This is a genomic window from Staphylococcus sp. GDX8P114P-2 (genome assembly GCF_017892945.1).
Lineage (GTDB): Bacteria > Bacillota > Bacilli > Staphylococcales > Staphylococcaceae > Staphylococcus > Staphylococcus arlettae.
Genome location: NZ_JAESMB010000027.1, coordinates 1 through 53,213 on the forward strand (window position 1 = coordinate 1; position 53,213 = coordinate 53,213).

51 protein-coding genes and 1 riboswitch are annotated in these 53,213 nt (G+C 33.4%); of the genes, 37 read left to right on the top strand and 14 right to left on the bottom strand.

Features of this window, described 5'->3' with window-relative positions; genetic code table 11:
• Window positions 1-113: 113 nt before the first annotated feature.
• Window positions 114-971, bottom strand: coding sequence for a bifunctional methylenetetrahydrofolate dehydrogenase/methenyltetrahydrofolate cyclohydrolase FolD (gene folD / locus KA845_RS12130; protein WP_002510869.1), 858 nt, complete (start codon window positions 969-971; stop codon window positions 114-116).
• Window positions 972-1,176: 205 nt separating this feature from the next.
• Between folD and purE the strand changes: the two genes are divergently transcribed.
• From purE to purD, 11 genes are read left to right on the top strand one after another with little or no spacing between them, the layout of a single operon-like run.
• On the top strand, window positions 1,177-1,659 hold the full coding sequence (gene purE / locus KA845_RS12135; protein WP_031266566.1) for a 5-(carboxyamino)imidazole ribonucleotide mutase: 483 nt from the start codon (window positions 1,177-1,179) through the stop codon (window positions 1,657-1,659).
• Window positions 1,646-2,773, top strand: coding sequence for a 5-(carboxyamino)imidazole ribonucleotide synthase (gene purK / locus KA845_RS12140; protein ID WP_002510867.1), 1,128 nt, complete (start codon window positions 1,646-1,648; stop codon window positions 2,771-2,773). The genes purE and purK overlap by 14 nt, the downstream gene beginning before the upstream one ends.
• Complete coding sequence (gene purC / locus KA845_RS12145) at window positions 2,773-3,474, top strand: phosphoribosylaminoimidazolesuccinocarboxamide synthase (protein WP_002510866.1); 702 nt, start codon at window positions 2,773-2,775, stop codon at window positions 3,472-3,474. The genes purK and purC overlap by 1 nt, the downstream gene beginning before the upstream one ends.
• A gap of 1 nt (window position 3,475) precedes the next feature.
• Window positions 3,476-3,736 (top strand): phosphoribosylformylglycinamidine synthase subunit PurS, encoded by a 261-nt coding sequence (purS, locus tag KA845_RS12150; RefSeq protein WP_002510865.1) that lies wholly within the window; start codon window positions 3,476-3,478, stop codon window positions 3,734-3,736.
• On the top strand, window positions 3,736-4,407 hold the full coding sequence (gene purQ / locus KA845_RS12155) for a phosphoribosylformylglycinamidine synthase subunit PurQ (RefSeq protein ID WP_021459050.1): 672 nt from the start codon (window positions 3,736-3,738) through the stop codon (window positions 4,405-4,407). Before purS ends, purQ begins: the two co-directional genes overlap by 1 nt.
• Window positions 4,400-6,589 (top strand): phosphoribosylformylglycinamidine synthase subunit PurL, encoded by a 2,190-nt coding sequence (purL, locus tag KA845_RS12160; protein WP_002510863.1) that lies wholly within the window; start codon window positions 4,400-4,402, stop codon window positions 6,587-6,589. Before purQ ends, purL begins: the two co-directional genes overlap by 8 nt.
• A complete protein-coding gene (purF, locus tag KA845_RS12165) occupies window positions 6,568-8,055 on the top strand; it encodes an amidophosphoribosyltransferase (protein WP_002510862.1) in 1,488 nt (495 codons plus the stop codon). Before purL ends, purF begins: the two co-directional genes overlap by 22 nt.
• Entirely contained in the window at window positions 8,048-9,082 is a 1,035-nt protein-coding gene (purM, locus tag KA845_RS12170; RefSeq protein ID WP_021459049.1) for a phosphoribosylformylglycinamidine cyclo-ligase, read from the top strand. The genes purF and purM overlap by 8 nt, the downstream gene beginning before the upstream one ends.
• Window positions 9,079-9,645, top strand: a complete 567-nt coding sequence (purN, locus tag KA845_RS12175) for a phosphoribosylglycinamide formyltransferase (RefSeq protein ID WP_002510860.1) — start codon at window positions 9,079-9,081, stop codon at window positions 9,643-9,645. The genes purM and purN overlap by 4 nt, the downstream gene beginning before the upstream one ends.
• 14 nt (window positions 9,646-9,659) lie before the next feature.
• Entirely contained in the window at window positions 9,660-11,138 is a 1,479-nt protein-coding gene (purH, locus tag KA845_RS12180; protein ID WP_002510859.1) for a bifunctional phosphoribosylaminoimidazolecarboxamide formyltransferase/IMP cyclohydrolase, read from the top strand.
• Window positions 11,139-11,158: 20 nt separating this feature from the next.
• A complete protein-coding gene (gene purD, locus KA845_RS12185; protein WP_021459048.1) occupies window positions 11,159-12,397 on the top strand; it encodes a phosphoribosylamine--glycine ligase in 1,239 nt (412 codons plus the stop codon).
• Between the two features lie 173 nt (window positions 12,398-12,570).
• Here purD and KA845_RS12190 read toward each other — a convergent pair whose 3' ends face one another.
• From KA845_RS12190 to graF, 4 genes are all read right to left on the bottom strand, one after another.
• Window positions 12,571-13,377, bottom strand: a complete 807-nt coding sequence (locus KA845_RS12190; RefSeq protein WP_002510857.1) for an energy-coupling factor transporter transmembrane component T family protein — start codon at window positions 13,375-13,377, stop codon at window positions 12,571-12,573.
• A complete protein-coding gene (locus KA845_RS12195; RefSeq protein WP_002510856.1) occupies window positions 13,370-14,776 on the bottom strand; it encodes an ABC transporter ATP-binding protein in 1,407 nt (468 codons plus the stop codon). The genes KA845_RS12190 and KA845_RS12195 overlap by 8 nt, the downstream gene beginning before the upstream one ends.
• A 12-nt stretch (window positions 14,777-14,788) precedes the next feature.
• Window positions 14,789-15,364 carry an ECF transporter S component gene (locus KA845_RS12200; RefSeq protein ID WP_002510855.1) on the bottom strand — a complete coding sequence of 192 codons (576 nt, stop codon included), beginning with the start codon at window positions 15,362-15,364 and terminating at the stop codon, window positions 14,789-14,791.
• Window positions 15,365-15,449: 85 nt separating this feature from the next.
• Window positions 15,450-15,552, bottom strand: a riboswitch (TPP riboswitch).
• A 103-nt stretch (window positions 15,553-15,655) separates the two neighbouring features.
• Complete coding sequence (graF, locus tag KA845_RS12205; RefSeq protein WP_021459046.1) at window positions 15,656-15,790, bottom strand: glycopeptide resistance-associated protein GraF; 135 nt, start codon at window positions 15,788-15,790, stop codon at window positions 15,656-15,658.
• A gap of 272 nt (window positions 15,791-16,062) precedes the next feature.
• Here graF and auxA point away from each other — a divergent pair, with 272 nt between their 5' ends.
• Complete coding sequence (gene auxA / locus KA845_RS12210; RefSeq protein ID WP_002510854.1) at window positions 16,063-17,364, top strand: lipoteichoic acid stability factor AuxA; 1,302 nt, start codon at window positions 16,063-16,065, stop codon at window positions 17,362-17,364.
• Between the two features lie 290 nt (window positions 17,365-17,654).
• Here the strand turns inward: auxA and KA845_RS12215 are convergent, their stop codons facing one another.
• The gene (locus KA845_RS12215; RefSeq protein WP_021459045.1) at window positions 17,655-18,593 is read right to left on the bottom strand and encodes a bile acid:sodium symporter family protein; all 939 of its coding nucleotides are present in this window, start codon (window positions 18,591-18,593) and stop codon (window positions 17,655-17,657) included.
• Between the two features lie 321 nt (window positions 18,594-18,914).
• On the opposite strand from KA845_RS12215, the gene KA845_RS12220 reads away from it, so the two are divergent.
• From KA845_RS12220 to ptsP, 4 genes are all read left to right on the top strand, one after another.
• Window positions 18,915-20,084, top strand: a complete 1,170-nt coding sequence (locus tag KA845_RS12220; protein WP_002510850.1) for a class I SAM-dependent rRNA methyltransferase — start codon at window positions 18,915-18,917, stop codon at window positions 20,082-20,084.
• A 60-nt stretch (window positions 20,085-20,144) separates the two neighbouring features.
• Window positions 20,145-20,687 carry a hypothetical protein gene (locus KA845_RS12225; RefSeq protein WP_002510849.1) on the top strand — a complete coding sequence of 181 codons (543 nt, stop codon included), beginning with the start codon at window positions 20,145-20,147 and terminating at the stop codon, window positions 20,685-20,687.
• Window positions 20,688-20,863: 176 nt separating this feature from the next.
• Window positions 20,864-21,130 carry a phosphocarrier protein HPr gene (locus KA845_RS12230; protein WP_002510848.1) on the top strand — a complete coding sequence of 89 codons (267 nt, stop codon included), beginning with the start codon at window positions 20,864-20,866 and terminating at the stop codon, window positions 21,128-21,130.
• A 1-nt stretch (window position 21,131) separates the two neighbouring features.
• Window positions 21,132-22,847 (top strand): phosphoenolpyruvate--protein phosphotransferase, encoded by a 1,716-nt coding sequence (gene ptsP / locus KA845_RS12235; RefSeq protein ID WP_002510847.1) that lies wholly within the window; start codon window positions 21,132-21,134, stop codon window positions 22,845-22,847.
• 49 nt (window positions 22,848-22,896) lie between these two features.
• On the opposite strand, the gene KA845_RS12240 is transcribed toward ptsP, so the two are convergent.
• The gene (locus KA845_RS12240; RefSeq protein WP_002510846.1) at window positions 22,897-23,133 is read right to left on the bottom strand and encodes a glutaredoxin family protein; all 237 of its coding nucleotides are present in this window, start codon (window positions 23,131-23,133) and stop codon (window positions 22,897-22,899) included.
• 199 nt (window positions 23,134-23,332) lie between these two features.
• Between KA845_RS12240 and KA845_RS12245 the strand changes: the two genes are divergently transcribed.
• The 3 genes from KA845_RS12245 (at window position 23,333) to KA845_RS12255 (ending at window position 26,455) form a co-directional block, all read left to right on the top strand.
• Window positions 23,333-24,685 (top strand): cytochrome ubiquinol oxidase subunit I, encoded by a 1,353-nt coding sequence (locus KA845_RS12245; protein ID WP_002510845.1) that lies wholly within the window; start codon window positions 23,333-23,335, stop codon window positions 24,683-24,685.
• Entirely contained in the window at window positions 24,685-25,701 is a 1,017-nt protein-coding gene (locus tag KA845_RS12250) for a cytochrome d ubiquinol oxidase subunit II (RefSeq protein WP_103388152.1), read from the top strand. Before KA845_RS12245 ends, KA845_RS12250 begins: the two co-directional genes overlap by 1 nt.
• Before the next feature lie 94 nt (window positions 25,702-25,795).
• Window positions 25,796-26,455: a potassium channel family protein gene (locus tag KA845_RS12255; RefSeq protein ID WP_002510843.1), complete on the top strand. Its 660-nt coding sequence runs from the start codon at window positions 25,796-25,798 to the stop codon at window positions 26,453-26,455.
• Window positions 26,456-26,506: 51 nt separating this feature from the next.
• Here KA845_RS12255 and rnjA read toward each other — a convergent pair whose 3' ends face one another.
• Both rnjA and KA845_RS12265 read right to left on the bottom strand, forming a co-directional pair.
• Window positions 26,507-28,357, bottom strand: a complete 1,851-nt coding sequence (rnjA, locus tag KA845_RS12260; protein ID WP_021459044.1) for a ribonuclease J1 — start codon at window positions 28,355-28,357, stop codon at window positions 26,507-26,509.
• Entirely contained in the window at window positions 28,357-28,572 is a 216-nt protein-coding gene (locus KA845_RS12265; RefSeq protein ID WP_103388153.1) for a DNA-dependent RNA polymerase subunit epsilon, read from the bottom strand. Before KA845_RS12265 ends, rnjA begins: the two co-directional genes overlap by 1 nt.
• Window positions 28,573-29,205: 633 nt before the next feature.
• Between KA845_RS12265 and KA845_RS12270 the strand changes: the two genes are divergently transcribed.
• Window positions 29,206-29,478: a hypothetical protein gene (locus KA845_RS12270; RefSeq protein WP_103388154.1), complete on the top strand. Its 273-nt coding sequence runs from the start codon at window positions 29,206-29,208 to the stop codon at window positions 29,476-29,478.
• Between the two features lie 122 nt (window positions 29,479-29,600).
• Here KA845_RS12270 and def read toward each other — a convergent pair whose 3' ends face one another.
• Window positions 29,601-30,152, bottom strand: a complete 552-nt coding sequence (gene def, locus KA845_RS12275) for a peptide deformylase (RefSeq protein WP_210128141.1) — start codon at window positions 30,150-30,152, stop codon at window positions 29,601-29,603.
• A 125-nt stretch (window positions 30,153-30,277) separates the two neighbouring features.
• Here def and KA845_RS12280 point away from each other — a divergent pair, with 125 nt between their 5' ends.
• From KA845_RS12280 to KA845_RS12335, 12 genes are all read left to right on the top strand, one after another.
• Complete coding sequence (locus KA845_RS12280) at window positions 30,278-30,904, top strand: YkyA family protein (RefSeq protein ID WP_002510838.1); 627 nt, start codon at window positions 30,278-30,280, stop codon at window positions 30,902-30,904.
• A 237-nt stretch (window positions 30,905-31,141) separates the two neighbouring features.
• The gene (pdhA, locus tag KA845_RS12285) at window positions 31,142-32,254 is read left to right on the top strand and encodes a pyruvate dehydrogenase (acetyl-transferring) E1 component subunit alpha (RefSeq protein ID WP_210128142.1); all 1,113 of its coding nucleotides are present in this window, start codon (window positions 31,142-31,144) and stop codon (window positions 32,252-32,254) included.
• 3 nt (window positions 32,255-32,257) lie between these two features.
• On the top strand, window positions 32,258-33,235 hold the full coding sequence (locus tag KA845_RS12290; protein WP_210128143.1) for an alpha-ketoacid dehydrogenase subunit beta: 978 nt from the start codon (window positions 32,258-32,260) through the stop codon (window positions 33,233-33,235).
• Between the two features lie 142 nt (window positions 33,236-33,377).
• Window positions 33,378-34,667 carry a dihydrolipoamide acetyltransferase family protein gene (locus KA845_RS12295; protein WP_103388156.1) on the top strand — a complete coding sequence of 430 codons (1,290 nt, stop codon included), beginning with the start codon at window positions 33,378-33,380 and terminating at the stop codon, window positions 34,665-34,667.
• 3 nt (window positions 34,668-34,670) lie between these two features.
• Window positions 34,671-36,077: a dihydrolipoyl dehydrogenase gene (gene lpdA / locus KA845_RS12300; RefSeq protein WP_210128145.1), complete on the top strand. Its 1,407-nt coding sequence runs from the start codon at window positions 34,671-34,673 to the stop codon at window positions 36,075-36,077.
• A gap of 134 nt (window positions 36,078-36,211) precedes the next feature.
• Window positions 36,212-36,490, top strand: coding sequence for a UPF0223 family protein (locus KA845_RS12305; RefSeq protein WP_002510833.1), 279 nt, complete (start codon window positions 36,212-36,214; stop codon window positions 36,488-36,490).
• Window positions 36,491-36,864: 374 nt separating this feature from the next.
• Window positions 36,865-37,959, top strand: a complete 1,095-nt coding sequence (locus KA845_RS12310; RefSeq protein ID WP_210128147.1) for an ABC transporter ATP-binding protein — start codon at window positions 36,865-36,867, stop codon at window positions 37,957-37,959.
• Window positions 37,952-38,755 carry an ABC transporter permease gene (locus KA845_RS12315; RefSeq protein WP_002510831.1) on the top strand — a complete coding sequence of 268 codons (804 nt, stop codon included), beginning with the start codon at window positions 37,952-37,954 and terminating at the stop codon, window positions 38,753-38,755. Before KA845_RS12310 ends, KA845_RS12315 begins: the two co-directional genes overlap by 8 nt.
• Window positions 38,756-38,760: 5 nt before the next feature.
• Window positions 38,761-39,573, top strand: coding sequence for an ABC transporter permease (locus KA845_RS12320; RefSeq protein ID WP_210128149.1), 813 nt, complete (start codon window positions 38,761-38,763; stop codon window positions 39,571-39,573).
• Window positions 39,570-40,643 (top strand): ABC transporter substrate-binding protein, encoded by a 1,074-nt coding sequence (locus tag KA845_RS12325; RefSeq protein ID WP_210128150.1) that lies wholly within the window; start codon window positions 39,570-39,572, stop codon window positions 40,641-40,643. Before KA845_RS12320 ends, KA845_RS12325 begins: the two co-directional genes overlap by 4 nt.
• 72 nt (window positions 40,644-40,715) lie before the next feature.
• Window positions 40,716-41,867: a lipoteichoic acid stability factor AuxB gene (gene auxB / locus KA845_RS12330; protein ID WP_021459043.1), complete on the top strand. Its 1,152-nt coding sequence runs from the start codon at window positions 40,716-40,718 to the stop codon at window positions 41,865-41,867.
• A gap of 165 nt (window positions 41,868-42,032) precedes the next feature.
• Window positions 42,033-42,506 carry a DUF4064 domain-containing protein gene (locus tag KA845_RS12335; protein WP_002510827.1) on the top strand — a complete coding sequence of 158 codons (474 nt, stop codon included), beginning with the start codon at window positions 42,033-42,035 and terminating at the stop codon, window positions 42,504-42,506.
• A gap of 49 nt (window positions 42,507-42,555) precedes the next feature.
• On the opposite strand, the gene KA845_RS12340 is transcribed toward KA845_RS12335, so the two are convergent.
• Entirely contained in the window at window positions 42,556-43,170 is a 615-nt protein-coding gene (locus KA845_RS12340; RefSeq protein ID WP_002510826.1) for a YktB family protein, read from the bottom strand.
• Window positions 43,171-43,384: 214 nt separating this feature from the next.
• On the opposite strand from KA845_RS12340, the gene KA845_RS12345 reads away from it, so the two are divergent.
• Window positions 43,385-44,203, top strand: coding sequence for an inositol monophosphatase family protein (locus tag KA845_RS12345; RefSeq protein ID WP_210128152.1), 819 nt, complete (start codon window positions 43,385-43,387; stop codon window positions 44,201-44,203).
• Window positions 44,204-44,283: 80 nt separating this feature from the next.
• Here KA845_RS12345 and KA845_RS12350 read toward each other — a convergent pair whose 3' ends face one another.
• Window positions 44,284-44,481: a DUF5325 family protein gene (locus KA845_RS12350; protein WP_002510824.1), complete on the bottom strand. Its 198-nt coding sequence runs from the start codon at window positions 44,479-44,481 to the stop codon at window positions 44,284-44,286.
• Between the two features lie 98 nt (window positions 44,482-44,579).
• Between KA845_RS12350 and typA the strand changes: the two genes are divergently transcribed.
• On the top strand, window positions 44,580-46,427 hold the full coding sequence (typA, locus tag KA845_RS12355) for a translational GTPase TypA (RefSeq protein ID WP_002510823.1): 1,848 nt from the start codon (window positions 44,580-44,582) through the stop codon (window positions 46,425-46,427).
• A 45-nt stretch (window positions 46,428-46,472) separates the two neighbouring features.
• Here typA and KA845_RS12360 read toward each other — a convergent pair whose 3' ends face one another.
• Window positions 46,473-46,646, bottom strand: coding sequence for a DUF2197 domain-containing protein (locus tag KA845_RS12360; protein WP_002510822.1), 174 nt, complete (start codon window positions 46,644-46,646; stop codon window positions 46,473-46,475).
• Window positions 46,647-46,648: 2 nt separating this feature from the next.
• Window positions 46,649-47,131, bottom strand: coding sequence for a hypothetical protein (locus KA845_RS12365; RefSeq protein WP_021459041.1), 483 nt, complete (start codon window positions 47,129-47,131; stop codon window positions 46,649-46,651).
• A 353-nt stretch (window positions 47,132-47,484) separates the two neighbouring features.
• Between KA845_RS12365 and KA845_RS12370 the strand changes: the two genes are divergently transcribed.
• From KA845_RS12370 to KA845_RS12380, 3 genes are all read left to right on the top strand, one after another.
• On the top strand, window positions 47,485-47,760 hold the full coding sequence (locus KA845_RS12370; RefSeq protein WP_002510820.1) for an Fpa/YlaN family protein: 276 nt from the start codon (window positions 47,485-47,487) through the stop codon (window positions 47,758-47,760).
• Between the two features lie 326 nt (window positions 47,761-48,086).
• On the top strand, window positions 48,087-49,316 hold the full coding sequence (ftsW, locus tag KA845_RS12375) for a cell division peptidoglycan polymerase FtsW (RefSeq protein WP_021459040.1): 1,230 nt from the start codon (window positions 48,087-48,089) through the stop codon (window positions 49,314-49,316).
• Between the two features lie 350 nt (window positions 49,317-49,666).
• Window positions 49,667-53,122, top strand: coding sequence for a pyruvate carboxylase (locus KA845_RS12380; protein WP_021459039.1), 3,456 nt, complete (start codon window positions 49,667-49,669; stop codon window positions 53,120-53,122).
• Window positions 53,123-53,213 lie beyond the last annotated feature (91 nt).

Genomic DNA, 53,213 nt, shown 5'->3' on the forward strand with positions numbered 1-53,213 from the left:
CATTCTAAGGGTTCAGCGCCACTATAACCTAAGGCTTGTTTACGTACATACGAGTACATTGTGCTCGTACATTTTTATATTGTTCGTATATTTAATAACTTAAATATTAATAATTATTCGATGCCTCTACGCATTTTTTCTGCTAATAACGTATTATTTAACACCATAGTAATTGTCATTGGGCCTACACCACCAGGTACAGGCGTAATAGCACCAGCGATTTGTTTTACTTCTTCATAATCTACATCGCCTTTAAGCTTACCATTTTCATCTGGTGTATTACCTACATCAATAACTACAGCACCTGGCTTAACATCATCTTTAGATACGATGCCAGGACGACCAACTGCACTTACGATGATATCAGCATTTTTTAAATGTTGCTGCATATCTTTTGTTCTTGAATGCAAAATTGTCACTGAGGCATTTTTTTGTAATAGTAATTTAGATACAGGTTGACCAACGATATGACTACGGCCAATGACTACTGCATCTTTACCTTCTATATCAATATCAGCGTGATTTAATAATTCCATTATACCTAATGGCGTACATGGCACGAATGTTTGTTCATCTATATAAAGTTTACCGATATTTTCTGGGTGGAAACCGTCCACATCTTTAGCTGGATTAATGGCTTCTAAAATCTTTTGTTCACTTACTTGATCTGGTAAAGGTACTTGTACAAGAATACCACTGACACTGTCATCTTCATTTAATCGTGTTAACTCTTTTAACACATCTTCTTCAGATGTAGACTCGTCTAAATGTACAATTTCAGAAATCATACCAATTTTTTCAGCAGCTTTCTTTTTAGAGTTAACGTAACTTTGACTTGCACCATCGTTACCTACAAGTATAACTGACAGTTTTGGTGTATAACCTTTAGTTTGTAACGCTTCGACTTGATCTTTTAGACCTTGTCTATAATCTTTAGCAATTTGTTTTCCATCTAAAATTTTTGCGACCATGAAAATTTCCTCCTCTAAATTCTGAACCTCACCTTAACATTAAAACATATTAACGCTATAAAATTAAGTAAAATACGTAAATTAAATGATTTTTTGAAGTTAAAGTTCGATTTTTGATTGAAAAAGCATGATTTTGTTGTTATGCTATATCTGTAATATACATCTTAAAGTAGTAACATTTCAAATTATTGAAAGGGTGTTCAATTTGAAAGTGGCAGTAATTATGGGAAGTTCATCTGATTGGAATATCATGCAAGAAAGCTGTGCTATGTTAGAACAATTTGAAATACCATATGATAAGAAAGTAGTTTCCGCACATCGTACGCCTAAATTGATGTATGATTTTGCAACTGAAGCACGTACGAATGAGTATGATGTAATTATTGCTGGCGCAGGTGGCGCTGCACATTTACCTGGTATGGTAGCTTCTATGACGACATTACCAGTAATAGGTGTCCCAATCGAATCTAAAAGTTTAAAAGGACTAGATTCATTATTATCTATTGTGCAAATGCCAGGAGGTATTCCTGTAGCAACGACTGCAATAGGTAAAGCTGGAGCTAAAAATGCAGGTATTTTAGCAGCACGTATTTTAAGTATAAACAATAAAATAGTCCAAAAAAATTTGGAAAATTATGAAAAATCTCTTGTTGAGAAAGTGAGTGAAATGCAACGTGAACTTCAGTAACTTAAGTTTTGGTGCAACGATAGGCATCATTGGTGGCGGTCAGTTAGGCAAAATGATGGCACAATCTGCTCAACAAATGGGTTATAAAGTTATAGTGTTAGACCCTGATACAGAGTGCCCATGTCAGTATGTAGCTCATCAATTGATTAATGCGAATTATGATGATGAAGATGCATTGAATCGATTAGGTCAATTATCCGATGTCATTACTTACGAATTTGAAAATATTTCTGCACCACAATTAAAAGAATTAGTCGCAAAATACAACATTCCACAAGGGTATCAAGCTATCGAATTATTACAAGATCGTTTGTCTGAAAAACAAACTTTAAAAGAATGTGGAACACAAATTGTTCCGTTTTTATCTGTAACTTCATCTGATGAATTAATTGAAGCAAGTGAAGTGCTGGGGTATCCATTTATCGTAAAAACACGATTTGGAGGATACGACGGTAAAGGTCAAATCTTAGTGAAAGATGCGTCTTATTTAGCTGAAGTTGAACAACTTATTACACATCAAGAATGTGTCGCAGAACAATTTTTAAATCTTGAAAAAGAGGTCTCATTAACTGTAACTATTGGAAATGATAATCAAATAACGTATTTTCCATTGCAAGAAAATGAACATAGAGACCAAATCTTATTTAAAACAGTTGTACCAGCTCGCAGTGATAAAGAACAAGAGGCACGTAAGGAAGTACAAAAAATAATTAAACAAATTCATTTTGTCGGTACTTTTACAGTGGAATTCTTCATTGATAAACAAAATCACTTGTTTGTTAATGAAATAGCTCCACGACCACATAATTCAGGTCATTATTCAATTGAAGCTTGTAATTATTCACAATTTGATACGCACATTCTTGCAATTACTGGTCAAAAGTTACCTGATGACATTGAATTATTGCAACCAGCAGTAATGATGAATTTATTAGGTAAGGATTTAGATTTATTAGAAACTGAGTTTGCACATCAACCTGCATGGCATGTGCATATTTACGGTAAAACTGAGCGTAAAGCAGCACGCAAAATGGGCCATATTACAGTGTTAACAACGGACCTTGCAGCGACAGAACAACAAATGTTGAACCATTTTGAAGGGAGTAACAACTAATGACATTGCTATACGAAGGTAAAGCTAAAAAAATACATGCTACTGATACAGAAGGTATTTTACGTGTGGAATATAAAGATGAGGTTACAGCAGGGAATGGTGCAAAAAAAGATTATATCGAAGGTAAAGGACGATTAAATAATCTTATCACCTCTAAACTATTTAATTCTCTTAAACAACAAGGGTTAGAAAGCCATTTTATTGAACAAATTTCAGAGACAGAACAATTGGTACAATCTGTAGATATTATTCCATTAGAGGTTGTTGTACGCAATATTGCAGCAGGTTCAATAACTAAGCGACTAGGTTTCGATAAAGGGCATTCTTTTGAGCAACCGTTAGTTGAGTTTTTCTATAAGAATGATAAGTTAAATGACCCATTAATTACGGACGACCATGTCAAGTTGTTGCATATCGCTAATGATGATGAAATTAGCACTTTAAAAGCAGCAGCACTGAAAATTAATGAAGCATTAGTATCTATTATGGACCAAGTAGATTTACGACTTGTAGATTTTAAAATTGAATTTGGTAAAACGACAAAAGGTGACATTATTTTAGCTGATGAAATTTCTCCTGATACATGTCGTATCTGGGATAAACATAGTGATGTGAACTTCGATAAAGATGTTTATCGCGAAGATAGAGGATCAATAATAGACACTTATCAAACTTTCTTAAATAAATTGGAGGCTTTATAAAATGAAAACAATTGAATTACATGTAACTTTACAACCACAAGTATTAGACACTCAAGGACAAGCTTTAAATCGTGCTGTACATGATTTAGGCTACACGCAAGTCAACGATATTCGTGTAGGAAAATTATTATATATGACAGTAGAAGAAGCTACTGACGAAGCAGTTCACAATGTGGTAACAACATTAAGTGAAAAGTTATTTGCTAATACAGTTATTGAAGAATACAGTTATAAAGTTGTCGATGAAGGAGAGAAAGCATAATGAAATTTGCAGTGCTAAAATTTCCTGGATCAAATTGTGATAGAGACATGTATAATGCTGCTATTAAAATGGGAGCAAACGCAGAATATGTAGATTATCGAAATGAGTCACTTGCAGGTTTTGATGGCGTATTAATTCCAGGAGGATTCTCTTTTGGTGACTATTTACGTTCGGGAGCAATGGCTAGTGTGGCACCTATTATTAATGAAGTGAAACGTTTTGCAGATGAAGGAAAACCAGTGCTAGGTGTCTGTAATGGATTTCAAATTTTAACAGAAATTGGTTTGTTACCTGGGGCGTTATTGTACAACGATTCACATTTATTCGTTAGCCGAAATGAACAATTAAAAGTAGTGAATAATAACACACCATTTACTAAATTATATGCACAAGATGAACACGTTGTATACCCTGTAGCACACGGCGAAGGGCACTATTATTGTACTGAAGAAACATATGACGACTTAGTTGTTAATAATCAAATTATTTTAACTTATGTCGATAATCCCAATGGCTCTTTTAATGATATTGCAGGGATTGTAAATAAAAAAGGAAATGTATGTGGCATGATGCCGCACCCAGAACGTGCACTTGAATCAATTTTAGGTACTGACAGTGGCGTGAAATTATTTGAAGCGATGGTAAATAGTTGGAGGGAACAAAATGTCTAAGTTTATTGAACCAAGTGTAGAAGAAATCAAGTTAGAGCAACTATATAAAGACATGGGATTAAGTGATTCTGAATATGAACATGTTTGTGAAATCTTAGGTAGAGAACCAAATTTCACAGAAGTTGGTATTTTTTCTGTAATGTGGAGTGAGCATTGTTCTTATAAGCACTCTAAACCGTTTTTAAAACAATTTCCAACAACAGGTGAGCACGTTTTAATGGGACCTGGTGAAGGTGCTGGTGTGGTTGATATTGGTGATAATCAAGCGGTTGTTTTTAAAGTAGAGTCACACAATCATCCTTCTGCTGTAGAGCCATATCAAGGTGCAGCGACAGGTGTAGGTGGCATAATTAGAGATATTGTGTCTATAGGTGCACGCCCAATTAATTTATTAAATAGTTTACGTTTTGGAGAATTGACTGAAAAACAAAACCGTCGACTATTACGCGGTGTCGTAGCTGGTATTGGAGGCTATGGTAACTGTATTGGTATACCTACAACAGCAGGTGAAATTGAATTTGATAATCGTTATGACGGCAATCCATTAGTTAATGCGATGTGTGTAGGTATTATCGATCATGATATGGTTCAAAAAGGAACTGCTAAAGGTATCGGAAATTCAGTTATTTATGTTGGTTTAAAGACTGGGAGAGATGGTATTCATGGAGCGACTTTTGCATCTGAAGAATTGAGTGAAGATAGTGAAAGTAAAAGACCATCAGTGCAAATTGGTGATCCGTTTGTCGGCAAAAAACTAATGGAAGCAACGTTAGAGGCTATCACATTTGATGAATTAGTTGGTATCCAAGATATGGGTGCGGCTGGTTTAACATCATCTTCTTCTGAAATGGCAGCAAAAGGTGGCAATGGCTTACACTTACGTTTAGAACAAGTACCAACAAGAGAACAAGGAATTTCACCATATGAAATGATGTTGTCAGAAACACAAGAGCGTATGTTATTAGTCGTTGAAAAAGGTACAGAACAAAAATTCTTAGATTTATTCGACAAACATGAATTAGATAGTGCAGTTATTGGTGAAGTGACTGACACAGATCGTTTTGTATTAACTTATGAAGATGAAGTGTATGCTGATATTCCGGTAGAACCACTTGCTGATGAAGCACCAGTATATATTTTAGAAGGTGAACATAAAGACTATAATACGAGCACGAATGACTACAGTGATATAGATGTAGATGAAGTATTTAATAAATTAATTGCACACCCAACAATTGCATCAAAACACTATTTATATGAACAGTACGATCAACAAGTTGGTGCTAATACAATTGTGAAACCAGGATTACAAGCTTCAGTTGTACGTGTTGAAGGTACTTCTAAAGCGATTGCTTCTACTATTGATGGAGAAGCACGTTACGTATTTAATCAGCCTTATGAAGGTGGCAAAATGGTTGTAGCTGAAGCATATCGTAATTTAATTGCTGTAGGTGCAACGCCATTAGCAATGACGGATTGTTTAAATTATGGTTCGCCTGAGAAAAAAGAAATCTACCAACAATTAATTGATTCAACTAAAGGTATGGCAGAAGCGTGTGAAATTTTGCAAACTCCGGTTGTTTCAGGAAATGTGTCACTATATAACGAAACAAAAGGGACTTCCATTTTCCCAACTCCTGTAGTAGGAATGGTGGGATTAATTGAAGATATTGACTATCTAAATGACTTTACACCTAAAGCAGGACAAGCAATATATGTTGTTGGTGATACAGGTAATGACTTTGGTGGAAGTCAGATCGAGAAATTAATTTATAATGAGGTAAATCATGAATCTGAAGCCATTGATTTATCTGAAGAGGTAGCTAAAGGCGAAGAGATAAAACAATTCATAAGAACAGGCCAGGCAGCTCATGTACAAACAGTTGGTAAAGGTGGCTTAGCTATAACGTTAGCTAAAATCAGTGCGCATTATAATTTAGGTATTGCTGCTCAAATAGCATTAACAGAGAGTCAATTATTTAGCGAAACACAAGGTCGTTATATTGTTGTTGCTAAAGAAGGTGCAGAAATCAACCTAACTAATGCAGTAAAAATAGGTCATTTAACAGAAGATGAAACATTTGAAGTGGCTACCGATAAGGTTACAATTCAACGCAAAGTGTCTGAGCTCAAGGCACAATGGGAAGGAGCAATCTCTCAATGTATGACATCCACGGATTAAATGAAGAATGCGGACTTTTTGGCATTTGGAACCATACTGAATCAGCGCATTTAACATATATGGGATTACAAAGCTTACAACACCGAGGACAAGAAGGTGCAGGTATCGTTTGTTCAAATGGACAAAACTTAATTGGTGAACGTGGATTAGGATTACTCACTGAAGCTTTATCGCAACAAGAATTAGCGACATTTCAAGGATATCAGCATGCTATTGGTCATGTACGTTATGCGACTTCTGGTAATAAAGGTATCGAAAACATTCAACCATTTTTATATCATTTTTATGATATGAGCGTTGGTGTTTGTCATAACGGTAATTTAATTAATGCTCAAAGTTTAAGAAAAGAATTGGAACAACAAGGCGCAATTTTCCACTCATCGTCTGATACTGAGGTTATTATGCATTTAATTAGACGAAGTAAACAACCTACTTTTGAAAGTGCATTAACTGAAAGTCTGCGTACGATTAAAGGTGGTTTCACATTTGCTTTACTTACAAAGGATGCATTATATGGTGCGGTAGATCCAAATGCAATTCGACCATTGGTTGTTGGAAAATTACAAACTGGTGAATATGTCATTGCAAGTGAAACATGTGCTATTGATGTTTTAGGTGGAGAATTTGTTCGTGATATTCATGCTGGTGAGTATGTAGTGATTAATGATGATGGTATTAGAGTCGAATCTTATACTACAGAAACAACAACAGCAATTTCAGCTATGGAATATATTTATTTTGCACGCCCAGATTCAACAATTGCAGGAAAAAACGTTCATGCTGTACGTAAAATGTCAGGTAAACGTTTAGCTGAAGAAAGTCCAGTAGAGGACGCTGATATGGTAATAGGAGTACCTAATTCCTCATTGTCGGCGGCTACTGGTTATGCTGAAGCTATGAATTTACCATATGAAATGGGATTAATTAAAAATCAATATGTTGCACGTACGTTTATTCAACCGACACAAGAGTTACGTGAACAAGGTGTACGCGTGAAATTATCGGCAGTAAAAGATATTGTTCACGGTAAAAATATAGTTATGGTTGATGATTCAATAGTAAGAGGTACGACATCTAAACGAATTGTACGTTTATTAAAAGATGCAGGGGCAAAATCTGTCCATGTCAGAATAGCTTCTCCAGAATTTATGTTCCCAAGTTTTTATGGTATTGATGTGTCGACAACTGCTGAATTAATTTCCGCTAATAAATCGCCAGAAGAAATTAAAGACTATATTGAAGCAGAATCATTAGCTTATTTATCGGTTGACGGCCTTATAGAATCAATCGGTATCGATGAGGATGTACCATATCATGGCTTATGTGTTGAAAGTTTTACTGGTGATTATCCAGCTGGATTATATGATTACGAAGAACGTTATTTTGCAAGTTTGAGTGAACGACAAAAGGCATTTTTAGCACAAAATACACAATACTTTGATAAGGCGGGGAATCAATATGTCTAATGCATATCAACAAGCTGGAGTAGATATCCATGCAGGTTACGAAGCGGTAGAGCGTATTTCTAGTCATGTGAAAAGAACGATGAGAAAAGAAGTACTAGGTGGATTAGGTGGGTTTGGAGCCACTTTTGATTTATCTCAACTTAATATGAAAGCCCCGTTGCTTGTATCTGGAACTGATGGTGTAGGTACAAAACTTAAATTAGCCATAGATTATAATAAGCACGACACGATCGGTATTGACGCAGTAGCGATGTGTGTGAATGATATTTTGACGACAGGTGCAGAACCGTTATATTTTTTAGATTATATTGCAACTAATAAAGTCGTTCCTGAAGTCATCGAACAAATTGTAAAAGGTGTAAGTGATGGTTGCGAAGAAACACATACCGCACTAATTGGTGGAGAAACTGCTGAAATGGGTGAAATGTATCATGAAGGAGAATATGATTTAGCCGGTTTTGCAGTTGGAGCTGTTGAAAAAGATGATTATATAGATGGATCAAACGTCCAATCCGGACAAGTTATTATAGGTTTAGCATCAAGTGGCATTCATTCCAATGGTTATAGTTTAGTCCGTCAATTGATAGCTAAAGCTAATGTTCAAATGACGGATAAGTTTACAGCTGATGAATCATATTTAGAAACATTATTAAAACCAACACGATTATACGTAAACCCAGTATTAGAGGTAATTAAAAAGTATCCAGTACATGCGATGACACATATAACAGGCGGTGGTTTTTATGAAAATATTCCGCGTGCACTTCCAGAAGGTGTTACTGCCAATATTGATGTGACAACATTCCCTACGCCTAAGATTTTTGACTGGTTACAAGAGCAAGGTGAGATTAGTACTGAAGAAATGTATAACATTTTTAATATGGGTATTGGCTTTACACTTGTAGTAGATGCAGCAAATAGTAAAGCGGTAATTGAGCACATTAAACGACATAATATTGAAGCATTCGAAATTGGTACGATTACATCAGGTGATGAACCAATTCAATTAACGGGGGTTAAAGCGTGACTAAAGTAGCAATATTTGCGTCAGGTTCTGGAAGTAATTTTGAGAATATTATGAGCAAAATTCATCAAGGTCAATTAGAACATATCGAAGTAACAGCGCTATATACGGATCAAGTTAGTGCATATTGTATTGAACGTGCGAGAGATTTTAACTTGGATGTGCATATTAATGAACTCAAAAATTTTGACTCTAAAGCTGATTATGAACGTAAAATTTTAGAATGGTTAACTGCTGAAAAAGTTGAATGGATTATTCTAGCAGGTTATATGAAATTAATTGGTACTGAAATGTTAAATGCATATAATGGAAGAATTTTAAATATCCATCCTTCATTGTTGCCAAAATATAAAGGTAAGGATGCAGTAGGACAAGCACTTGCCAGTGAGGATGATATTACTGGAACAACAGTACATTATGTTGATAGTGGTATGGATACTGGGGAAATTATAGAGCAACGTCAGTGTCCAATTTATCCTACTGATTCAAAAGAAGAATTAGAAGAGCGCATCAAAAAATTAGAACATGAGCTTTATCCAAAAGTCATTGCAGATATTATTCAATAAGAGGTGTAGATAACATGAAAAAAGCAGTATTAAGTGTTTCTAACAAAAGAGGCATTGTAGAATTCGCACAATCATTAACAGAATTAGATTATGAATTATATTCAACTGGCGGTACTATGAAAGCTATCCAAGAAGCGGGTGTAGCTGTAAAATCTATTTCTGAATTAACACAATTCGATGAAATTATGGATGGTCGAGTGAAAACATTACATCCAGCGGTACACGGTGGTATTTTAGCTGATCGTGATAAACCAGAACATTTAACACAGTTAAAAGAACAAGATATCGATTTAATTGATATGGTAGTAGTCAATCTGTATCCTTTTAAAGAAACTGTGGCTAACCCTGATGTGACTGAAGCAGATGCAATTGAAAATATTGATATAGGTGGACCAACAATGTTGCGAGCAGCTGCCAAAAACTTTAAACATGTAACGACTATTGTACATCCTTCTGATTATAATGAAGTTATTGAACGTTTAAAAAATGACAATTTGGATGCCGCATATCGCAAGTCCTTAATGGTTAAAGTTTTTGAACATACAAATGAGTATGATGCAGCTATTGTAGAATTCTTTAATCAAAGTAAAGAAACGCTACGATATGGTGAAAACCCTCAACAGTCTGCACATTTTGTACGTACATCGAATGCTAAGCAAACACTTGGAGGCGCTAAACAATTACACGGGAAGCAATTAAGTTATAACAATATAAAAGATGCAGATGCAGCACTTGCATTAGTTAAAGAATTTCAGCAACCTACAGCAGTAGCTGTTAAACATATGAATCCATGTGGTGTGGGTATTGGTAATACAATTGACGAAGCATTTCAACATGCTTTTGAAGCAGATAGTCAATCCATTTTTGGTGGCATTGTCGCTTTAAATCATACTGTGGGCGAATCATTAGCAACAAAATTACATGAAATTTTCTTGGAAGTTGTAATTGCGCCTAAATTTACAGATGAAGCATTATCGATTTTAAGTCAAAAAAAGAATATCCGTTTATTAGAAATTGATATGACGTTAGATAAAAATGAACAAGAAGTCGTATCTGTATCTGGTGGTTATTTAGTTCAAGACAAAGACAATGTGGCAATTAAGCGTGAAGATATAGCAGTAGTAACTAATGAGACACCTACGGAAGCACAGTGGGAAGCAATGTTATTAGGCTGGAAAGTTGTTGCATCTGTTAAAAGTAATGCAGTAATTTTAAGTAATGCGAAACAAACTGTCGGTATCGGTGCTGGACAGATGAATCGTGTGGGCTCGGCTCAAATTGCTATTGAGCGCGCAATCGAAATTAATGATGATGTCGTTATGGTTTCAGATGGCTTTTTCCCAATGGATGATACAGTAGAACTCGCTGCACAACATGGTATTAAGGCAATAATTCAACCTGGTGGTTCGATTAAAGACCAAGCCTCAATCGATATGGCTAATAAACATGGTATTGCTATGGTGACAACAGGCGTGCGTCACTTTAAACATTAATATACAGGGGGACACCACAAATGAATGTACTTGTTATTGGTACAGGAGGTAGGGAGCATGCAATTGCTCATAAATTGAAGCAATCTGATTTAGTAAAACATATCTTTGCTATTCCAGGCAATGATGCAATGACAAATATAGCTGAGGTGCATACTGAAATTGCTGAAACAGCGCATAATGAAATTGTGGCATTTGCTAAAGCGCACGACATCGAGTGGACTATTATTGGACCTGAACAACCATTGACTGAAGGTCTTGCTGATCAATTACGTCAAGAAAATATTAAAGTGTTTGGCCCAAGTAAAGCAGCAGCACAAATTGAAGGTTCGAAACTTTTTGCTAAACAAATAATGGAAAGACACAATATTCCTACGGCAACTTATAAGGAAATCGACACTAAAACACAAGCGCTAGAATATATTAAGCAGTGTGACTATCCTATAGTGTTGAAAAAAGATGGTTTAGCAGCAGGAAAAGGGGTCATTATTGCTGAAAACATAGAGCAGGCTCAAAGTGGAGTAGAAACGCTTTATCCCGAAGAGCAGGGCTTAGTAGTTTTTGAAACGTTTTTAGAAGGTGAAGAATTTTCATTGATGACTTTTGTTAATGGCGATTATGCTGTACCTTTTGACTGTATTGCTCAAGATCATAAGCGAGCTTTTGATAATGACCAGGGACCGAATACTGGAGGTATGGGTGCGTATTGTCCTGTACCACATATTGGTGCTGACATTTTGCAACAAACGAATGAAACAATTGCACAACCAATAGCTAAAGCTTTGCATGATGAAGGTTATCCTTTCTTTGGCGTATTATATATTGGTGCTATTATTACGGCAGATGGTCCAAAAGTGATTGAATTTAATGCTCGTTTTGGTGATCCGGAAGCGCAAGTATTATTGGCGAGAATGGACAGCGATTTAATGCAACATATTGTTGAGTTAGAGCAAAAGGCGCCGATTGAATTTAAATGGAAAGACAATGCTGTAGTTGGTGTGATGCTTGCTTCTAAAGGCTACCCAGGTAGCTATGAAAAAGGCCAATTAGTATCTGGATTTGATTTAGATGGCACATACTTTGTGAGTGGATTGAAGCTGCAGCAGGAACAGTATGTTACAAGTGGTGGTCGTGTTATCTTGGCATTAGGCGAAGGCGTGTCTATAGATAAAGCGAAAGAACAAGCGTATCAAGCAGTAAAACGAATTAACAGTGATGCTTTGTTTTATCGTCAAGATATAAGTAATAAAGCACTGAGATAATACGTTTAGTAGTTTTTTAATTTTAGTCATTAAATGTGGTAAAGGTATAGAGCTCATTATAATAAGGACCCATTCATTTTAGATGAATGGGTCCTTTTGGTTTTAGATATTAGTAAAATTAAATGCTGCTGTTACTTGCTAATTTAAACTGGTATCAATGTTCGAATGGTCGGTTAATAAATATTAGAAATTCTCACATCATGAATACCAGTAATAGGGAAAAAGTGAGCACCTAGCATAGCTAATACTATACATAGTATTACAACTACAAAAGTTAAAATATCTTTATATGAAAAGGTCGTATGATAATAATACGTTCTTGGACCACTTCGAAATCCTTTCTTTTCCATAGCTACAGATAATTGATGTGCTTTTCTAATATTTTGACTGAGTAATGGTATCAATAAATGTTTAATTCTATTAATACCTCGGTAGTTTTTAGCTGGTATCATTTGATAACGCATTTTTAGTGAACGTTGCAATTGAATTAATGAGCTTATCATTAATGGAACCATTCGAAATGCCGCCATAAAGGCATATGCAACTTTAGGTTTTACTTTCAAATGTTGCATTAAACTATAAAATATCATCACAATTTGTGAAGTAAAAGCTATCAATATACCAAATAGTGAAACTGTTAATGTTCTAAGCATCAAATGTAAACCACGAATTAAACTTTCGCTACTTATTTGAATAAAACCGAATTTGAATAATACATGAGTGCCATCACCATAAAAAATCATGAATAGGGCAGATATCAGGCTGAAGAACAGAGTAAACATAACAAATATTAAGGTGATATATAGACGTACACCATTACATATTAGTAGGAATATAAGCATGAATATTGCCAAATATAACATCAAATCAAATTGATGCACAAAAATGACACAGAAAAATAGTAATACGGCAATGATTAATTTAGTAATGATATTCACATCATCCATAAAAGTATGGCGGACTTTCCATAATTCAAACATGGGTTTCACCTGACAATTCTATAAGTTGTTGTTGCTCTATATGTAATCGTCTTGTAGCATAACGATTAATAATTTCAGCATCATGAGTCACCATGATAACAGTTTGACCTTCAGTGACACGTTGTTGAAATAATGAGATGAGATTAAATGTATTGTGACTATCTAAACCAAATGTCGGCTCATCTAACAATATAATATCAGCTTCAGCACTCAAGGCTGTAGCAACACTTAAGCGACGTTTTTGACCCATCGATAATTCGTAAGGATGTTGTGTCATAACATGTTCCAGACTGAGCGTTTGCAATAATTCCTTTGTTTTACGTTTAGCATTTGCATTATCAGATTTATTGAACTGAAGCAGCACTTCATCGTATACCGAATTAGTAATAAATTGTAGTTCAGGATTTTGGTAGACTAAATAACTATATTGGGCCATGTTTTTGATTTTTTTAATACGTTTATCGTTAATATACATGTCGCCATGATATTTGATTAATTGCATAATGGACTCTAACAGAGAAGTTTTTCCGCTACCATTTGGCCCGGTAATAGTTATGAATTCACCAGGTTTAATTGACATTTTATCAATTGTTATTAATGTTTTAGCACCACGCTTAATTTCACCATTGATAAAAGTGAACAACTCTTGTTGTACAGTATCATTATTACTCAATATAGCTTTAGGGGCATGTGACCAAGCATTAGGATGCCAAACACCATATTCAGTCAATAAATCTTCATATTGTTGTAGCATCATCTGCGGTGGTGCATCTGCAATAATTTTGCCTTCATAATTGAAGAGTAAAACACGATCGATATGTTCCCATATATGAGCAACCTTATGTTCTACAATTAATACGGTTTTATCTTGCCATAAAGCTTTAATTTTAGTCCATAATTCCTGAGTTGCTGATTCATCTAACATTGCAGTAGGTTCATCCAGAAAGAGCGTTTGTGCATTTTGTAACAGTGTTTCAGCGATAGCTAATTTTTGTTTCATTCCACCACTGAGTTGACTTATAAACTGATGTGGATTGACATGCAAATCTACAGCTTTGAGCGCACTTGAAATTTTAGCATCCATTTCAGCTCTTGGGACTTGTTGGTTTTCTAAAATAAACGCCAGTTCTTCATGTACTTTTGGCATGCAAAATTGACTATCAGGATCTTGAAAAATGACACCGCTATGAGTATCAATTTCTAGCTGGTCGTATTTCATCGGTAATTCAATCAAATCAGGTACAATGCCACTTAATACATTTAAAAGCGTACTTTTTCCTGAACCAGAAGGTCCTAATAATAGTACTTTTTCACCTGTTTTAATATTGATATCTAGACCATCGAAAATTTTATGGTCAGTGTTTGGATATTTTAAACGTAAATTTTTAGCAGTTAACACGTATAGTACTCCTTATAAATTGTCATAATCTTTTTGTGAAGAAGGGCGAAATAATCTTGTAACACCTGTCTGGTCTAATGCTTTGACGATAATATATGACAATAATCCAGCTACTATGATACCGCTAATCAATCTAAAACCAATGTATAAAGCAAGATTCCAACTTGCGATTTCAGCTAAATAGCCATAAGCAAAATCTAAAGGTAATGTTACTATTGCAGCTAATAATCCTGCTAACATCGCAACCATAGCAGTACGTGATTTATATTTGAAAATTGCAAAGATAATTTCACAAGCTAATCCTTGTAGTAATGCATAAATCATTGTCGCAATATCAAAGCGACCCATGACGATTGTTTCACCTGCACCAGCAGCAAACTCAGCTAATAGTGCAATGCCTGCCTTTGGAATAATCAAATAAGCTACTATTGCTGCCATAAACCAAGCACCATAAGTTAACTCTTCGATGTGTAAACCTGAAACCTGTACAGCTTTGTAAACAAAGTTCCATATGTTGTAAATCAATGCGAATACAACTGCAATTAAGACAGTCACTAAAATTTCTGACAGTTTTAAACCTTTTGACATTTAATATTCCTCCAAAAAAACGCACAACCTCTCTAGAAGGTTGCGCGTGTAAGATTGGGCAGAACTATACTGTACTATCGTCAAAAAGTATAATTTAGCACTTTCCTACGCTAGCTTTCATCTAGATCAGGTTCAAAGGGTTTGAGGGTATACCTCATCTCAGTCACAAAACACCCCTAGTGCGAATATTAATATTTATTTTATACTTAATGTATGACTTTTACTACAGTATGTCAAGCACATTTTCTATATACAGTTAATATCACAATTTCAGTAACAATTAAAATGTTGTTAGTCAAAAATATCTTGTATGTTTTTCTTTGTTTCCTCAGAATTCTCTTGATTCTGCTCTTTTTGTTCTTTTAATTCATCTTCAACTTCTTTAGCTTTCTCTGCTGCTTTTTTATTTACGTCGTCTTTAGTCATAATACTACACTCCTTATAGTAAACTAATAGAAAAAGATGTTACACATAACTTTTACCTCGTAAAAAATATTTAAAACAATTTGATGTCATTGTTATTGCAAATTAATGTAAAAATAAGTTATTGTTAAATAATCCGAAAAATGAGTTTGAATTTTGTTGAACTGTGGAAATTTGTTTATGATACAGTTTTATATCATACTCGAGACTTATTTAATGAGTTTAATAAAGACAAGAACAAGATGTTCATATATAATGACTTTGAGGTGAATGGTATGTCGTTTCTAAAAAAACACGCCGAAATATTATATAGTTATGTTATCGGCATAGTTTCACTTTTTATGGGGATAATTATACTCATCAATTTACCATTAATAGAGAAATTAAATGGTAAAGGTAAAGTAGAATTACATATCCATAATGTGTGGGATTTTTTCAACGCTTTTTTTAGTGAAATTATAAGAGTAGTTAGTAATTATATAGGCAATTTCCCAATTATAAGTGCGATTGTAATTATCCTATTTGGCTTATTAGTAATTGGGTTAGGGTGGACGTTGTATCGTACAACTCAGTATGATTATGATATTTCGATTTTCTTTTTAGTAGTAGGAATATTATATTTTTTAATAACACTCGTTTTAATGACGCAAGTATATAGCTTTTTTGCAATTTTATTTATTTTCCCTTTTATAATTCATATTGGTTATATCGTATATAAAGATGAATTATATACACACAATAGAAAATATCATTATTTATGGATTATTTTTAGTTATGGGATAGTATATTTGCTAACGCAATTAGTGCTATATAGCAGAATTGAAAGTGATGAAATTTTAACAATTGATATATTAAGTATTAACGCATTCTTCTTAATTATGTGGTTGCTTGGACAAATGTCTATTTGGAATTTCTTATTCTTAAGAAGAGCTTTACCTTTAACTAAGCAAGAACTTGGTGAGGAAGAGCCTGAGCTTTCTAGAACAAGTAAAGATTCTATGTCTAACCAAACTAAAATTCATTGGAAAAATATTCAAGATCGTACGACAGAGTTCACACGCAAAACACGTCGTAGTGTAGATATGGAAAAAATACGTAATAAAAAAGATAAATTTGTGAAGAAATGGAAAGACATCATCGATATTCAAGAGGACGATGTACCAAATTGGATGAAAAAGCCTAAATGGCTAAAAACAGTTTATGTAGAATTGTTCTGCGGTGCATTCCTTTTATTCTTTACACTTATCGAATTTAATAATAGAAATAGTTTGTTTGTGTCAGGTGATTGGGAAATCTCACAAACACAATATGTAATAGAATGGATTACCTTGTTACTGTTAATGTTAATTATGATAGCGTATATTCTTACAACATTGACTAATTATTTAAGAAATAAATTCTATTATATTCAGTTATTTATGATTAGTATTTTATTCTTCAAGTTATTAACTGAATTCGCCAATATTATGGTGCATGGTTTACTATTATCTATTTTTATCACGCCATTATTATTCTTAATGTTGATTGCAGTAACAGTTGCATTCGTCATCAAATTGCGTGAACGTAAACAAGAATAAATAAAATAACTATACTTGAAAGATAGCTTCAAAACATAAACAAGCCATAGGCAACAGTTCGCCTAAGGCTTGTTTTATTTATCGTTATTGGATGATTTTATTAAATAACAGTGGTTTCCATTAGCCACATCGTCATTTTTAAATATTAATAACAGTAAAAATTAGCTTGGAATAGTACTAGCCGAAGACTACAGGCTGAGGCAATGCGTGCGTATAGCGTGCACAAAAACTGCTAACAATGTGTCTACTTTCATTGCCATATTGTCCTATAACATTGCTAAATCAACAAACTAAATATACTGTTTTTGATATTTATCTAAGACTTTTGCGAATAAAGAAGCTAAAACTTGTTGGAAAAGCATACAAAATACAACAGGCATGGCAACTTTTTTAGGGAAATACGTTACAGCAATTATTATGCCGATTGGTATGTTTCTCATGCCTCCAATCAGTACTAACGTTGTAGTGATTATAGTATTTTTGAAAAGTATGTGGCTTAGTATTAAGGCTAGAGCATATCCTATTGCTGCTAAGAAGAAAACCATTAATATAATGGCTAATAAATTCCAAGTGAAATTTGTAACATATGGAGTTACGGCGCTACTATTAATAATTACTATTGCGAAAAAGCTTAATTTTGAAAATGGTGCTAAAGTAACATTAAGTTTAGATGATTTGTTTTTTAAAAATTCATTTACTAATATTCCGAATATTGAGGGAATAACAATCATTAAAATTAAACCTTTTAGGATTGAAATAGTATCTATATTTATGGATTCTCCAACTAGTACATAAAGTAAGGTAGGTAAAATGATGGGTGCTAGTAGAGTGTCAATCAAGATGATTGAGAGACCTAATGGAAAATCTCCTTTGCATATATTAATCCAAATAATACTTGTAACGCCTGTAGGGATAGCTACAGATATTACAAAACCTATTGTAAGTAAATGATCGTTAAAAACTGTTTGAGTTAAAAAATATGCCCAAACAGGCATGAGGATATGTAAAAAAGCGATACTAAAAAGAATAATAAATGGGTGTTTGATAAACACTTTGATATCTTTAAATCTCATAGTTAGACTTCCAGCAAAAGTCATAAAAGCAAATAGCCAAGGAACTACAAAAAGTAACTGTTCTCCAATGAAATGAAAAAGAATGCCAATTACAACACAAAAAGGAGTCAGTATGGGCATCAGTTTTTGTAGTTTTTTATTAATTATATCTACCATAGTATATTTATCCCCCTTTGCTATACACTTATAGTATTAGGAAATTCATTTAGAAATAGCAATCATTTCAAATTCTCTCTTTTATCAATAGATTTATTTTAACATACAATATTAGCAGTAATTTGGGTAGACTCTTGCGGGAACAGCACTCGCCGCAAATTACATGGTGAGGCAGTGCCCGCGGAAAGCGAGCACAAAAACTGCTAATAAAAAGGGGGATTTGGCGATAGTTTTTAATTTTTTGCTATATCTACTTTAATTACCATGCTAAAATAGTAACTGCTAAATTAAATAATAATAGTAGGAAGGTTGGCATCACATATGAAAACTGCCACTTTAAATAAAGGCAAGGAAACTAAGTATAAAAATCAATATCCTTTAATTGATGAAGAAGATATATACAATCACGACCATTTGAAAGAAGGAGATTTGTTTTATTTAGTCACTGAACAAGGCACATACATTGCTACATGTTATGTAGGAAGACAGCATAAAGGACTTGGATGGGTATTATCTTATGACCAACAACAAAATATTGATATTGCATTTTTTGAAAAGCTATTTACACTCGCTAAAGAAGATAGAACTTACTTTTATAATTTAGAAGGTACGAATGCATTTAGATTATTTAATAGTGAAGGTGACGGTGTAGGTGGACTTACTATAGATAATTATAATGGCCATTTATTAATACAGTGGTACTCTAAAGGTATTTATAAATTTAAATATTTAATCTTACAAGCGATACAAAATGTATTTCAATACACATCAATTTTTGAAAAAATGAGATTTAAAGATACTGATTTCGAGGGTGGCTTTGTAACTGGAGAAGCGCCTGAATTTCCAATCGTTATAGAAGAAAACTTCGCATTTTATAATGTTAATTTAAATGATGGACTAATGACGGGTATCTTTTTAGATCAAAAAGAAGTACGTAAGAAATTACGTGATCAATTTGCGTCAAATAACAAGGTGTTGAATTTATTTAGTTATACTGGAGCATTTTCAGTTATATCAGCACCAATTGCCGAACAAACTACAAGTGTCGATTTAGCCAATCGTTCCCGTAGTTTAACTGAAGAGAACTTCGGCTTAAATAGCATTGATCCGAAATCACAATATATTTACGTAATGGATACATTTGATTTTTATAGTTATGCCGAACGTCATCAATTGTTATACGATACGATTGTTATCGATCCACCAAGCTTTGCACGTAATAAAAAGAAAACATTTTCTGTAATGAAAGATTATGACAAGTTAATTGATGGCGCTTTAAATATTCTAGCACCACAAGGTACATTACTATTATGTACCAATAATAGTGCATATTCATTAAAATCCTTTAAAAATACTGTTAAAAAGACATTAGAAGATGCTGATGTGGATTATGACATTGTAGAAGTTATGGGCTTACCTAAAGACTTTAAAACACATCCACATTACAAGCCATCTAAATATTTAAAAGCAATTTTTGTACAAGTTAAATAAAATCAGTGAAAATAGGGTAATTATGTTATTGAATGCAATATATTTGAGGAGTGAATTAAAGTGAGCATAAAAAACAAAATTACGAATAATTTAACTAATAAAGTCGGAAATAAAGTTTTAGATATTGAAGAAATTAAACAAAAAAGTAATATACCAACAACACAACAAGAAATAGCAGATAGACGTGATCGTGCTATGGCTTTAGTCAGAAAAAAATCATTATTATCTTCTGGAGCTAGTGTGGTACCAATTCCTGGATTAGGGTTTAGTGTAGATTTAAAACTCATGAAAGATATTATAGAAGATGTGAATAAGATTTATGGTTTAGATCATAAGCAAGTAAATTCGATGGGTGACGATATAAAAGAACGTATTTATACCACTGCAGCAATTCAAGGAAGTCAATTTGTTGGCAAAAAAGTGTCTAATGCGATATTAAAAGTAGTGATTAGAGATGTTGCTAAACGAACTGCAGCGAAACAAACAAAATGGTTTCCTATAGTTGGACAAGCTATTTCTGCTTCAATAAGTTATTATTTAATGAAGAAAATCGGTGACGATCATATTGAAAAATGTGAAAAGGTTGCCCAATCTTTAGTCTAAAAAATAAATAAAATTGCAGCGTTTTCACAAATTGGCTAAAATATCCCTAGATATTATCATATCTAGGGATTAACGAATTGAATTTATAAATATAATTTGGTAATGTAAACATATAAAACTTTGTTAGGTTTTATAATAAACTAACGATTCTAACTATACGAAGGAGATATCATATTATGGAACAAAATTCATATGTAATTATTGACGAAACGGGGATTCATGCACGCCCAGCAACAATGCTTGTTCAAACAGCATCAAAATTTGATTCAGATATTCAATTAGAATACAACGGTAAAAAAGTTAACTTGAAATCTATTATGGGTGTTATGAGCTTAGGTGTAGGTAAAGATGCAGAGATCACTATCTATGCTGACGGTAGCGATGAAACTGATGCAATTACAGCAATCACTGAAGTGTTATCAAAAGAAGGATTAACTAAATAATATGCCAAACTATATTAAAGGTATCGCTGCATCAGATGGTGTAGCTATTGCGAGAGCATACTTATTAGTTGAACCTGATTTATCATTTGATAACAATAAAGTGTCAGATGTAAATGCAGAAGTCGAAAAGTTTCAAAATGCTATCAATACATCCAAAATCGAATTAACTAAAATTAGAAATAATGCTGAGCAAAATCTTGGTGCTGATAAAGCAGCGATTTTTGATGCACATTTATTAGTATTAGATGATCCAGAGTTAATTCAACCAATAGAAGAAAAAATTAATAACGAACAAGTTAACGCACCAACAGCTTTAACTGAAGTAACGGATCAGTTCATTACTATCTTTGATTCGATGGATAATGAATACATGAAAGAGCGTGCAGCTGATATTCGTGACGTAAGAAAGCGTGTACTAGCTAATCTTTTAGGCGTAGAATTACCCAATCCTAGTATGATCGATGAAAGCGTTGTTATAATTGGTAATGATTTGACACCATCTGATACAGCGCAGTTAAACAAAGAATTTGTACAAGGATTTGTAACAAACATTGGGGGAAGAACGTCACATTCAGCAATTATGAGCCGTTCTTTAGAAATCCCTGCTGTTGTTGGTTCAAAAACAATAACAGACGAAGTAAACCAAGGTGATATGGTTATTGTAGACGGTTTAACTGGGGAAGTAATTGTTGATCCTACAAGTGATGAAGTGATCGCTTATGAAAATAAACGTGAACGTTTCTTTGAAGATAAAAAAGAATTACAAAAATTGCGTGATGAAGAAACGGTTACTGTAGATGGTGTCCATGCAGAATTAGCTGCAAATATTGGTACGCCAAATGATCTTTCTGGTGTAATAGAAAATGGTGCGGAAGGTATTGGTTTATACCGTACTGAATTTTTATACATGGGTAGAGATCAGTTACCTACAGAAGATGAACAATTTGAAGCGTATAAAGAAGTTATCCAATCAATGGATGGTAAACGTGTCGTAGTACGTACATTAGATATTGGTGGAGATAAAGAACTACCATATTTAGATTTACCTGATGAAATGAATCCATTCTTAGGCTATCGTGCTATCAGATTATGTTTAGATCAACCTGAAATTTTCAGACCACAATTGCGTGCTTTACTACGTGCATCTGTTTACGGTAAATTAAATATTATGTTCCCAATGGTTGCTACAATTCAAGAATTCCGTGATGCTAAAGCAATCTTATTAGAAGAGAAAGAGAATTTAACAAATGAAGGTGTAGATGTTTCAGATGATATTGAAATCGGTATCATGGTCGAAATTCCTTCAACAGCAGCTTTAGCAGATGTTTTTGCTAAAGAAGTTGATTTCTTCAGTATTGGAACAAATGATTTAATACAATATACTATGGCAGCAGACAGAATGTCTGAACGTGTGTCATACTTGTACCAACCTTACAATCCTGCTATTTTACGTTTAGTAAAACAAGTGATTGAAGCTTCTCATAAAGAGAATAAATGGACAGGTATGTGCGGTGAAATGGCTGGAGACGAAACTGCTATTCCAATTTTATTAGGTTTAGGCTTAGATGAATTTTCTATGAGTGCGTCTTCTGTATTAAAAGCACGTAGACAAATTAAAGGTTTAAGTAAAAATGAAATGAACGAATTAGCTGAACGTGCCATTGATTGTGCAACAACAGAAGAAGTTGAAGCATTAGTACGTGAATATTCGAAATAACAAAAAAGTTTATTAAGCGATTATCGCTTAATAAACTTTTTTTGTATTTTTAAGAATTTAGAGATAAAGTATTATTTATTTTATCCATGTCGATTTGATACATTGGTTCATTATCTAATAAAATAAAAGGAGTTGCGAACGCATCATAATCCATCATTTCATGTTTATATTGACTATTTTGATTGATATTTTTTTCGATATAACTAATGTTATGCTCGGATAAATAATTTTTAATAAACGTACATGGTGGACATTCATGTTGTGTATAAATTATAATTTCAGTCAAAGCTCTACATCCTTTCCACAAGTATTTAGTTCATAATATATAGATGATACTAGAAAAATTCAACTTTGTGAATGGTCTGTGACAAGTCATTAATTTGTCACTATTATTTTCATTCTAAAATATTTCATCTTTTTAGCACGCGCGATATAATAAATAGACGTTGTGATTTTACTCACAAATATAATTAAAAGGTGATGTTATGGATTCAGTAGAATTAGCTAGATTTCTGACTGGTATGACTCTAGCAGTACACATAATATTTGCAACTATTGGCGTAGGTATGCCACTTATGTTTGCAATAGCAGAATTTTTAGGAATTAAAAATAAGGATCCTCATTACATGACATTAGCTAAACGGTGGTCAAAAGGATATACAATTACCGTAGCAGTTGGTGTTGTGACAGGTACAATTATAGGATTACAATTATCATTGTTATGGCCTACATTTATGCAAATAGGTGGCCATGTTATTGCATTACCGCTCTTTTTAGAAACGTTCGCATTCTTTTTTGAAGCAATATTTCTTAGTATATATTTATACACTTGGAAAAGATTTAAAAATAGATGGCTACATTTTCTTTTAAGTATTCCTGTTATTATTGGTGGTTCATTCTCTGCGTTATTTATAACGTCAGTAAACTCATTTATGAATACACCGGCAGGATTTGATATGAAAGACGGGAAAATGGTCAATGTTGAACCATTAGCAGCTATGTTCAACCCGTCATTTTTAGTACGTTCTTTTCATGTTGTAGCTACAGCACTAATGACTATGGCGTTCATTTTAGCAGCTATAGCAGCTTACAAAATATTAAAAAATAAATTTAAAAAAGATACAACATATCATGTTAAAGCATTAAAATTAACTATGGTGTTAGGGTTAGTATTTACTTTAGGATCTATGTTAGCTGGTGATTTATCTGCTAAATTCTTACATCAAGAGCAACCTGAAAAATTAGCAGCTTATGAATGGCATTTTGATTCGGAATCCAATGCAGATTTAGTCTTATTTGGTACTCTGGATGAAGAGACTCAAGAAGTGTCAGGGGCTATTAAAGTGCCTGGTATTTTAAGCTTTTTAGCCGATAACAGTTTTGATACTGAAGTAAAAGGCTTAAATGATTTTTCAAAATCAGTGACACCGCCGTTAATTGTACATTACTTCTTTGATATTATGGTCTTTTTAGGCGTTTTCTGTTTTGTAGTTTCTGGTATTTACGTGACGATGTTGTGTATTAAAAAATTAAGAAAATATCTTCATGTTAAACCGATGCTTTTTGGTATTTTACTAACAGGACCTGGTGCAATGTTAGCGATTGAGTCAGGTTGGTTCTTAACAGAGATGGGCAGACAGCCATGGATTTTAAGAGGCTATCTAAAAGTTGAACAAGCGGCAACTCAAGCGGGTGGACTGACTTTAGTTACCATTTTATTCGCAATTTTATACTTTGTCTTATTGGTAACAACTTCATATGTACTAATCAGAATGTTTAAAGAGAAGCCCGCGTATCAAGAATTTGAAGCTATTGCTAATGAAAGAGGTGAGAAATAATGGTATTTGCACATATTGGAATAATCGTTTTATGGCTATTCTTATTTTGTTATATTATTATTGCCTCTATAGATTTTGGTGCAGGTTTCTTTGCTTTACACGCTAAGATTACTAAACAAGATAAAAAAATTAATCATTTGATTTCACGATATTTAAATCCGGTATGGGAAGTAACAAATGTCTTCTTTGTGTTTTTCTTCGTAGGCATTGTAGGGTTCTTCCCAGATTCTGCCAAATACTTTGGTACAGTTTTACTCATTCCTGCATCTATTGCGTTAATTTTAATGACTATACGCGGTAGTTTCTATGCGTTTGAAAACTATGGCCAAGACTCTAAATTGCAATGGCTAGCTTTATATGGATTAACTGGCTTGTTTATTCCAGCATCATTGGCAACTGCATTAACCATTTCAGAAGGTGGTTTTGTGATTCAGAAAGGAAATCAGATTGATTTAGATTGGGTAGAGTTATTATTAAGTCCATTTTCATGGTCAGTAGTATTTTTAGCTGTTATCTCAGTGTTATATATTTCATCTGGTTTCTTAACGTTTTATGCACATAAAGCAAAAGATAGCAAAGCTTATCAGTTATTAAGGTATTGGTTTTTATTCTGGGGTCCACCAATGCTCGCTATATCACTCTTCGTCTTTTTATCATTAAGAGTGCAAAATGAAGGGCATTTTGTAACAGCAGTTACTGATTATTGGTGGATGTTCTTACTAAGTTTAATTTGTTTTACTGTCGCTATGCTGTTTACGTTACAAAAAAAATGGCATGGTTGGGCATTCATATTAGTCATTTTCCAAATGGGATTCGCTTTCTTTGGATACGGTATTAGTAAATTACCTTATTTATTATACCCAATGGTCAAACTTGATCATGCAGTTGTAAATGATAATATGGCAATAGCATTAACCATTTCATTTATTTTAGGTTTACTTTTACTCATACCATCGTTAATATTATTATTGAAATTGTTTGTTTTTGATAAGGAATATGTAGAAGGTAAAAAATAAACAATAAAATTGTTTCATAGACTAAAAAAGATTGAGCAATTAACTTAGCGTGATTGCTCAACTTTTTATACTTTGTTGTTAATGGAGGACGCATATGGAAAAAGAATATGTGGTTATAGGTTTAGGTCGCTTTGGCGGGAGCATCGTTAGGGAACTCAATGCTTTAGATATGGATGTTATGGCAATTGATTCAGACGAAGCACGTGTAAATGAATATAGTGAAATTGCTACACATGCAGTTGTTGCAGATACAACAGATGAAGCTGTGATGAAAAGTTTGGGAATTAGAAACTTTGATCATGTTATAGTAGCAATTGGTGAAAATATTCAATCTAGTACGTTAACAACGTTAATACTGAAAGAACTTGGTGTGAAAAAGGTAACAGCTAAAGCGCAAAATGATTATCATGCTAAAATTTTAAATAAAATTGGTGCCGATACAGTCGTGCACCCTGAACGTGATATGGGTAGACGTATCGCACATAATGTAGCAAGTGCTAGTGTATTGGATTATTTAGAATTAGCTGACGAACACTCAATTGTTGAAATAAAAGCGAGTGAAAAAATGGCTGGCAAAACAATAATTGATTTAGACATAAGAGCACAATTTGGTATTAGTATTATTGCAGTAAAACGAGGAAGAGAAATTTTAGTGTCACCAGATCCGAATGAAAATATTGAAATAGGCGATATTTTAATAATGATAGGTCATGATAATGATTTAAATCGTTTCGAGAAAAAGGTAGTACGCTAGAATAGCATTTAAAAAAAGCCTAGTACAGTTGATGTACTAGGCTACTTTTTATTATGATTCTGATTGATTTTTATCTGTTTCTTTTGTTGGTGTTTCTTTTTTTACTGGTTTACTTTTAGGTTTAAACGTTTTTTTATTTTGTGTTGGTTTACGATCTTTGTTGTTGTTTTTACGTTTAGGACTTGGTTTTGCTTTTGGTTTTGTTGATGTTGTAGCAACATCGTCACCTTCGTTTACTTTCATAATGACTGGTAGTATCATTGGTTTTCTTGCCGTTTTTTCATAGAGATACGGTTGTAACGTTTCAATGATTGAAGACTTAATTTGATGCCATTGAATATCTTTATTTTGATTTAATTTAGCAATGACATCTGTTTTTATTTTACGCTGTGCATCATATATTAACTGACCTGATTCACGCATATAAACAAAGCCTCGTGAAATAATATCAGGACCAGATAGTAATTGATTAGTATCAAAATCAATGCTGACTACAACAATAACTAAACCTTCCTCAGAAAGTAACTTACGATCACGGATAACTACATTTCCGATGTCACCAATACCACTTCCATCAACTAAAACATTACCAGATGGTATGCGTCCTGCTTTACGTGCAGAATCTTTAGTAAGTGCTAGAACATCACCGATATCAAAGATAAAGACATTGTCAGGATCTACACCACATTCAATACCAGATTGACCGTGGGCTTGTAACATTCTATATTCACCATGAATTGGTAAAAAGAATTTAGGTCTGATTAAACGTAACATTAATTGTTGATCTCCTTGAGATCCGTGGCCAGAAGTGTGAATGTTCGAAACTTTATTATGGATAACTTCTGCACCAGCACGATAAAGTGAATTAATTGTACGATTAATACTCTTAGTATTACCTGGAATAGGCGATGAACTAAATACTACTGTATCTTCAGGAATGATTTTAATTTGTTTATGTGTTCCATTAGCAATTCGAGAAAGTGCAGCCATAGGTTCACCTTGTGAACCAGTACATAAAATTAGTAGTTTGTGTTTTGGAATACTGTTAATTTTATTAGGTTCAACGAACGTTTCAGGTGGGGCTTTAATATAACCAAGCTCCATACCAATTTTAATATTATTTTCCATAGAACGACCAAAAGTTACAATTTTGCGATCGTACTTAATTGCTGCTTCCACTGCTTGTTGTACACGGTAAATGTTAGAAGCAAATGTCGCAAAGATAATACGACCTGTACAATTTCTGAAAATTTTATCTACATTTTGTCCTACTTCACGTTCACTTAATGTGAAATCAGGTACCAATGCATTTGTTGAATCTGAAAGTAAGCATAGTACACCTTCATCACCTAAGCGCGCCATTTTTCCAATGTTTGCTGGCTCACCTACAGGTGTAAAATCAAACTTGAAATCTCCAGTATGCACGATATTACCCTCAGGTGTATTAACAATAACACCATAAGCTTCAGGAATACTGTGCGTAGTTAAATAGAATGAAATTTCAAAGTGTTTCGATTTGATAACACTGCTTTCATCAATTTCAATTAATTTGGTAGTTCTTAATAAATGATGTTCTTCTAGTTTATTTCTAATAAGACCTAAAGCTAAAGGACCACCATAGATAGGCACATTTATTTTCTTTAAAAGGTAGGGCACACCACCTATATGGTCTTCGTGACCATGAGTAATAAATAGACCAACGATCTTATCTTGATTTTGTTCGAGATAAGTATAGTCAGGAATTACGTAATCAATACCGAGTAAATTATCATCTGGGAATTTAATACCTGCATCGATAATTACGATTTCATCCTGATATTCAATGGCATAAGTGTTTTTTCCGACCTCACCTAAACCACCAAGCGCATATACTGCTACCTCATTTTTATGAATTTGTTTCATTATTCAGCTTGCTCCACGTTGAAGTGATCAGATTGTTTTTCATATTCTAAATGTGTGCCCTCTAATTTAGTAACAAATTCAATGTTGTAATTACGTTTTTTCAAATAACGTCTTACTTGTTCTTCGGTTTGTGCTTCTACGTAAATTGTTTGCGTGTTCTCACGTACAATTACTTCGTCTTTATTATGTTGATAAAATACTTTGAATACTGCCATTATATATATTTCCTCCTAAATGCATTTCTTTTTATAAATATTAAATGTATAAATAACAAACCCTAGTATTAATAAAATAGGCAATTCTCTGAATATAAAAGAACATACCAGCTTTCTGCCTAGTATGTTTCTAGGGTGGTTGTAATTCGTTCAATTTAAGAATAAGTATTACAATATTAAACCTATCCAATTATTTATTATTTTACATGATGTGCATAAATAAATAAAGCAGTTTTATCTTCTATTAAAATAGAAGGGATCTAGTGTTGTATGTTTGTCTCTTAAATAATTGTTAATTTATTTCATAATAATGATATTGTATCACGATATGAATAATAAATTTAACTTTGCGTGTTAGTGTAAAATCTAATGACTTAAATTTATTGTAAGTCATTGCATTTACTGTATTCTAAACAGTTAATATCTCAATACTAATAGCGAATGCTAAAAATTTATAAATATGAAAAACTAGAATACTTAGGAGAGAATAGACAAATATTTTGAAATTTCAGTTTTTATATTAAATTGTACTTGAGCATTAAGTTGTAATTCTTTATGATTACAGTATAAAGGAAATGGAATTAGAGAGTGAACAAGTAAAGTAAATTTGAGAAATGGATTTAGGTGATTATTATGGATCAGGTGACAAGAATAATTGAAGATGTAAAAAAGGAAAAAAATAGAAATGATAAAATATTTAAAGGTGCTACTTTTGAAGTGCGGACGGAGCAAGTAATAATGTTCTTTAATTACGACGAGATTATTAATACACAAAATGAAAATCACTTCTTTGTTAAACACAATCACGACCCTGAATTTTTAGATATTCAATCTTTAAATAGTGTAAAAAGAGAATTAGATAATTTACACATTCCATACAATGAAAGACGCGATGACTTTATGTAAAGCATATGTATACTGACAATTGAAAGTTTATTGTCATGTACAAATAGCAGTTTTTAGTTTAAAAGCGTTGAACTATAAACATATTATTTTAGGCTGGTGCATTACTGCGCCAGCCTGTTTTATTACAATTCCACTGCATCTGCTTTCGGCTGTAATGGGTGCTGTGCATCGATATGATCGTAAAACATCACACCATTAATATGGTCAATCTCGTGTTGTACTACGATTGCAGGATAACCTTTAAGACGTAATTTTACTTCTTTACCGTCAATGTCTGTAGCTTTAACAGTAATGCGGTTTTTACGATGTACTAATCCAGGGATATCTTCATCAACACTTAAACAACCTTCACCAGTTGGTAAGTATGCTTCTTGTACACTATGACTCATTATTTTTGGATTAACTAACATTAAATCATATGAATTGCCTTCACCGTCATCTGGTAAGTACACAGCAATCATTCTTTTAGATAAGTTGATTTGTGGGGCAGCTAAACCAACACCCGAACGTAATCCGTATTTATTAGCTAATTCCTCATCTTGACTATTAATTAAAAATTCGCGCATAGCTAATAATGTATTGCGGTCTTCTTCTGATAGAGGTAATGACACTTCTTGCGCTTTTTCACGTAGCGTGGGATGTCCATCTCTAATAATATCTTTCATTGTTAACATTGTTATTACACCTTCCTTAATTCAAACTATACCAAATATATATTAGTATAATACAGTAATCTATTTGATTTATACTATAATATTATATAATATAGCACACACATATGAGGAGGTTTAAGCTCAAAATGAAATTTAAACATGGTATTGTAGTCACATTAGCATCGGCAGTTTTTTTAGCTGGATGTACAACAGATAAAGGTGAAATGAAGAATTATAATGAACAAATTCAAAAAGCATTTGACGAAGAAAAGTCTATTTCAAGTACGGGTAAAAAACTTAATGAGTTAGAACAGCAAAAACAAAAATTAGTAAAAGATATAAATGGTAATGATGAACAAAAAGTGAATAAGACTGCAAGTAAAATCTTAGATAATGTCAAAGAACGTAAATCAACATTTAAAAAAGAAGTAGAGGCAATTAATAAATCAGAAGAAGATTATAAAAAAGCTGGCAAGCATATAGAAAATATCGGTAATAATAAAAAACAAGAAGAAGTTCAACAATTAGATGATGCTTTGAAAGCCAAATATCAAGCACATGAAAAGTACGCTGAAGCATACAATAATGTGTTAGATAAAGAGGAAGATATGTTTAAATATATGTCTGGCGATCAAATTGAACAAAGTAAGATTGACGAAAAATCAAAAGAAGTTTCTAAATCTTATAAAGAAATGGACAAACAATTTAAAGCATATTCCAAAGCAATGAAAAAAGTAGATGAAGAAAAGAAAGATGTAGATAATTTAATTTAATAATCCAACATGTTATGGTATATATATCAATAATATGATTGCGTTTACATTTGTCGCATAATTTACTCCAATAAATAGTGGTACAGTTGCAACTGTTTTATTAGTACAGTTACAAAACTGTACCTCTTTCTATTGCAACAGAACTTTTTTAAATTGTTTAACAGTATAACAGATATGTGATACAATGTGAGAGGATAAAATGAATTTCTATTATACGGGAAAGGTATGGTGAATTGAATGGCTCAGAAGTTAAAGGCCCAATTCGATGCAGAGAAAGTATTGAATGATACTCAATCTCAATTTGAAATGATTCAAATATTGGATGAAGACGGTAATGTTGTTAATAACGATTTAGTACCAGACTTATCAGACGAAGAGTTAGTTGAATTAATGGAGAGAATGGTTTGGACACGTATTCTTGATCAACGTTCTATTTCTTTAAATAGACAAGGACGTTTAGGTTTCTATGCTCCAACAGCAGGACAAGAAGCTTCACAACTTGCTTCACAATACGCTTTAGAAAAAGAAGATTATATTTTACCAGGTTATCGTGACGTACCTCAGTTAATTTGGCATGGTTTACCATTAACAGAAGCGTTCTTATTCTCAAGAGGACACTTTAAAGGTAACCAATTCCCAGAAGGCGTTAACGCACTAAGCCCACAAATCATTATTGGTGCACAATATGTACAAACAGCTGGTGTTGCACTAGGTATTAAAAAACGCGGTAAACAAGCGGTAGTAATTACTTATACTGGTGACGGTGGTTCATCACAAGGTGACTTCTACGAAGGTATCAACTTTGCTTCTGCATACAAAGCGCCAGCAATTTTTGTAATCCAAAATAACAACTATGCTATTTCAACACCACGTAGTAAACAAACAGCAGCAGTTACTTTAGCGCAAAAAGCAATTTCAGTAGGTATTCCTGGAATTCAAGTAGATGGTATGGATGCTTTAGCAGTATACCAAGCAACTAAAGAAGCTCGTGATCGCGCAGTTAATGGCGAAGGGCCAACGTTAATCGAAACAGTGACTTATCGTTATGGTCCACATACAATGGCTGGTGACGACCCAACTAAATACCGTACTTCTGATGAAGATTCTGAATGGGAGAAAAAGGATCCATTAGTACGTTTTAGAAAATTCTTAGAAAACAAAGAATTATGGTCTGAAGAAAAAGAAAATGAAGTAATTGAACGTGCGAAAGCAGAAATTAAAACAGCTATTAAAGAAGCTGACAACACTGACAAACAAACTGTTACTGATTTAATGGATAACATGTATGATGAAATGCCACAAAACTTAGTAGAGCAGTACGAAATTTATCAAGAGAAGGAGTCGAAGTAACCCATGGCACAAATGACAATGGTACAAGCGATTAATAATGCGCTTAAAACTGAATTACAAAACGACGAGAACGTTTTACTTTTCGGTGAAGACGTTGGTGTTAACGGTGGTGTTTTCCGTGTAACTGAAGGGTTACAAAAAGAATTTGGTGAAGACCGTGTATTCGACACACCATTAGCAGAATCAGGTATCGGCGGTTTAGCATTAGGCTTAACATTAGAAGGATACCGTCCTGTTATGGAAATCCAATTCTTAGGTTTCGTATTTGAAGTGTTCGATTCAGTAGCAGGTCAAATCGCACGTCACCGTTTCCGTTCAGGTAACTCAAAACAAGCACCAGTAACAATTCGTGCACCTTTTGGTGGTGGTGTACATACACCAGAATTGCACGCAGATAACTTAGAAGGTATTTTAGCTCAATCACCAGGATTAAAAGTGGTTATCCCATCAAATCCATATGACGCTAAAGGATTATTAATTTCTGCTATTAGAAGTAATGACCCAATTGTTTATTTAGAACACATGAAATTATATCGTTCATTCCGTGATGAAGTACCGGAAGAAGAATACACAATTGATATCGGCAAAGCTAGCGTAAAACAAGAAGGTAACGATATTACTTTAATTGCTTATGGTGCAATGGTTCAAGAATCATTAAAAGCAGCAGAAGAATTAGAAAAAGAAGGTTATTCAGTAGAAGTTATTGACTTACGTACTGTACAACCTATCGATATCGAAACATTAGTAGCTTCAGTTGAAAAAACAGGACGCGCAGTTGTAGTTCAAGAAGCTCAACGTCAAGCTGGTGTTGGTGCTACAGTAGCATCTGAATTAGCAGAACGTGTTATCTTATCATTAGAAGCACCTATTGCTCGAGTAGCTGCAGCAGATACTGTATATCCATTCACACAAGCGGAAAATGTTTGGTTACCAAATAAAAACGATATCATTGAAAAAGCTAAGGCAACTTTAGAATTTTAATTATTACTTAGAGACGAAGTAGATAAGTTAATTTAATTACTACTTCGTTCTGAGATTAATATAATTTGTGCTAAGCTATAGATACAGCTTAGTCACATTTATCATAAGAAAACTTAAAATGAAATCTTAGGAGGATAATAACGTGGCATTTGAATTTAAATTACCCGATATTGGTGAAGGTATCCACGAAGGCGAAATCGTAAAATGGTTTGTAAAAGCTGGAGATCAAATCGAAGAAGATGACGTTTTAGCTGAAGTACAAAACGACAAATCAGTTGTAGAAATTCCGTCTCCTGTTAGTGGGACTATTGAAGAGGTTCTTGTTGATGAAGGAACTGTAGCAGTCGTAGGTGATACGATTGTTAAAATCGACGCACCTGATGCAGAAGAGATGCAATTTAAAGGTAGCGACGAAGATTCATCTGAAGAATCAGCACCTGCTGAAGAAGAAAGCAAAGAAGAAGCACCAGTAGCATCTGCTTCATCTGATGAAGATGTAGATGAAAGTAAACGTGTTAAAGCTATGCCTTCAGTACGTAAATATGCGCGTGAAAAAGGCGTTAACATTAAAGCCGTTTCTGCTTCAGGTAAAAACGGTCGCGTAACGAAAGAAGACATTGATGCACACTTAAGTGGTGATACACAAGCTTCTAACGAAAGTGCTGCTCAAGAAACAACTGAAGCAACATCAACTTCAGGACAATCAACTGCAGTATCAACAGAAGGTGAGTTCCCAGAAACAACTGAAAAAATCCCTGCTATGCGTAAAGCTATCGCAAAAGCAATGGTTAATTCTAAACACACTGCACCACACGTAACATTAATGGATGAAATTGATGTTCAAGAATTATGGGATCACCGTAAAAAATTCAAAGAAGTTGCAGCTGAACAAGGTACTAAATTAACTTTCTTACCTTATGTAGTTAAAGCATTAGTTTCAGCACTTAAGAAATACCCAGCATTAAATACTTCATTTAATGAAGAAGCTGGCGAAATTGTACACAAACATTATTGGAACATCGGTATCGCAGCTGACACTGATAGAGGTTTACTTGTACCAGTTGTTAAAAATGCTGACCGTAAATCAATGTTCGCTATTTCAGATGAAATTAATGAACTTGCTGTTAAAGCACGTGATGGTAAATTAGCACCAGATGAAATGAAAGGTGCTACATGTACAATTAGTAATATCGGTTCAGCTGGTGGACAATGGTTCACACCAGTTATCAATCACCCAGAAGTTGCAATTTTAGGTATTGGCCGTATTGCACAAAAACCTATCGTAAAAGATGGCGAAATTGTTGCAGCACCAGTATTGTCATTATCATTAAGTTTTGACCATAGACAAATTGATGGTGCAACAGGACAAAACGCAATGAACCATATTAAACGATTATTAAATAATCCAGAATTATTATTAATGGAGGGGTAAAACATGGTAGTTGGAGATTTCCCAATTGAAACAGATACTATAGTCATTGGAGCAGGACCAGGGGGTTACGTTGCAGCAATTCGTGCAGCACAATTAGGTCAAAAAGTGACAATCGTAGAAAAAGGCGAATTAGGCGGCGTTTGTTTAAACGTTGGTTGTATTCCTTCTAAAGCATTGTTACATGCTTCACACCGTTATGATGAAGTTCAAAAATCAGAAAATTTAGGTGTTATTGCTGAAGGCGTATCACTTAAATTTGATAAAGTTCAAGAATTCAAACAATCAGTTGTTAAAAAATTAACTGGTGGTGTTGAAGGTCTATTAAAAGGTAACAAAGTTGAAATTGTTAAAGGTGAAGCTTACTTCGTAGATAACAACAGTTTACGTGTTATGGACGAAAAGAGTGCACAAACTTATAATTTCAAAAATGCAATTATTGCTACTGGATCAAGACCTATTGAAATTCCTAACTTTAAATTTGGTAACCGTGTTATTGATTCAACAGGTGCTTTAAACTTACAAGAAGTACCAGGCAAACTTGTTGTTGTTGGTGGCGGTTATATTGGTTCTGAATTAGGAACTGCTTTTGCTAACTTCGGTTCAGAAGTTACAATCTTAGAAGGTGCAAAAGACATCTTAGGCGGTTTCGAAAAACAAATGACTCAACCTGTTAAAAAAGGTATGAAAGAAAAAGGTGTAGAAATCGTTACTGAAGCGATGGCTAAATCTGCTGAAGAAACAGAAAATGGCGTAACTGTTACTTATGAAGCTAAAGGCGAAGAGCAAACAATCGAAGCTGACTTTGTTTTAGTAACTGTAGGTCGTCGTCCAAACACTGATGAGCTTGGATTAGAAGAGCTAGGTGTTAAATTCGCGGACCGCGGATTAATTGAAGTAGACAAACAAAGCCGTACATCAATTAGTAATATCTTTGCAATTGGTGATATCGTACCTGGTTTACCACTTGCACATAAAGCAAGTTATGAAGCAAAAGTAGCAGCTGAAGTTATTTCAGGTGAAGCTTCTGAAGTAGACTACATCGGTATGCCTGCTGTATGTTTCACTGAGCCAGAACTAGCACAAGTAGGTTACACTGAACAACAAGCAAAAGATGAAGGCTTAGAAGTTAAAGCTTCAAAATTCCCTTATGCAGCAAATGGTCGTGCGTTATCATTAGATGATACAACTGGATTTGTTAAATTATTAACATTAAAAGAAGATGATACATTAGTAGGTGCACAAGTAGTAGGTACTGGCGCTTCTGATATCATTTCTGAATTAGGTTTAGCAATTGAATCTGGTATGAATGCTGAAGACTTATCATTAACAATACATGCTCACCCAACATTAGGTGAAATGTCTATGGAAGCTGCTGAAAAAGCATTAGGATTACCAATTCATACAATGTAATTAACGTTAATATTTATTAAGGTGTTATTAGCTTTAGAAACGTATTAACTATTTGGGGCGGGACTATGGAATCAAATTAATATAATTTGGTTACTATCCCGCTCTTTTTATATTAAAAATAAAGTGGTGATTACATGGAATATGAATATCCTATTGATTTAGATTGGTCAAATGATGAAATGATGACAGTAGTGTCTTTTTTTAATGCAGTAGAAGCATTTTATGAAAATAAAGTACAACGAGAAACACTCTTAGCGAGATATCAACAATTTAAAAAAATTGTTCCTGGTAAAGCTGAGGAAAAACAAATATTTAAAAGTTTTGAACAAAGTAGTGGCTACAGTAGTTATCATGCTGTAAAACACGCTCAAACAGCAACTGATCAACAGTTTGTTAGTGACAACACGAAATAACTATTGTCTTAAGAGCTATATTTTGGTATTTTTATAAAGCGTTACATAAATGCGTTATAAAATAGACCAAAATATAGCTTTTTTAATTTGCTAATAATGACACAGCTAATACTCAAAAATATTATCTTACTACTGATAGATGCAACATGGGACATAACCTATAACAGAATGGTATATAGTAAATAATGTGTCTTATAAATTGAGCCATGCAGTATATAAATGAATGTGACATTAAACTTAAACTATTTATAATGAGTGACAACTTAGCACTATAAAGTAAAATAAAGTCTCTATGTAGGGGCGGTTATATGAAAGCAAAGTAATGTTGTTTGTTTTCTAACCAGCTCCTTTCTATTATTTGAGGAGGAAAGTAAGTGAACCCTTTATTATCATTTCAATCTGTTAGTAAAGCTTATAATGACGAAAAAATATTGGATGGAATAGATTTACAAATTGAATCAGGACATTTTTATACTTTACTAGGACCTTCAGGTTGTGGTAAAACAACAATTTTAAAACTGATTGCTGGATTTGAACAACCTGATGACGGTACTATAATCTATCAAAATCAAGCTATAACAGCGCTACCTCCAAATAAGCGAAAAGTGAATACGGTATTTCAAGATTATGCATTGTTTCCGCATTTAAATGTTTTTGAAAATGTTGCTTTTGGCTTACGAGTTAAGAAAAAAGACAAACAAACCATTGCTCAAAAAGTAAAAGAAGTATTAGCTTTAGTAAAGTTAACAGGTTATGAACAAAAGAATATTGCAGATATGAGTGGTGGACAACAACAACGTGTTGCAATCGCGCGTGCAATTGTAAATGAACCTGAAATTTTATTGTTAGATGAATCATTATCAGCATTGGATTTAAAACTGCGTACTCAAATGCAATATGAGTTGAGAGATATTCAAGCTCGCTTAGGCATTACTTTTGTTTTCGTGACACATGATCAGGAAGAAGCATTGGCATTGAGTGATTATATATTTGTTATGAAAGATGGTAAAATTCAACAATTTGGGACGCCGACTGATATATATGATGAACCCGTAAACCGTTTTGTTGCTGATTTTATTGGGGAATCTAATATTATTCCGGGAACAATGGTACAAGATTATGTAGTAAATATTTATGGCCAGAATTTTGATTGTGTAGATATGGGGATTACACCTGATAGACAAGTAGAAGTTGTAATTCGCCCAGAAGATATAATTTTATCATCTCTCGAACAAGGCTTGTTTGAAGTGACAGTTGATTCAATGTTATTTAGAGGTGTACATTATGAAATTTGTTGTATAGATAGAAAGGGTTATGAATGGGTTATTCATTCAACTAAAAAGGCCGAACTTGGTGCTAAAGTAGGCTTGTATTTTGAACCTGAAGCGATACATATTATGGTGCCAGGAGAAAGTGAAGCTGAATTTGATAAACGTATCGATAGCTATGAGGACTCAACACATGCGTAATATAAGTCGTTGGTTGTTTGTACCATATATTTTATGGATGTTACTGTTTATTATTGTCCCTATATTATTACTTGTGTATTTTTCATTTGTAGATTTAGATGGTCATTTTAGTTTGACCAATTATCAACAAATTTTGTCTTCACGTTATCTTATAATGTTTTGGGAGTCTATTTTGTACGCTTCACTAATAACACTCATTACGTTAGCTATTAGTTATCCTGCTGCCTATTTTATACGTGGTTCCAAATGGCAAAACTTATGGCTGCTAATTTTAATTATTCCAACTTGGATAAATTTACTTCTTAAGACTTATGCATTTATAGGATTATTCAGTCATGATGGTATTATCAATCAAATATTAACTTTTTTACATTTACCTAAAGCAGATCTCTTATTTACTGCACCTGCTTTCTTAATTGTAGCAAGTTATATTTACATTCCATTTATGATTTTACCTATTTTCAATAGTATGAAAGATATACCAACTAATATTTTACAAGCTGCTAGTGATTTAGGAGCTAGCCCGATAGTTAGATTTACAAAAGTAATTCTACCGTTAACTAAGCAAGGTATTCTTACAGGGGTACAAGTTACGTTTATTCCTGCTTTATCTTTGTTTATGATTACACGATTAATTGCAGGTAACAAAGTCATTAACATTGGTACATCAATTGAAGAGCAATTTTTAGTAATTCAAAATTACGGTATGGGTTCGACGATAGCTATCGGTTTGCTCGTGTTTATGGCTTTAATATTAGTTATGACAAATAAAAAATCTTCAGAAAGAAAAGAGTGAATCATATGAAATGGTACGGCAAGTTATATATTGGTATTTTAATAGGCATTTTATACATACCTATTATATTTTTGATGGTGTATTCATTTAATTCTGCCGGCAATATGATCCATTTTGAAGGGTTTACCTTAGAACATTATCAAACTTTGTTTCACAATAATAAACTGCTATCTGTAATTTTTAATACAATAGCAATTGCTTTAATTGCTGCTGCTATCTCTACTGTTATTGGTACGATGGGGGCGATTGGTTTATACCATTTGAGAAATAAGCAATTAAAAGTTTCCTTATTGACTTTGAATAATGTCTTGATGGTATCTTCTGATGTCGTAATTGGCGCTTCATTTTTAATCATGTTTACGACAATAGGGCACTTTACAGGGTTAGGATTAGGTTTTACTACTGTGTTAATTTCTCATATCGCATTTTGTATACCAATCGTAGTAATTATAGTGCTACCAAGACTATACGAAATGAATAGTAATATGATTCGTGCAGCTAGAGATTTAGGTGCTACTGATTATCAAGTGTTAAGCAAAGTGATGTTACCACAGTTATTTCCTGGTATTTTAGCAGGTTTTTTTATGGCATTAACGTACTCCTTAGATGATTTTACAGTAAGTTTTTTTGTAACAGGTAATGGTTTTAGTGTATTATCAGTTGAAGTCTATGCCATGGCAAGAAAGGGCATTAGTATGGAAATTAACGCTATCTCTACCTTGCTCTTCGTAATTATTATAGTTGGGGTTATAGGTTATTACACTGTTCAAAATATAGTGACACGTAATCATCATCGAAAGCGAGGTATGGAATCGTGAAATATGTGTTACAATTAATATTTACTGCTTTATTCGTTGGTCTATTAGCCCTATATATTAGTCATGAATTGACTACAGGAGATACAACTAAAAAGACTGAAAAAATTAATGTTTATAACTGGGGAGAATATATCGATCCTGCATTAATTAAACAATTTGAACAACAGACAGGAATACAAGTAGTCTATGAAACATTTGATTCCAATGAAGCAATGGAAGCTAAAATACGTAATGGCGGAACAAATTATGATGTTGTGTTCCCAAGTGACTATACTGTGCAAAAAATGACTAGAGAAAAATTATTATTACCAATTGACCATTCAAAAATACCAAACATTAAAAATCTTGATAAACATTATATGGATATGCCATTTGATCCAAAAAATCAATATTCTGTACCATATTTCTTTGGTACTGTGGGTATTATATATAATACCAAGGCATATCCTAATGATAATTTTACTTCATGGGAAAGTTTGTACAACCCAAAATATGAGGAAGATATTTTATTGGTTGATGGTGCACGGGAAATTATAGGATTATCTTTAAACAAATTAGGTTATAGTTTAAATGATAAGAATCCTCAACATTTACGACAAGCAGAACAAGATTTAACACAATTAGCTCCTCAAATTAGAGGGGTAGTTGGTGATGAAGTAACTATGATGTTAGAACAACATGAAGTAAACATTGCGGTTGTATGGAGTGGTGTTGCAGCACCTATTATTCAAAATAATCCAGATTTTAATTACGTAGTCCCTAAAGAAGGGTCGAATTTGTGGTTCGATAATATGGCCATTCCTAAAACAGCACAAAATAAAGCAGGAGCTTATAAATTTATGAATTTCCTGTTAGATAAAAAAGTAAGTAAGCAAAATACTGAATGGGTAGGTTATGCAACACCTAACAAACAAGCTCGAGAAGCATTACCCGAAGAAATTAGCGATGATCAACGTTTTTATCCTAATCGTACTACCCAAGAGCGTTTGGAAGTTTATGAAGATTTAGGACAGAAAACACTTAGTGAATATAACGAAAAATTCTTGAATTTTAAAATGTTATTAAAATAAAGAAAGTTAGTAGTTATTTTCATTTGTTTTCGATATAATGATTTGACTAGTAATATAAGGAGTTGTAGATACATGTCAGGAGAGCAATATATGCAAGTTAGACGTCCTGTGAGTAGGTTGGCAGAAAAAGTATTAGGTTGGTTAAGTTGGGTATTTTTATTACTCTTAACAATTGCTACTATGTTTGTCGCCTTAGTTTCATTTAGCAGTGAAACGTCCATCCAAAACTTAGAAACTTCATTGAATGGTAATCAATTCATACAACAAATTTTAGCGAATAATAGTATGACAACAACACAAGCAGTTATTTGGTTACAAAATGGTATATGGGCTGTAATTGTCTTTTTAATTGTATGTTTGTTGATTTCATTTTTAGCACTTATTTCAATGAATATTAGAATGTTATCTGGTTTCTTGTTTTTAATTGCTACACTCATTACTTTGCCATTAGTGCTATTATTTGTAACACTAATTATTCCTGTATTATTTTTAATCGTATCGATTATGATGTTTGCAAGAAAAGAGAAAGTAGAAGCTATACCGGCTTATTATGGTTACGATGATGACTATGAAGATGACGTGTATGAACCTGCTAAAAAACGCAGAAACGGTAGAGTTCAACAAGAGACGACAGTTGAACCAGAGCCAGAACCAGAAGAACAACACAGTGAACCTGTTGAAGACGTCGAAGCAGATACAGAGAAAAACTCATTACGTCGTGGTGGATATAGTTCAGAAGTAGCTCGACAAGTGAATGCTGATATAGCTGACGAAGAACCTCAAGTATTATCTAGACAAGCTAAATATAATTACAAAAAGAAAAAAGATGATAATACGCATGATGATGATTTTGGTCAAGTAAGCAGTGTCTACGGTGAAGGTAATGACGATTATGTATCTCAAGAAGAACAGAAAAAACAAGAAGAAATGCAACGTCAACAAGCCGAAGAAGAGCGTCGTAAACAGCAGGAAGCGGAAGAAAAGGCTCGCATAAAACAAGAGAAAGCAGAAGAAGCCCAAAGATTAAAACAGGAAAAGGCAGAGGAAAAATCTCGTATTAAAGAAGAAAAGAAAGAACTTAAAAAACGTATTAAAGAAAAACGCAAACAACAACCAAGTGCAGTGGCACAACGTAGAATGAACTATGAAGAACGTAAAAAAGTGACATCACAAGATGTTGATAATCAAGCTGAAGATACTCAGCAAGATGAAAAGGAAAAATAATTTAATTACTCTTAAAAATAGCTACTTACATTATCTTATGTAAGTAGCTATTTTATGTTGTCATTGAAAACAATTTCGGTATTTTTTACAACTCGAATAAATCGTACATGTTTGGGATTTTCTAAAAATTTGATAATATTAAAACGAGAGAAAGGATGAATAAGAATGAAATTAAAAGCTGAAAAAATTATGGCTTGGATAGCTAATGGTTTAAGTATTTTATATGTGATAATTGTTATTTTTGGATTGTTCTTATTGAAGTCTAATACCCAAGAATTTCAAGCCATGTTTGATGAAATAACACAGCAACAAGGACAAACTATATCTACGGATATGATGTATATGAGTTACATTATCCAAGTAGTGGCACTGGTGATAGTTAGTATTATTGCCATCATTGCAACATTGATTATGAAAGCTAATAGAGTTTTAGCGGCAAGTTTATTTATAGTTGTTGCAATTATAAGTTTGTTTGTTTCTAATTTAGTTGCTATGGTTTTATGGCTTATTGTGGCAATTCGCTTATTTACAAAGAAAAAAAATAAAAATGATGGAACGAGGGGTCAGTTTACTAAAGAGAATTCATGGAACCCCGAGGAAGAGTTGAAAGATAAAAAGAATGATCCTTATATTTACTAACAAGAAAACGCCAAGTGGTGAAGCACTTGGCGTTTTTCATTATGTAATATTAAAATTTATAAAATTGTAATAACTGAGTAAATGTATCTTCTAGAAATGTTAAAAAGGCTTTGTCGGACTTTAACTCACTCGCATTTGGTTCAAGTGTGCGAGCAACAAAAAATTCACCTTTTTTCACATTTTTAACTCGTTCTATTGCTTCTTGAATACTAGCATCATCCATATCTTTGATGTATGTTTTTTCTTGAGTCATATGATCCAAGCTAATACTATAATCAGCCGGTAATTGTTTTAAAGCATCCATATTATTTTCGAAGACAGCTACTTGTTGTCCTTTGTCTTTGGCTTCGTGCATAATACCGTACATCACAAATAATTGTGACTCAAAAAGTCCGATTTGAAAATGTGGTTGCATTTTATAACCACGTTTATTAGTAGCGAATGCTACCCACGTGTCTTTTGGTGGATTGACAACACGTCTTGCATGTTTGGCCACATGTGGATAAAAAGTTTCTCCTGTGGCAGTTTCAAGAAATTGAGAGAAATAATCTCCTAATTCATGCAATTGTGGTCTTATATTATCATCTAAGGCTGACATACGTGCGTCTAAACCTGGAATTGAAAAAGTTTTAAAGTCTTTGGGTTTAAAAGTATATTTTGTCATGTTGACCTCCTAATAGCAGTCTATTTGATGGTATTGTAGCATAAATTTCGACTGAAAAAATATAGTTATGCATAGATTGTTATTAATTAGACAAAAATAAAAGTGTATGTATACCACTAAAGCATTCCTTGAGAAATTTTAGGGTTTTAAAGTTTATAGTCGAGTTTAATAGTGTATTTACTGTATAATATGAAGCAAGGTAGGAGATGATATGATGACTGTATACGAATTTGCAAAAGGCTTGATATTAGAAGCAGGCAATAACGTTAGGAAGATTATGGATCAAGATCTTGAAATTGAGACCAAATCCAATCCTAATGATTTAGTTACGAATGTTGATAAGGCAACTGAACATTATATTTATGATAATATCATGCAAACTTATCCTAATCATGCTGTTATAGGTGAAGAAGGTCACGGACATGATTTAGTAGATACATCAGGCGTAGTATGGGTTGTTGATCCTATTGATGGTACGCTTAATTTTGTGCATCAAGGTGAAAATTTTGCTATTTCAATCGGCATTTTCCAAGATGGTCAACCGTATGCAGGTTTTGTTTATGATGTGATGAATGATGTGTTATATCATGCAAAAGTAGGTGAAGGCGCATTTGAAAATGAGACGCTATTACCGAGCATAAAGGATACACAATTAAAACAAAGTATTATTGCTATAAATCCCAACTGGTTAACTAAACCTAAATTAGGTGAAATGTTTAAACCAATAGTAGAAGATGCGCGCAGTGCAAGAGCATATGGCTCTGCAGCTTTAGAAATTATTTATGTTGCTACGGGTAAACTTGCTGCGTATATTACACCAAGACTACAACCGTGGGATTTTGCTGGAGGACTAATTATTCTCCATGAAGTCAATGGGGTTGCTTCTAATTTAGGAGGAGCTACTTTATCTATTACATCTGCAAATTCCATCGTGATAGCAAATAAACAATTACACAATGAATTATTAACTTCTTATTTTAATTATCATCAAGACACGATTACTGTTTTACATGAGCGTATGCAGCAAAAATAAAAATAGAGAGCTAAGGTTACAAATCATCATAATGTGATTTGCGAATCCTTGCTCTCTTCTATTAAACAGTAAAGTACTGATTATAACCAGCCGTTTTCACGATATTTCTTTTTTAACGTAAAGCCAACGCCAAATGTTGCAATGAATAATATAAGTGTTAAAATCATCAGTGGAACATTTGTAGCTGCTAAGCTGAAACTAAACAATAATAAGAATACTATTGCTACTACTGAAAGTACCCAAAAAATTGCTTTAGATTTTTGTTGTTTTTGTTGCATCCCGACCACACCTTTATTGTTTTCTTTAACCAATTATATGATATAATAAAAAAGTTGCAATTAAAAGTGGGAATTTACTCAAGAAAGGAAAATAATTAATGACTCAAATTAGAGAAGATGTTCGTAATATAGCTATCATTGCACACGTAGACCATGGTAAAACAACTTTAGTAGATGAATTGTTAAAACAATCTGGTATTTTTCGTGAGAATGAACATGTAGACGAAAGAGCGATGGATTCAAATGATATAGAAAGAGAACGTGGTATTACTATACTAGCTAAAAACACTGCCGTAGATTATAAAGGGACACGTATTAATATTTTAGATACTCCTGGACACGCTGACTTTGGCGGTGAAGTTGAGCGTATCATGAAAATGGTAGATGGAGTGGTATTAGTAGTTGATGCTTATGAAGGTACGATGCCACAAACGCGTTTTGTGTTGAAAAAAGCGCTAGAACAAAATTTAAAACCTGTTGTAGTTGTAAATAAAATAGATAAACCATCTGCAAGAGCAGAAGCGGTAGTAGATGAAGTATTAGACCTATTTATCGAATTAGAAGCTTCAGACGAGCAACTAGAATTCCCAGTGGTTTATGCTGCAGCAGTAAATGGTACAGCGAGTTTAGATGCAGAGCAACAAGATGAAAATATGCAGTCATTATACGAAACAATTATTGATTACGTACCAGCACCAGTAGATAATCGCGAAGAACCTTTACAATTCCAAATTGCATTATTAGATTACAATGATTATGTGGGACGTATTGGCGTAGGACGTGTGTTTAGAGGAACAATGCGTGTAGGTGATAATGTTTCACTTATTAAATTAGATGGAACAATTAAAAATTTCCGTGTAACTAAAATCTTTGGTTATTTTGGATTAAACAGAGTTGAAGTTCAAGAAGCCGTTGCTGGTGATTTAATTGCTGTATCAGGAATGGAAGACATTAACGTTGGTGAAACAGTAACACCGCATGATCATCAAGAAGCGTTACCAGTACTACGAATCGATGAACCAACATTAGAAATGACATTTAAAGTAAATAATTCACCGTTTGCAGGTCGTGAAGGTGACTTTGTAACAGCACGTCAAATTCAAGAACGTTTAGATCAACAATTAGAAACAGATGTATCATTGAAAGTTACGCAAACTGATTCACCTGATACATGGATTGTTGCAGGACGTGGAGAATTACATTTATCAATATTAATTGAAAATATGCGTCGTGAAGGCTATGAATTACAAGTTTCTAAACCACAAGTTATCTTAAAAGATATTGATGGTGTTACTTGTGAACCATTCGAACGTGTACAATGTGAAGTGCCACAAGAATATACTGGTGGCGTTATTGAGTCTTTAGGTCAACGTAAAGGTGAAATGTTAGACATGGCAACAACTGACAATGGCTTAACTCGTATCATCTTTATGGTACCAGCTCGAGGCTTAATCGGATATACTACTGAATTTATGTCACAAACGCGTGGTTATGGTATTATTAACCATACTTTCGAAGAATTTAAACCACGTATTAAAGGCTATATTGGTGGTAGAAGAAATGGTGCGCTCGTTTCAATGGATCAAGGTCAAGCAAGTGCATATGCAATTATGGGCTTAGAAGACCGTGGTACTAACTTTATGGAACCAGGTACTGAAGTATATGAAGGTATGATTGTTGGTGAACATAATAGAGATAATGATTTAACAGTTAATGTGACTAAAGTTAAACAACAAACCAACGTACGTTCAGCAACGAAAGACCAAACAGTGACAATGAAACGTCCAAGAGTCTTAACATTAGAAGAAGCATTGCAATTCATTAATGACGATGAATTAGTAGAGGTTACTCCTGAAAGCATACGTTTAAGAAAGAAAATCTTAGAAAAATCAGCTCGTGAAAAAGAAGCAAAACGTGTGAAACAATTAATGCAAGATGAAGAGTAACACAAAAATCCCAGTCCATGAAATTCATGGACTGGGATTTTTATGTTATCGATGATTAAATGTTGTATATTGATGGCGCTGTTTTGGGCGATCTAATCTACTTTTACATTCATCACACATAAATGTGTGCATCGGATCATTACGTAAACGTTTGGCTTCTAGAGTGTTCTCATCAATAAATACAGTTGTATCACAAATTATACACTGTACTTTAATCATTATTAAATCACCTCAATATGTGTTACATAGTCAAATTGGTGTGAATAGCCATTTTCCGGTGTATAGATAAAACTATTAACGGCGTTGTCTGTATAAAGACGTTTACCTTCATGCGCAAATTTGAAAAATAAATATGGTAATAATTCAATGTCTAATTCAATAGCATCTTGATCATTAAATAAACGAATTTTTGAAGCATCGTGTTTTGGTTCTGCATTTTTAAAAAATGGCGCCATATTAATTACGAATGTACCATCTAACATAGCATTCTTTTTATATTTAATTTCAGAATTTAGTGTTGGTGGATTTGTTTGACCTTCTAAAATGGCACGATTCCATTCACGGTTATCACTAAATTGAATGGGTTTGGAACCATCAAATACACCAGCTTCTAAATCTTCAATTTTGACTTTACGATCATCAAAAATCCAAGTTGTACTATCTAATGTAATTGGAAATTTTACTGCACCTTTAATTTGTATCATTGTCCCAGCTCCCTATGTTAAATTTATCGATTGTTGACACAACTATAAGCTAAATAAAGCTATAAATAGTAATGTGAAATTATGACTATTTTGTGAATTAATATTACATCATGATTACATTTTTATTAAAGATATAATGAATACTAAATAGCAAAATTCCAGTTGATAGTTATGCCTACTACTTTTTAGCCCTGTTTAAGTTAAGTAAAAAAGCGAAGTAATAAACATAAACAATACAATTTAATTTTACCACAGATGAAAGGGCGAAGTATATTACCCAAATTAACTTGCTTTTTAAATCTGTGTAAGATAGAATTTTAATATAAAGTTACATTTGATAGGGGGAGTATGTCATGGTAAAGAGTAAAAATTTAAATAGTGCGGCATATGACCAGTTAAATAAAGATGCAGATAGAATTCTCCAATTGATTAAAGTTCAAATGGATAATCTTACTTTGCCTCAATGCCCATTATACGAAGAAGTACTCGATACTCAAATGTTTGGCTTACAAAAAGAAGTCGATTTTGCAACACAATTAGGATTAATTGATAGAGAAGAAGGAAAAGCGCTCATGTTACGTTTAGAAAAAGAACTTTCAAAATTACATGATGCTTTTACCAATGTTTAATATAATGTATAAATAGAATTAAATGTTTGTTCATAGACAGATTATAAAATGAGTTTGATGACAGTAATAAAACTACATAAACAAATTTTTTAGCTAGAGAGACAATATTACAATTGAGCTTTCTAGCTATTTTTTATAAATAAATTAAAATTCCCTATGACTTTGTTCGAAACTATAGGATAAAATTTGCTATAATGTACAATGTGTAATTTAAATATAATTTAGAAGTTATACATATTATGCACAGTTAATAATGAAATCAATTAAGATTTATGGATTAAACTGTTACAAAAAAGATATTAATATTAGAATTGGATGAAATGTAAATGAAAAACATAAAGCAACTATTTCGACAAGTAGGTAAATATGCGCGATATATCGATTATCCGTTAGTTGTTACATATTTATTACTGTGTTTAATCGGGTTAGTTATGGTTTACAGTGCTAGTATGGTGGCAGCCACAAAAGGTTCATTAACAGGTGGTAACCCAGTTTCAGGAACTTACTTTTATACACGTCAACTGATGTATGTCATCATGAGTTTATGTATTGTCTTTTTCATGGCTTTTTTCCTGAATGTTAAATTTTTAGCTACCACTCGATTTCAAAAATGGATGATGGCGCTTTTAGTAATTTTGTTATTAGCCACATTAGTAGTGGGAAGCAATATTAATGGTTCTAAAAGTTGGATAAATTTAGGATTTATGAATTTACAAGCATCCGAACTGTTAAAAATTGGTATCATTTTATATATACCATATATGATAGAAAAAAAGCGACCACGTGTCTTTACTCAACCTAAACTATTAACCTCACCTATTATTTTGGCAGGTTTTTGTATTGGTCTCGTCTTTTTACAACGAGATGTGGGACAAACATTGCTTATTTTAATTATCTTTTTCGCTATTTTATTTTATGCTGGTATTGGTGTTCAGAAGTCCATTAAGTACATATTAACTATTTTAGTTGGAGCGGTGATCATCGGTTCGTTATTACTATTATTAGGATTAGTACCGGACTATTTAACTGCTCGTTTCAGTACGCTAGCAAATCCATTTAGTACTGAAGAAGGTACTGGTTATCATATTGCCAATTCGTTATTGGCAATAGGTAATGGAGGATTGTTTGGTAGAGGACTTGGTAACAGTATAATGAAACTTGGTTATCTACCTGAACCACACACTGATTTTATCTTTGCGATTATTTGTGAGGAACTTGGTTTAATAGGCGGCTTGTTTGTCATTTGCTTGTTATTCTTTATTGTTTATCGAGCGTTTGAACTAGCTAATAAAACAAGCTCTTATTTCTATAAACTTGTCTGTGTCGGTGTAGCAAGTTATATTGGTAGCCAGACTTTCGTTAATTTGGGTGGTATTTCAGGAACTATTCCATTAACCGGTGTACCATTACCATTCTTGAGTTTTGGTGGCTCTTCAATGATTAGTTTGAGTATTGCTATGGGCTTATTGCTGATTACTGCTAAACAAATTAAAATTGATGAGCAGCGTCTTAAAAAGCAACAACAAAATAATCCGTTTACTAATAGACAACGGTGATTAACATAAAACAAACTTTACAAGGTAAACTGCCTGTAAAGTTTGTTTTTCTATCTCTAGAAAAATTATAATTGCTTAGCTTATTTGCATATAGTGATAAGTTTTTGTTATCAATAGTAATAACTTTTTTTAATTTTTAAAATGTGATAATATGATTAGAGATACGACAAATATACGTTTTATGGCATGATTTAGGTTATAGCCAAGTGTCTCTACAGTGAATTTTAGGTGTATAAATAAACGGAAATTTGCATTATCAATTTTAATCACTGTATACAAAGTTCGTATTTTGATATAATATAATGTATCTAATTATTTAGAAAATTCAAAATTTTAAGGGGGACCATGATTTGAGGAATATAAATAAATTACTAGTAGCCAATCGTGGGGAAATTGCAATACGTATTTTTAGGGCAGCGACAGAATTAGATATTTCGACTGTTGCAATTTATTCAAATGAAGATAAAGGTTCTTTACATAGATATAAAGCAGATGAGTCTTACTTAGTGGGAGAAGATCTAGGCCCTGCGGATAGTTATTTAAATATTGAACGTATTATAGATGTTGCTAAACGTGCAAATGTAGATGCTATACATCCAGGATATGGCTTTTTAAGTGAGAATGAAACATTTGCCAAACGTTGTGCTGAAGAAGGGATTAAATTTATTGGTCCACATCTTGAACACTTAGATATGTTTGGAGATAAAGTTAAAGCAAGAGAAACAGCAATAAAAGCAGATTTACCAGTTATACCTGGTACGGATGGCCCAATAGAAAGCTATGAAGCTGCACAAGATTTTGCTAATGAAGCAGGCTACCCATTGATGATTAAAGCCACAAGTGGTGGTGGCGGTAAAGGGATGCGTATAGTTAGAAGTAACGATGAATTAGAAGATGCTTTTTACAGAGCGAAATCTGAAGCTGAAAAATCATTTGGTAATAGTGAAGTTTATATTGAAAAATATATAGATAATCCTAAACATATTGAAGTACAAATTATGGGTGATGAACACGGTAATATTGTACATTTGTATGAACGTGACTGTTCTGTACAACGACGTCATCAAAAAGTAGTGGAAGTCGCACCTTCAGTTGCACTACCAGATGCATTAAGAGAAGAAATTTGTGAAGCAGCATTAGATTTATCACGCAAAATAAAATATGTGAATGCAGGTACTGTAGAGTTTTTAGTTTCAGGCAATGAATATTACTTTATTGAAGTGAATCCACGAGTTCAAGTAGAACATACTATTACTGAAATGATTACTGGTGTTGATATTGTTAAAACACAAATTTTAGTAGCTGATGGTGCATCATTATTCAGTGACAGTATAGCGATGCCACAACAAGAAGAAATACAAACTTTAGGTTATGCTGTGCAATGTCGTATCACTACTGAAGACCCAACAAATGATTTCATGCCAGATACAGGACGTATAATTGCTTATCGATCAAGCGGTGGGTTTGGCGTACGTTTAGATGCTGGTGATGGCTTCCAAGGTGCAGAAATTTCACCATATTATGATTCTTTACTAGTTAAACTATCTACGCATGGTATGAATTTCAAACAAGCCCAAGAGAAGATGGACCGCTCGTTACAAGAAATGAGAATTCGTGGTGTTAAAACAAACATACCTTTCCTTATCAATGTAATGCGTAATCCACAATTCATTAGTGGTGACTATACAACAAAATTTATTGAAAATACGCCAGAATTATTTAACATTGAGCCTACAAGAGACCGAGGTACTAAAACGTTAGAATATATTGGAAATGTGACTATTAATGGTTTCCCAAATGTTGATAAAAGACCGAAACCAGAATATGAAGCATCACCGATTCCTCGAGTAGATGGTAAAACGATAAGTCAACTTTCTGGTACTAAACAGATTTTAGATAAAGAAGGGCCAGCAGGAGTTACGAAATGGTTGAAAGAACAAGATGATGTTTTAATCACTGATACAACATTTAGAGATGCACATCAATCATTACTAGCAACACGTGTACGTACGAAGGATATGATGAATATAGCCTCTAAAACGTCACAAGTGATGCAAGATAATTTTTCTCTTGAGATGTGGGGCGGCGCAACATTTGATGTAGCTTATAATTTCCTAAAAGAAAGTCCTTGGGAACGATTAGAACGTCTACGTAAGGCAATTCCTAATGTGTTATTCCAAATGTTGTTACGTGCATCAAATGCTGTAGGATATAAAAACTATCCAGATAATGTCATCAAAAAGTTTGTGAAGGAAAGTGCTGAAGCGGGCATAGATGTTTTCCGTATATTTGACTCACTTAATTGGGTAGATCAAATGAAGGTAGCAAACGAAGCCGTGCAGGAAGCAGGTAAAATTTCTGAAGGTACGATTTGTTATACAGGCGATATTTTAAATCCTGAACGTTCTAATATTTATACAATTGATTACTATGTGAATTTAGCCAAAACTTTAGAGCGTGAAGGTTTCCATATTTTAGCAATTAAAGATATGGCAGGTTTATTAAAACCGAAAGCAGCGTTCGAATTAGTAAGTGAATTAAAAGCAGCTGTGAATTTACCAATTCATTTACACACACATGATACAAGTGGTAACGGCATATTAATCTATAAACAAGCAATTGACGCTGGTGTAGATGTTATTGACACGGCTGTTGCGACGATGAGTGGCTTAACGAGTCAACCAAGTGCTAACTCACTTTACTATGCACTTAATGGCTTCGATAGAAATATGCGTGCTGACATTGATGGATTGGAGACATTATCACATTATTGGGGAACTGTCAGACAGTATTATAGTGACTTTGAGAGTGATATCAAATCACCAAATACTGAAATATATAAACATGAAATGCCTGGTGGTCAATATTCTAATTTACATCAACAAGCTAAAAGTTTAGGATTAGGAAATCGCTATAATGAAGTGAAAGACATGTATCGACGAGTGAACTTCTTATTTGGTGATATTGTGAAAGTAACGCCATCATCTAAGGTTGTCGGAGACATGGCATTGTATATGGTTCAAAATGACTTAGACGAAGACTCAGTTATTAAAGATGGACATAAACTTGATTTCCCAGAATCTGTAGTGTCGTTCTTTAAAGGTGAAATAGGTCAACCTGTTGGTGGATTTAATGAAAAATTACAGAAAGTAATTTTAAAAGGCCAACAACCACTCACAGATAGACCGGGTGAATATTTACCATCAGTTGATTTTGAACAAGTAAGACAAGAGCTAGAGCAATTACAACTTAAAGATGTCACAGAACAAGACATCATTAGTTATGTGTTGTACCCTAAAGTATATGAACAATATATACAGACAAGAGAACAATTTGGTAATGTTTCGATACTAGATACTCCAACATTCTTCTTTGGAATGCGACACAATGAAACTGTTGAAATTGAGATTGATACGGGTAAACGTCTAATTATTACGTTAAAAGCTATTACAGAGCCAGATGATAAAGGTGTTAGAACGATATTTTTCGATATGAACGGTCAAGCACGTCGTATTTACATTCAAGATGAAAATGTAAAAGCGAATGCAAGTGTTAAACCAAAGGCAGATAAATTAAATCCAAATCATATTGGTGCTCAAATGCCTGGATCAGTCACTGAAGTTAAGACTAAAGAAGGCGAATCTGTTAAAAGTGGCCAAGCATTGTTAATTACTGAAGCTATGAAAATGGAAACAACAATTCAAGCTCCATTTGAAGGTGTAGTCCGTAAGATAACAGTGCAAAGTGGCGATGCTATTGAAACAGGAGATTTATTAATCGAAATTGAAAAAGAACCAGTAGATTAATTATAAAGATAAAAAGAGAGGTGCCGTCTAGGAGCTTCTCGCACAACGTAAACAAACCTTAGGTGATGATTGGCGCTGAACCCTTAGAATG

Bases quoted from the DNA above. Each gene is read 5' to 3' on its own strand.
- folD (WP_002510869.1), bottom strand. From the start codon at position 971: ATGGTCGCAAAAATTTTAGATGGAAAACAAATTGCTAAAGATTATAGA.
- purC (WP_002510866.1), top strand. From the start codon at position 2,773: ATGACATTGCTATACGAAGGTAAAGCTAAAAAAATACATGCTACTGAT.
- purS (WP_002510865.1), top strand. From the start codon at position 3,476: ATGAAAACAATTGAATTACATGTAACTTTACAACCACAAGTATTAGAC.
- purQ (WP_021459050.1), top strand. From the start codon at position 3,736: ATGAAATTTGCAGTGCTAAAATTTCCTGGATCAAATTGTGATAGAGAC.
- purL (WP_002510863.1), top strand. From the start codon at position 4,400: ATGTCTAAGTTTATTGAACCAAGTGTAGAAGAAATCAAGTTAGAGCAA.
- purF (WP_002510862.1), top strand. From the start codon at position 6,568: ATGTATGACATCCACGGATTAAATGAAGAATGCGGACTTTTTGGCATT.
- purM (WP_021459049.1), top strand. From the start codon at position 8,048: ATGTCTAATGCATATCAACAAGCTGGAGTAGATATCCATGCAGGTTAC.
- purH (WP_002510859.1), top strand. From the start codon at position 9,660: ATGAAAAAAGCAGTATTAAGTGTTTCTAACAAAAGAGGCATTGTAGAA.
- purD (WP_021459048.1), top strand. From the start codon at position 11,159: ATGAATGTACTTGTTATTGGTACAGGAGGTAGGGAGCATGCAATTGCT.
- KA845_RS12190 (WP_002510857.1), bottom strand. From the start codon at position 13,377: ATGTTTGAATTATGGAAAGTCCGCCATACTTTTATGGATGATGTGAAT.
- KA845_RS12200 (WP_002510855.1), bottom strand. From the start codon at position 15,364: ATGTCAAAAGGTTTAAAACTGTCAGAAATTTTAGTGACTGTCTTAATT.
- graF (WP_021459046.1), bottom strand. From the start codon at position 15,790: ATGACTAAAGACGACGTAAATAAAAAAGCAGCAGAGAAAGCTAAAGAA.
- auxA (WP_002510854.1), top strand. From the start codon at position 16,063: ATGTCGTTTCTAAAAAAACACGCCGAAATATTATATAGTTATGTTATC.
- KA845_RS12215 (WP_021459045.1), bottom strand. From the start codon at position 18,593: ATGGTAGATATAATTAATAAAAAACTACAAAAACTGATGCCCATACTG.
- KA845_RS12220 (WP_002510850.1), top strand. From the start codon at position 18,915: ATGAAAACTGCCACTTTAAATAAAGGCAAGGAAACTAAGTATAAAAAT.
- KA845_RS12230 (WP_002510848.1), top strand. From the start codon at position 20,864: ATGGAACAAAATTCATATGTAATTATTGACGAAACGGGGATTCATGCA.
- ptsP (WP_002510847.1), top strand. From the start codon at position 21,132: ATGCCAAACTATATTAAAGGTATCGCTGCATCAGATGGTGTAGCTATT.
- KA845_RS12245 (WP_002510845.1), top strand. From the start codon at position 23,333: ATGGATTCAGTAGAATTAGCTAGATTTCTGACTGGTATGACTCTAGCA.
- KA845_RS12250 (WP_103388152.1), top strand. From the start codon at position 24,685: ATGGTATTTGCACATATTGGAATAATCGTTTTATGGCTATTCTTATTT.
- KA845_RS12255 (WP_002510843.1), top strand. From the start codon at position 25,796: ATGGAAAAAGAATATGTGGTTATAGGTTTAGGTCGCTTTGGCGGGAGC.
- rnjA (WP_021459044.1), bottom strand. From the start codon at position 28,357: ATGAAACAAATTCATAAAAATGAGGTAGCAGTATATGCGCTTGGTGGT.
- KA845_RS12265 (WP_103388153.1), bottom strand. From the start codon at position 28,572: ATGGCAGTATTCAAAGTATTTTATCAACATAATAAAGACGAAGTAATT.
- KA845_RS12270 (WP_103388154.1), top strand. From the start codon at position 29,206: ATGGATCAGGTGACAAGAATAATTGAAGATGTAAAAAAGGAAAAAAAT.
- def (WP_210128141.1), bottom strand. From the start codon at position 30,152: ATGTTAACAATGAAAGATATTATTAGAGATGGACATCCCACGCTACGT.
- KA845_RS12280 (WP_002510838.1), top strand. From the start codon at position 30,278: ATGAAATTTAAACATGGTATTGTAGTCACATTAGCATCGGCAGTTTTT.
- pdhA (WP_210128142.1), top strand. From the start codon at position 31,142: ATGGCTCAGAAGTTAAAGGCCCAATTCGATGCAGAGAAAGTATTGAAT.
- KA845_RS12290 (WP_210128143.1), top strand. From the start codon at position 32,258: ATGGCACAAATGACAATGGTACAAGCGATTAATAATGCGCTTAAAACT.
- lpdA (WP_210128145.1), top strand. From the start codon at position 34,671: ATGGTAGTTGGAGATTTCCCAATTGAAACAGATACTATAGTCATTGGA.
- KA845_RS12305 (WP_002510833.1), top strand. From the start codon at position 36,212: ATGGAATATGAATATCCTATTGATTTAGATTGGTCAAATGATGAAATG.
- KA845_RS12315 (WP_002510831.1), top strand. From the start codon at position 37,952: ATGCGTAATATAAGTCGTTGGTTGTTTGTACCATATATTTTATGGATG.
- KA845_RS12320 (WP_210128149.1), top strand. From the start codon at position 38,761: ATGAAATGGTACGGCAAGTTATATATTGGTATTTTAATAGGCATTTTA.
- auxB (WP_021459043.1), top strand. From the start codon at position 40,716: ATGTCAGGAGAGCAATATATGCAAGTTAGACGTCCTGTGAGTAGGTTG.
- KA845_RS12335 (WP_002510827.1), top strand. From the start codon at position 42,033: ATGAAATTAAAAGCTGAAAAAATTATGGCTTGGATAGCTAATGGTTTA.
- KA845_RS12340 (WP_002510826.1), bottom strand. From the start codon at position 43,170: ATGACAAAATATACTTTTAAACCCAAAGACTTTAAAACTTTTTCAATT.
- KA845_RS12345 (WP_210128152.1), top strand. From the start codon at position 43,385: ATGACTGTATACGAATTTGCAAAAGGCTTGATATTAGAAGCAGGCAAT.
- KA845_RS12350 (WP_002510824.1), bottom strand. From the start codon at position 44,481: ATGCAACAAAAACAACAAAAATCTAAAGCAATTTTTTGGGTACTTTCA.
- typA (WP_002510823.1), top strand. From the start codon at position 44,580: ATGACTCAAATTAGAGAAGATGTTCGTAATATAGCTATCATTGCACAC.
- KA845_RS12360 (WP_002510822.1), bottom strand. From the start codon at position 46,646: ATGATTAAAGTACAGTGTATAATTTGTGATACAACTGTATTTATTGAT.
- KA845_RS12365 (WP_021459041.1), bottom strand. From the start codon at position 47,131: ATGATACAAATTAAAGGTGCAGTAAAATTTCCAATTACATTAGATAGT.
- KA845_RS12370 (WP_002510820.1), top strand. From the start codon at position 47,485: ATGGTAAAGAGTAAAAATTTAAATAGTGCGGCATATGACCAGTTAAAT.
- ftsW (WP_021459040.1), top strand. From the start codon at position 48,087: ATGAAAAACATAAAGCAACTATTTCGACAAGTAGGTAAATATGCGCGA.